Source organism: Fructilactobacillus sp. X7R7C1, from assembly GCF_059901065.1.
The window spans coordinates 459,471-517,141 of record NZ_JBWXVF010000001.1 but is presented as its reverse complement, the minus strand read 5'-3'; the positions used below and the strand labels follow the sequence as shown (position 1 = coordinate 517,141).

Genomic DNA, 57,671 nt, shown 5'->3' with positions numbered 1-57,671 from the left:
TTCTCTTCAGAAATGACTTCGTCGCGATAGAAATTAACCAGTGGAACTTCAGCAGTCGGAATCATGGTCAAGTCACTATCTTTAATCTCAAATCCAGCCTTATTTTCTAGGAATTTAGGAAACTGCCCGGTCCCAAACATTGAATCAGAATTAACCATGTATGGGGGTAAGACTTCGGTGTATCCAGCATCGGTGTTTTGATCCAAATAGAAATTATATACCGCACGTTCTAATTTGGCTCCTGCACCTAGATAGTATACGAAGCGACTTCCTGATACCTTAGCACTTCGCTTGAAATCTAAAATATCTAAGTCTTCGCCAATTTCCCAGTGGGGCTTAGGGGTGAAATCAAACTTCCGTGGTTCACCAATTCGTCTTAACTCTTTTGAACCCTCTTCGGTGAGACTAACGGGAACTTCATCAGCAGGAACATTGGGTAAATGAGCCTCAATATCATGTTGTTCGGCTTTGATAGTTTCTAGCTTTTCATCCAGCGCCTTGATCTCTTTTCCAACTTCACGCATTCTGGTAATTTGATCATTTGCGTCCTCTTTATTGCGCTTGAGCTGTGAAATTTTCTCAGATACCTCATTTCGTTCCGCTTTAAGCGACTCACTTTTAACGATTAGATCACGCCGTTCTGAATCTTTTCTAAGTAAATTGTCAATCACTTCGCCAGGCACATTTCGCTCGGCTAGCTTTCCTTTATACCAGTCTGGATTACTTCTAATCAACTTCATATCTAACATTTTAATTTCCTCCCTTAAAAGACACAAAAAGACCCTCGTCATATTGGGACGAAAGTCTTTTCGCGGTACCACCCAAGTTCCAATTAAGGCACTCGATTAATTAATAACGGTAATTGCCGTGCGGGATTGGCCGCCCGAAATACGTGCTGGAATTTTCAAATGACAATTTTCACCAACATTGTCTCTCTGTGATTCTACTTAATGGGCACGTCACGTTTATTTGTTGCGTCAATTATACAATAATCTCTTAAATTATCCTAATACTTCTTGAATTTTGTCAGAAAGTCTCTTTAAAACTTTGTTTCTGGCGTCCGCATCTTCGACAAAATCATACTTATCCCCGTTAATCCTAATCTTAGGAGATAAGTTATAATCCTCGTACCATTTCGAATATCTCTGGTTTAACTCACGATAATATTCATACAAACTAGCGTCATTATCGATCTGTTCGTATTTTCTTCCACGCTTTTTAATTCTTTTAAGCATCGTATCAAAAGAAATATCAATATAAATCAGTAGGTCCGGTATTTTCTTATATTTACCGTTAGGGATCGGTTCCATCATGTTCTTTAATAAAGAATCATAAATTTGAACTTCTGTTTCAGTTGCTCGACCAAGGTCAGCATTTAGATGAAACAGTAATGAATCTTCAAAGATTGAACGATCCATCACACTGTACTTATCAGAAGAAGCTTCTTTAATGCTGTCCAAACGTTTATTTAAAAAATAAATCTGAAGCAAAAAAGCATACTTTTTTGGGTCTTTGTAAAACAACGGAAGAATCTTATTATCATCAACGGACTCGTAATATGCTGGTGAGTTTAGTTTCTCAGCCAATAATGTCGTTAACGTGGTCTTCCCTGCTCCAATAGTTCCTGATAATACAATCATTTATTTGATCCCCTTAGACTAATTTAAAGAATTTGCAATTGTAATTGTACCATTTAAAAATCATGAATTTAAGACTAGCTTTCATTCTTTTTAATTTCATCCGTATAATCTTCTGAAGGTGAGACATCCACTTTATCGAGAGGAATGATATGGGTATGATGAACAAATTTGTACCCAAAATACAAGATGATAACCAACGGAACACTCATATACGTGACCGCAATCTCAAATAAGTTGAAGTGAGCAAAGGCACCAATATCTTGACCACAAATAACAACGATACACAGGATTAAAGTGATAATTGGACCGACCGGGAACCAAGTCGCATGGTATTTAAGTTCTGAAACTTTGTGTCCTTGTTTTATAAACGCCCTTCTAAACCGATAATGTGAAAGAGCAATCCCGAACCAAGCAATAAATCCAGTCAACCCGGAAGCAGCCACTAACCACATGTAAATCTTAGATCCAAAGATACTTGTCATAAAAGTCAACAACGAAATCACCATGGTTGCTAGGAGCGCTAACACTGGAATTCCACGCTTAGATACTTTGCCAAAAACTTTTGGAGCATAACCTTCATCGGCCATCGAATACAACATTCGCGTTGAGGCATACATCCCAGAGTTGGCTGAAGAAATCACGGAGGTCAAGATGACCGCGTTCATAATACTTGCAGCTCCAGCTAATCCGGCACGTTCAAACACAATCGTGAACGGACTAATGGCAACATCTGAAGCACTTGATCCCAACAAATCGGGACTAGTATATGGAATAATTGCAGCAATCACAACAATTGCCAGAATATAGAATAAAATGATGCGCCAAAATACTTCATGAATCGCTTTTGGAACCGTCTCCCGCGGGTTTTCTGACTCTCCAGCTGTAATTCCAACTAACTCAGTTCCTTGAAATGAGAATCCAGCAATTACGAAAACACTCAGAATGCCGGGAATCCCGTTTACGAAGGGAGCCTGCTTATAGGTAAAGTTCCTCATTCCAATAAAGTGACCACCCATAATTCCAAAAATGGTCAAAATTCCGACGGCTAGAAAGATAAAAATCGTGATCACTTTGATCAAAGACATCCAGAACTCAGTTTCTCCAAACGCCTTGACGGATAAGATGTTAATCAACAAAATCAGTGACAGAGCCGCTAAACTCCAAATCCAACTCGGAAAATGTGGCAGCCAGAATTGCATGACGATTGCCACCGTACTAACGTCAACCGCCACCGTAATTGCCCAGTTAAACCAGTAGTTCCAACCCATTGCAAACCCTAAAGCTGGATCAACGTACTTAGCTGAATATGTAGCAAATGATCCAGAGACTGGCATATTAGTGGCCATTTCTCCCAAACTAGTCATCAAAAAATAAACCATGATTCCCATACATACATATGCTACTAACGCACCACCGGGACCAGCATTGTGAATTGCTCCACCACTAGTCACAAAAAGACCGGTTCCAATACAACCACCAAGGGCGATCATAGACACATGACGAGACTTTAATCCCCGCTTCACCTGTCCGTTTCCATTTTTTTCAGACATAAATTCTCCTCCTAAATAATTAAGAAGAAACCCAATAACAAAACGACAAAGAAAAAGACCCTCTTGAATAACTTCCAAAAGAGTCCACAAATTCTTACTAATCGTAATCTTAGAAAGCTCTCCGTGCAACACACGACAGTCCTTGACTTATTAAATCAAAACCCAACCAATCATTTACCACGTGATCAGTTTCGGCAACTTTCCCTTTCATAAGCCCTCATCGATTAAGTGAATCTCTGGCAAATTACTGATAAAAGTCGCGCCTCTTCTTAGAATTCATATTTCATTATAAGTAAAGTATAAGTGATAAGTTAACGATTATCAATCACTTTCATGAAATTAGTAAATTGTATTCTGAAAAATCTTTGTTGTACTTAGCTCCTTGGCCCACTTTACGTACCCATATTCACAAACTTGAAGCCATGTGTAAGCAATTAAGGCGGCACCAACGGTATCTGAAGGAAAATGGGCATTCAGATAAACCCGTGAGATCATCACTAGGAAAAGAACAATTGCTAAAATAGTTCTAATAATCCATTTAGTTGATTGTCGATTAATCATTGGAACCACTATGATCCACAGGACGCTAATCACTAGAAAAGCTCCTAAAACATGTCCACTAGGATAACTAAAGCCAGTGTCCCCCGGCAAATGCATTGAGGGACGGGGTTTGGCTACGATGTGTTTAATCACAAATCCAATGGCATCTCCACCAAAAACCAGTACCAGCGAAAAGAATGCCGGTATTTTATACTTAAACCACCACAACAAAACAGCAATTATAAGTATCCACACAATATCCATCTTGGGACTCGCGACAAAACTAATCATTGAGAAAATGGTTTCTTCAAATGAAGACGGGTACCCTTGAATGGTTCCAATTATCATTGAATCTAAAAAGTCAACGTAGCCAAAACTCATTTTGACTCCAATCGTCAGGATTAACGATAAAAGAAACGCAATTGTTAATTTGTACGGACGACTAACGTCCCTTCCAATCATCATAAACGCCATACCTCCAAGAATTCATATAAAAAAAGTATAACATAATATCGATTAGCCGATTGAGAGAAGCACCAAAATCGCCGTGATTAGTGTGATATAATTGCACCATGAATTTTACAGATTGGAGTTTTATTAATGATTCATAGCCTTATTATCATGTTACTGGTAGGAGTTTTTGCGGGTGTTCTGGGTTCAATCCTAGGAATCGGTGGTGGGATGATCATTACACCGGTTTTAACCATCGGATTTAATCTTGACATTAAGTATGCGATTGGTGCAAGTATCATTGCCGTGATTGCTACCAGTTCAGGAGCAACGATCGCCTATCTAAAAGACAACGTCTTAAACTTACGGGTAGCCATGTTTCTAGAAATTGCTACTTCCATTGGGGCCGTTGCTGGTGCTTTACTAACTGGAGTGATCAATCCAATCTTTCTCTACATTTTGTTTGGCCTGTTACTCTTCTTTTCCGGTCTAAATATGGTTAAAAAGATTTGGGGCAAACAGGTTCAAACGAATACAACCAGTGAAGATAAAATTGCAAAAGAACTCAAACTAAATGGTTCTTACTACGATAAAAACCTAAAAAAGCAGATTGACTATAAGGTAACAAACGTTCCAGCTGGTTTAACCGTAATGTTTGGTGCCGGAATTGCCAGTGGTTTACTGGGAATTGGATCCGGTGCCTTTAAGGTGATTGCGATGGACACTTTTATGAAAATGCCACTCAAACCATCGAGTTCCACCAGTAATTTAATGATGGGGGTCACGGCAGCAGCGAGTGCCACCATTTACTTTTTTAACGGATCAATTTTGCCTCAGATTGCCGTCCCACTGGCGCTCGGAATTATCGTTGGAGCAACCGTCGGGTCACGTGTGATGCAAATCATGCCTTCCAAATTAATTCGAATTATTTTTATTCCCATCCTAATTTACCTTGGCGTTCAAATGATTCTTAAAGGATTTGGGGTGAACTTCTTATCATGAGCACTCAAAATAATGTAAATCAAAGTGAAAAAAATCAAGAAGCTGAAAATATTCGAATCGAAAAACTTATCGGAAAAATCATGCGTATCGGCGTGATTATTTCCGTCATCATCATGGTCTTTGGACTTTTCTTGTACCTTGTTACCGGAACAACGGGGTTTGGCAGTCACTATTGCCTAACCTCCTTTGGTCAACTGCTAAAGGGAATCATTCAATTAAAACCCTATTCCATCATGATGTTAGGCGTTTTTGCTTTGATCCTAACGCCAGTTCTAAGGGTGGTCGTATCAATCTATTCATTCTATAAAGAACACGATAAGATGTACGTCATCATTACTACCATCGTCTTCATCATCTTGATGATTAGTTTTTTCCTTGGAACTTACCTGCATCTTTAAACAATTTTAAACAAAAGCGGAATTAGACAAATGTCTAATTCCGCTTTTTTAATAATTACATTAACTTAAATAATTTTCCATCCGACTTAGTGCTTCCTTTAAATCGTCACTAGAAGCAGCGTAGGAAATCCGAACGTGGCCTTTACCACCGTCACCAAACGCTGATCCGGGAATTACCCCAACTTTAGCGTTTTGCGCTAAATCCTTGGCAAAACGAACGTCATCATTTCCATAATTTGCTGGAATTTTTACGAAAATATAAAACGCCCCGGTAGGATCAATCGGATCAAGCCCCATCTTCTTTAGTTGAAAAATGGCCCCATCCCGATTCTTTTGGTATTCATCTCGCATCGAAAAAGCATCATCCATCCCATTCTTAAGTGCCTCAAGTGCACCATACTGAGCAGGGTCTGATGGTGAAGAAACTAGATAACCATGCATCTTATTAGCCTGAGTGATAAATTCAGCGGGCCCAACCGTGAACCCCAGTCGATAACCAGTCATTGCGTGAGACTTAGACACTCCATTAATTACAATCGTTTGATCAGGTAAATACTCTGCCAGTGAATGATGTTTAATACCATAGGTTAACTCACTATAGATCTCATCGGTAATCACAAAGAGTGAATGTTGTTTCAGAATTGGGACAAGGACTTTTAACTGCTCTGGTGTGTATTCAACCCCAGTTGGATTATTTGGATAATTTAAGATCAACGCTTTAGCACTGGGATGATTTGAGAGTGCCTCATCCAATTCTTTAGGTGTTAAAACAAAATCAGAAGTGGACGTATCAATAAACACGGGTTTCCCACCAGCAAAACGTACTAATGACTCGTATAGGGGATAGAAAGGTGCTGGAATCAAAACTTCATCGCCAGGATTAACCGTGGAAAGAATCGACGAAGCAAGCGCTTCGGTTGCTCCCATATTAACCATTACTTCAGTATCAGGGTCATACTTTAAATTATATTTCTTTGCCATAAAGTTGCTGATGGCATCTCTTAAAGATTTGATTCCTTTATGAGGAGAATAATGCGAGTGATTATCTTCAATACTCTTCATCATTGCTTTTTTAACGTGTTCAGGGGTGTTAAATCCTGGTTCTCCCACTGATAGCATAATCAACCCGTCAATATCAGATATCGACTCCGAAAAAGCTCGAATTGCTGATGGTTGCAGTTGAGTTAAATTCTTGTTAAACCGATTTTGCAAGTTTTCATTTAAAGTAGGCATGTTAATCCTCTTCCCTATCATCATCGTCAAGAAATTCAATCATTAAATTAAATCTCTTTTAACTAATTCTTCGCCAATTTCAACCGTATTTAGTGCAGCACCCTTTAATAAATTGTCGGCTACTACCCACATATTATAGGCATCACCATTTTCTTGGTCCGGTCGAACTCTTCCGACATATGTATCTTCTTTGCCAGCAGCGTCGATTGGTTGTGGGTAGAGTTGTTTTTTTGGATCATCTTTAAGAGTTACTCCCGGAGCATCATTTAAAATCCTTTGGATCTTTTCACGACTGGCGGCTTTTTCATCCTTGACCGTGAAATAAACTGACTCACCGTGACAAATCTCCACTGGAACTCTGACACAGGTAGCGGTCACCTTAATATCTCCAGAATCCATATCATTCAGCATGATTTTCTTCGTTTCGTGAATCATCTTCCACTCTTCGTGAGTATAACCGTCTTTTTCAAACACATCGATTTGGGGCAAGAGGTTGAACGCCAGCGGATAATGTTCTTTTTCACCTTTGACTGGGAAAATGTGAGCATCCATCTTTTTGCCATCAAGGTGTTCTTGCGCTTCATCTTTTAATTCATCAAGTCCACTCTGACCGGCACCTGAAGCAGCTTGATAAGTAGAAACAATAATTTGTTTTAACCCAAACTGCTTTCTAATCGGCTCTAACGCCACTACCATTTGAATAGTGGAACAGTTTGGATTGGCAATGATCCCGTGATGATTCTCTAAAGCATCTGGATTCACTTCTGGCACAACTAAGGGAACATCCGGGTCCATTCGAAACGCACTCGTGTTGTCAACCGCAACGGCACCACGCTTCACGGCTTCTGGTAACAATTTTTTGGAAACCGAACCTCCGGCTGAAGCAAGGACTAAATCAACACCGTTAAATGAGTCGGGAGTGGCCTCTTCGACGGTTAACTCGTCGCCTTTATACTCGAGCTTTTTCCCAGCGGATCTTTTAGAAGCCAACAATTTAAGACTTTTAACCGGGATACTTGATTCAGCTAACTTATCCATGAGACGTGTTCCAACGGCACCAGTGGCACCTAAAATTGCGACGTTATACTCTTTCATTACTACTTGCCCCTCTATAAAATATTTTCTAATCCAACAACTAACCCATCTAAACCGTCAACTCTTTCAATGGCAACCTTTAAACCATTCATAAATGAATCACGATCAAAGGAATCTTGACGAATGGTGAGTGCTTCACCATCTCCGCCAAACAGCACCTGTTCATGAGCAACATATCCGGGAAGTCGAACGGAATGAATCGGAACTCCATCATACTCAGCTCCGCGAGCACCTTTTAGGGTTTCGTCGGTTGAAACGGATTCTGGTTGTTTTTTTCTTCCCTCACTGATTAACTTTGCGGTATTAATAGCGGTCCCAGACGGAGCATCCTTTTTATCCTGATGATGCATCTCGATCACCTCAGCATCAGGGAAATATTGAGCTGCCTCTTTAGCAAATTTCATTAACAATACCGCCGAAATTCCAAAGTTAGGGGCAATAATCCCACTCACATTTTCATCGTTCGCTAATTTTTGCAACTCAGCTAGTTGATCATCACTTAACCCACTGGTTCCAATAACCGGATGAATCCCATTATCCAGGGCAAATTTAGTGTTGGGATAAGCTGCTTTTGGAACCGTAAAATCAACCCAAACGTCTACGTCTGGGCCTTTAATCTGATTAAAATCGTTATAAACTTTTACGTCTTTTGGTAAATCATAACTTTCAGGACTCAAATCGTTCGCTTTCGGGTCATATACGCCTATCAAATTAAAATCACCATTCTTTTCAATCATCTTAACGGCCTTTTGGCCCATTGAGCCACGAAAGCCCGCTACTAATACTTTAATCATTTAAAATGTCTCCTAAAGAATCAACGCCTAGTGCTTTTGCCAATTCTTTTTTCTCATCTTGATTTAGGGTTGCAATTGGTAAACGACAACCACCCACATTTAAACCATTAGCATTTAAAGCTGCTTTAGTTGGTGACGGGGATGGATACATAAATAACGCTTGCATCTTTGGTGTTAACCAACGTTGAAGCTTACCAGCTGCTTTGTAATTCCCCTGATCTAAATCATCGTACATTTCCCTTAATTGTTTGCCATAGACATGCGAAGCAACCGAAATGACACCATTGCCACCCAACATTTTCGTTGCCAGAGCCTGAGGATCTTCACCACTGTAAACCAAGAAATCATCTGGAGTGTTGGAAATAATGTACTCCATATCAGGCAGTGAACCGCACTGTTTAATTCCGGCGATGTTATTGTATTCGGATAATTCCACGACCGTTTCCTTATCCATGTTCACGCCCGTTCGTCCAGGAATGTTATAGATGATGATTGGTTTATCCGAATGATCGGCAACGTACTTAAAGTGTTCCTTCATGCCCCGTTGATCGGGCTTGTTGTAGTAAGGTACCACTACCAAGCCATAATCAATCCCATCTAATTGCATCACTTTCTGGTTAAACTCAGCCGTTTGTCGGGTATTGTTTGAGCCAGTCCCTGCAATTACCGGATAGTGATCGCCCACAATCTTGCCAAATTCACCGTACAGTTTTAATTTTTCGTCTTCAGATAATGTCGGAGTTTCACCAGTCGTTCCGCCGACCACAAATCCATTGGTCCCCGTATCAACCAAATGTTTAATCAGCTTCTTAAGCCGTGTAATATCAACCTCACCGTCATTGCCAAACGGGGTGACGATGGCCGTTAATAAATCTGCTTTTTCTACCATGATTATGATCTCCCCTATTTTTTTGTTCCTTGTTGCATTCGATAATTCAAAAATCCGATAATGGCTCTACTTCCAATCGCAATTGCCTTTGGATTGGGGGTAAGCGTCGCCTCATGAAGCTGAGACTTTGGGTCACCAATGCCCAACCAAAACATGGTTCCGGGAATTTTTGACAACAAATAACCAAAATCTTCTCCCGTCATTGCGGGCATCGTGTTAATAAAATCAACGTTTTTTTGCTTTTCCATGTAATCAATAAAATTACTGGTTAACTTCGGATTATTCTCGACTGGCAAATAACCGCCCTGATTCAGGTTGAGTTTAACCTGGCAGTCGTAACTCACTGAAATCCCATTAGCGACTTCTTTTAACCGCTTATCAATCAACTCAATCATTTTCTGGGTCAGACCCCGAATCGTTCCTTCAATTCGAGCATGACCAGCGATCACATTTCGAATGGTACCGGCTTCCATTTTTCCAAAGGTAACAACCCCGCCTTCAATCGGATCAACACTCCTTGATACAATCGTCTGAACCTGATTAATAAACTGACTGGCGGCCACAATCATGTCGTTTGCATCCTGCGGATAAGCAGCATGACCACTTTTTCCGATCAGGTCAACGTTGACCTCGGTTGTCCCAGCGAACAGTGTACCCATCCGACAACCGATTGCCCCAACCGGAAGCTGGGGGTTGTCATGTAGACCATAAAATTCATCTGGATGCCACTTCCCGGTAAAAATACCATCCTCGTATGCCACTTTACCGCCATTTTCACTTTCTTCAGCTGGTTGAAAAAAAACTAACAAATTATCTTGGGGTTGATGAGCAGCATAGTAATTCAAGATACTCAACGCAACCGTCATGTGGATATCATGACCACACGCATGCATCACACCATCATTTTTTGACACAAACGTTAAATTCGTTTTTTCCTTAACTGGTAACGCATCAATATCCGTTCGGTATCCAATGGTGCGCTTGGGATCAGTTCCATGGACCAGCACCAAAATCGCCGTTGGTAACTTTTCTGGTACATTAACTTCCATGTAGTCCGTTTTAAACTTATCAATGACTTCTTTTAGATATTCATGGGTCTGAAATTCATGCATTGCTAATTCTGGAATTTGGTGAAGATGACGATAAATTTCAAGGAGATCATCGTCACTCAACTTGGTCGGGTTATTTGACACATTCATCACTTCCTTAAGTCGTCTTCAAGTTTAGTCTTAGACTTGGTCTGAGTGTCGATGTCCTTGATCTTTTTAGCAGGAACCCCGGCTACCATGGTATTAGGTTCAACATCATGCAAAACCACTGAGCCAGCAGCAATCACCGCACCCTCACCAACATGAACGCCTTCAATCACAACCGCATTAGCACCAACTAAGACGTTTTCGTCAATTCGAACCGGTTTAGCACTAGCTGGTTCAATCACACCGGCCAAAACAGCACCAGCACCGATGTGACAATGCTTTCCAACGATCGCACGACCACCCAGGATGGTCCCCATGTCAATCATAGAATCATCACCAATCTCAGCTCCAATGTTGATTAAAGCTCCCATCATTATGACAACATGCTTTCCAATTGAGACCTGATCACGAATAATAGCACCAGGTTCGATCCGAGCGTCTAGGTTCTTGGTATCAAGTAATGGAACGGCAGAATTTCTAGCGTCACTTTCGATTTCATAATTACTAATTAATTTTTTATTTTTTTTCAAAAATTTAGAAACGTTGGTCCAGTCACCAAAAATGACACCAGTTTTGTTAGTGGTAAAATTCTCAATTCCCTTAGGAAATTTGATTTTTCCTAACTTGCCTTTCAAATAAACCTTGACTGGGGTCTTTTTGTCTGAGTTAGAAATAAATTTAATGATTGACTGTGCATCTAATTGTGCCATCTTCTAGTTCTCCTTTAATTTCTTATCTAAGTGGATCAGGTCCGCATAACTCTCACGTTGGACCGCTAACTGTGCTTTACCATCTTCAACAAACACAACGGCTGGCCGTGGATTTCGATTATAGTTGGAAGCCATTGAGTATCCGTAAGCCCCGGTGTTGAAGATTACAAAAACATCGCCCGGTTGGCTCTTTGGGAGCGGTTGATTCTTAATCAAAATATCACCTGATTCACAGTATTTCCCGGCAATCCGAACGGTTTCAACTGGCTTTCCATCAACATTGCCTGCAAGAGCGCCTTCATAGTCAGCCCCATATAAAGCTGGCCGAATGTTATCACCCATCCCACCATCAACGGAAACGTACGACTTAATCCCGGGGACATCTTTTCTGGAACCAATCGTGTACAAACTATAACCCGCTGACCCGACGATTGAACGTCCCGGTTCAATCCAAATTGATGGAGTTGGTAAATCAGCCTCAGTTGTTTTTTGTTTAATCTCATCCACAATGGCTGAGACGAAGTCCTCTGGGGCGACGGGATGTTCTTCGTCGGTGTATTGAATACCAAAACCACCACCAACGTTGATTACCTTCGCCGTGTAAGCAAAATTGTCATGCCAGTGCTTCATTACATCAACAAGTTTATCAGCCGCTCCCACAAAGCCTTCGGGTGAAAAAATCTGAGACCCAATGTGAGCATGAACCCCTTTCATATTCATTCGCTTCTCAGAAAGGACCTTTTGTAAAGCTTCATCAGCTTGTCCTGATGCCAGATCGAACCCAAACTTACTGTCGACTTGACCCGTTTGGATGTACTCATGAGTATGAGCTGAAATACCAGGGGTAATCCGTAACATCACGTCGATGTTTTTATCTTGCTCTTCTAGCACGTCGTGGAGTAACTCAATTTCATGGAAATTATCCAACATAATCGTTCCCACTCCGTTTTTGACAGCCATCGTTAGTTCGTCTTTTGATTTATTGTTGCCGTGAAAACTGACCCGTGCCATCGGAAAATCAGCTTGAAGCGCGGTGTACAACTCACCACCGGAAACTACGTCAATTCCAGCTCCCTCTTGCTTCACAATTTGATACATTCCAACCGTGGCAAACGCCTTACTAGCATAATTAACCGAGTAACTAACTTTACGGTCTTCAAAAACCCGTTTAAATTTTTCAATTTGATTCCTGATTTTACTAACGTCATAAACCTCTAGGGGTGTTCCATATTCTTTTGCTAAATCACTGGCCTTAATCCCACCAATGTACAAATCATGATTTCTTATATCTTGCTCATCAATAACCGACTTCATCTCACACCTCTTAAATAATTTATAAAAAAAGATCTTTTTGCTCAGGAGTTGAACAAAAAGATCTAAAAATAATTAATTTGACATTATTTGATCAAATATTCTTGAATAGCTCCCCGCAGAATATCTGCGACAGTCCGCGATTTATTAAATCACGTCCCAGCACCAGTGCCACTACTCTGACAGAGTGCTTCGGCAAACAACCCTTTCACTAACTTCTTCGACGAGTAAATCTCCATTAGCTAATCTTGTTACTTGCAACCTCTATTTAAATTTGTTAAAAATATAACCCATTTTGACCTATTCGTCAATTAATATCATCTAAATTAATAACTATTTCACATATTTTGGGTTCCAAGATTGATAAATTAAAAATTAATGCTACAATTCAACTTAATTAAATTCTTAAGGATGAATAATTCATGAAAGTAACCAAATTTGGCGGAAGCTCACTAGCTAACGGAACCCAATTTCAAAAGGTAATTAATATCATCAAATCAGATCCAGATCGGAAGGCAGTCGTTGTTTCTGCTCCCGGAACTCGCTTCAAAGGTGACGTGAAAGTTACCGACTTATTAATCGAGTATGCTAACAAAGTCCTTGACCATGAAGACTTCTCTGACGTTCTTAATCAAATTATTGATCGCTATCAAGAAATTGGTGAATCATTTAACGTTCAGACGAAACAGATTAACCAAATTGTCTCACAGTTAAGAGAATTACCTAATCAATCGTTTCTGGATTCTGCTCATCTAATGAGTACCTTTAAAGCTCAGGGAGAGTACCTCAACGCGCAAATGTTGACGATGATTTTAAACCAACTTAAAATTCCCGCAAGGTTTATGGATCCAAAAGAAATTGGTTTTAAAGTCACCGGCGACGTTGCCGATGCGCAAATCAATCCCGTTACCTACGGAAACATCAGAAGATTTCGTGACGTTAAAGAAAAAATGATCTTTCCAGGATTTTTTGGGGTCAATGATGATAATCAAATCGCTACCTTTTCAAGAGGTGGTTCCGATATTACCGGCTCAATCGTAGCTCGTGGGCTTCAAGCTGATCTATACGAAAACTTTACCGATGTCAACGCAATCTATTCGGTTGACCCGCGGGTGGTTAAAAACCCGAAAGCTATCGACGTAATGACTTATAGAGAAATGAGAGAACTCTCGTATGCTGGTTTCTCAGTCTTTCATGATGAAGCCATCATTCCAGCAATCCAGGTCGGAATTCCAATCAACGTGAAAAATACATCGGCCCCTGATTTACCCGGAACCCTGATTGTTCCTGAAAATAAATTTCAACCAACTCGCGTAATTACTGGGGTAGCCAGTGCAAAGCACTTCTCAGCACTGTACATTCATCGCTATCTGCTTAACAAACAAGTAGGTTTTACCCTTAAGATTCTCAAAATTCTGTACAAATACAACGTGTCGTACGAACACATGCCTTCTGGAATCGATGACCTGACCATTATCTTTGATAAGGCCCAACTAAATGACCATATCGTCAAAGAAATTACAAGAGAAATCAAAGATGCCCTTCATCCCGATCAAATTCGTTGGATTAATGACTATGCCATCATCATGATCGTTGGCGAGGGAATGCAGTCTGATAATCACACCATTGAAAAAATCATTCGGCCACTAACCGACAATGGCATCTCCATTCACATGATTAATCAAGGAGCTTCCAAGATTTCCGTGATGCTTGGAACTGACATTAAAGATTCAGATAAAGCCGTCAAACTAATTTACAGAAACTTCTTTGACAACAACCGACTAATTTATTAGGAGACTAAATTATGACTAAATTACTTAAAGTACACGGATCCGAAAATCAATTCTTTATTTTGGATCAAACCGAATTAGACCAAAAACTAACTGACGCGGAACTTAAAAAACTTGCTCAAACCATTTCAGACCCCAAAAATCACATTTTAAACGGCGTCGATGGGGTCCTGGTAGTTGATTCATCAAACCACCCCAATGCACTGGGGAAAATGCGAGTCTTTAACGCCGATGGCAGTGAAGCTTCAATGTGTGGAAACGGACTTCGGACCGTTTCTCGGTACTTGTCACAAAAGTTTGGTCAGGATGCTTTCAAGGTTGAAACCAACGATGCAGATCTAGATGTGACAAAAGAGAGTGACATTGCACCTGGAGTTCCCGCCTTTAGTGTTCAGATCTCACCAATCTCATTTGACGCTAAGAGTCTGCCCCTTGAAAATATCAAAACACCACTGTTAGATCAGCCAGTCAATGATTTCATTTCTGGATTAGATTATTCAGCGGTCGCAGTGCCTAATCCTCATCTCATTAGTTTTATGAGTATGGATCAAGTTAAATCAGACGATTTAGTTAAGCTAGGCAAAATGCTAAACGGAAAAAACAAGTACTTTACGGACGGTGTCAACGTTAGTTTTGCTAACGTCATGGATCAAAATGAACTTTTCGTTCGAACCTTCGAACGGGGTGTAGGTCTTACAAATGCCTGTGGGACTGGAATGACGGCCACTAGTCTAATTTACGAAATCTTAACTCATGATTCGGACTTTGACGAAACCGTCAATATTTATAATCCAGGTGGGATGGTAAAAACTCACATAAAACGCAGTGGGGTTCACTACGATCTTCATTTGATTGGAAATGCGACTTTTACTAATGAGTTAAATATTAGTGAAAGTGACCTAAGAAACGTCAACCTCGATAATATTCAAATCACCGATACCGGTGAGGAGCAGGATTATCAAGACTTTGTCAAACAGCTTCAAACTAACTAAAAACCACATTGACACGAGGTCAATGTGGTTTTTACTTTCAATTAAGATACGATTCCCTTCAAAAGATGGGTGATGTGAAAGAACAGTTGAATCGCCAACTCGGCTAGTAAGAACCCAATCGCCAACGCTCCTGCAATCATCGCGACTTGCATTAAGTAAACAAACGCTAAGTGCGTGTTGCCCGTTGCAATGTATTTCATAACTTCATACGCCTGTCCACCGGGAACAAGCGGAACTAACGCTGGAATGTTAAAAACGATGATTGGCATTTTTTTGTACCGAGCTGCCAGCATTCCCAAGATCCCAATCGTAAACGCTCCAAAGACGTTTCCACCAACGTAACCACCAAAAATCGAATTGTAGGTTAGGTACACTAAATAGCTGGCAACCCCCACCAATCCACCTAGATTAAGAGCACGCGGTGGCACGTTGATCAAAATTGCAAAACAAAGGGTGGCAACGTAAACTCCAATTATTTTCACTAAAATTTCAATCATAAACACCCCTATCCAAACCACTTCAAAGCAAGTGCCACTCCAAATCCTAAAGCACACGCTCCCATAATGGCTTCCATTGCTCTAGCTGGTCCACTAACAAGGTTGCCAGACATTAAATCTCGGACCGCATTAGTAATTTGGACGCCAGGAACAAGCGGCATCACACTCCCAATAATCATATTATCCACACCACTTCCAAGTCCCAACTTTCGGGCTAGCATGGCTAACATGCCAATTGAAATGGCCGCAGTAAATTCGTTTATAAACTCAACTTTCACGATACGATTCAAATAGTCAAAAATAATCCAACCTAACATCCCAATCAGACAGGTAATAAAGAATACCGAATAATCACCACGAAAAACCACTTCAATGGATCCTGAAAGGACCGCTGCCGCTAACATTTTCATCCAATACGGAAAATAAGTATCCAGATCACTAACGTGTTGCAATTCTTGATAGAACTGCTCTAACGTTGTCTTGTGTTCCGCAAAGCGTCGCGATAAATCGTTCACAGCCGTGATTTTTCTTAAGTCAAAAGCCCGCTTATCAATCTCAGTAATCTGAGTTTCTGAATTATCATTAACGGAAATCATAATTCCAGTAATCGTAATGTAAGTCTTCAAGTTTGGCATCCCAGCATTTCGTGCGATTCGCTTAATGGTGTCATTAACTCGTGTCATTTCTGACCCATTTTCAATCATGATTTTACCCGCCAACATACAGGTCTTAATGACCAAGTCACTATAATTACGAAAACGCGAATCCGGATCCAGTTGATTCTTCCCAAACATGCGACTCACCCCTTTTCTTTAATATTTCTAGCATATCAAAATATAAGTAAAAAATCTCATTGAGTTTTCGTTACAAAAAACTATTTTACGAATGGTATCCAGACAGATATAATTAAATTAGATTTGTAACGGTATCATACAGGAGGAAAAATATGAGTGACAATGTAAAGTTTAGTGATTTAAGTGAGCAGGGCCAAAAAAAGGTTGTTAACGATTTTGTTCCTTTCTACATCAAACTATTTAGGAACAACAACCTGGAAGTTATGAGTACTTTTGACGGTGAATCTGGTGTAATTGCTGATTTAAACCGTGAAATCGTCACTCTGAGTAATAATAGTCCACGAGACGTTGTCGCTGACATCATTGAACTTGACTATGGTGATTTCGCAATCCTTTTAAGTAAATTAAGTCAGACTTACTTTGAAAACGGTAACCCCACCACTGATTGGTCAGAATGGTATGTTAACGAAACCAATAAATTAGATCCAGACAGCACTTTATAGATCACTTTAAAATCACAAAAAAACAGTTTCTTTCTCTAGTAGAAAGAAACTGTTTTTTTATATGTCTTTGCCGTTATCGTAAAATAAATCATCATGTCTTCCCCGGTCAACTTCTGGTTGAATCGTGACATGGTCAATGTGATACTTACTCTTCAATAATTTATTAATCTTATCGTAAATTAATTGGACCTGATCTAAGGGCATATTTTTCATATTAACGTGAGCCGAAAAAACGATGCTGTTTTCATCCACCATCATCGCATGCACGTGGTGAACACCAGTCACCCCATCAATTTTTAATAGATCTTTTTTAATGGCAGCGTAATTCAGTTTGGGGGCACTTTCCATCAAAATCCCCACTGTTTTCCTAATGATGGGCCAACTCTCCCACATAATGTAAAGTGCCACTAGGATGGTCACAATTGGATCCACAATTGTCCAATTCAAGAAAGCAATTAAGATTCCACCAATAATAATTCCAAGCGATGACAACGAATCACTCAACAAGTGGAGGTAGGTGGCTCTCATGTTCAAGTTGTGCTTAGCGCCTTTATTTAACAAAAAAGCAGAAAAGAAGTTGGCCACAGTTCCGACAACTGCAACCACCAGCATTACTGGCCCATTAATTGTTTCTGGATGTGAAATTCGCTTAACAGCTTCAATAATCAAAAAAAGCGAAATTAAAATCAAAAACAATGAATTCAAGAACGCCGAAATAATTTCAGCTCGTTTAAAGCCATAAGTGTTCTGTTTGGTTTGTTGTTTTTTACTTATTCGATGAGCAATATAGCTCAATACAATTGAAATGGAATCCCCCAAATTATGGAAGGCGTCCGAAAGAAGTGACAAACTTCCCGAGAAGATCCCACCCAAAAATTCAAGAATCGTAATGACTGCATTTAATACCGTTACTTCGAAAAATCTCATTCCAGATAATTGATCATTATTCATAATCTTTCTCCTTTAATTCGACTTAAAAAATGTTCCCTGTATAGTGACTCTCTGGCATCTTAGTAAAATCATAAGCCTGGAGTTGCTCGCCGTTTTTCAGGTAAGCATGCAAACTTTCTGAGATCATTAGGTTAAGTGGTTCATCTTTTTGCTGAAAAACCACAACGGGCTTTCCCATTTGAACCCCCGCACCAATCTCATACGCAGTACCACTATCAACATTACTACCACCAAAATCAACCACAGCCACCACTGCTTCAGCTGCTTCTAGATTTTCCATGTCACGATGATAGATCTCGTTCGCCCACGGAAGGGTAAACTGCTCATTTTCAGCGTCCTGATGTTTACGTGGCGAATAAAAATCAGTCACCGTTGGATTTGCCTCTAATGCGTGTTCAACAACTTCAATTCTTTGAATTTGTTCGTTACTAAAAAATGGACTTGCTAAATAAATTTGGGCCATGTTAACTCTCCTATTTTCTGTTTAGTCTTCTACCATTCGCCATTCACCCTCGCCAGCTTTTGAAATTAAATTCAAAAAGTGAAGAGCTTCTTTCGCTTGGTCCTGATCGTGTTTATATAATTCGTTTAATCCGGCACCCGTATTAACTGGTCGTGACAGATCAAACTGACCTTTTTTACCAGACTGACCAGTTGCCATTGCTACCACAATCTCGCCACTATTAACCCTGGTGACAATGAAGAAAATGGTAAAATCATCGTCTTTTTTCATGTAAGCAGGCATTGCCCAAATGTCGTCAGCAATTTGCTGCATCTCATAATCTTTGAACTTATAGTCAAGGTGATTCTTCTCATTCACCGGCTTATTAAGTACAAATATCATTTTATCAAAGGATTTTTCACCTAACTGGATGTTATCTTCCACGGGACATTCTCCTTACTTTACTAACTTTATTGTAGCAAATTTTAAAAAATTTACATACTAATTTTTGGAAATTACCTTTTCCATATCATCAGGCAACTTGGCTTCAAAATTTAACTGCCGTCCTTGAAACGGATCAAAGAAAGAAAGCGTAAAAGCATGTAACGCCTGGCGTTTAATTCCCCGATCAAGTGGACCATGATAAAGTTCATCACCAAGCAGCCGGTGACCAATTGATGTCATGTGAACCCGAATCTGATGGGTACGCCCAGTGTGAAGTTTAATTTCTAATAGTGATGCATCACTTAAGTCTTTTTTAACCCAGTATTCCGTCTGTGCGGCCTTTCCCGACGTAGTCACTTGTCTCGCAAAGTTATCACCAATTCGCCCAATTGGCTGGTCAATGATTCCGTGCTTTTGTGTCATTTTGCCAGAAACGATTGCTAGGTATCGCTTATCAATTTCATGACGATTCAGCTCTTCATTGGCATAACTATTTGCCAAACGATTTTTAGCAACTAAGACCACTCCACTAGTAAACCGATCCAAACGTGTAATAATGTGCGGTCGTAAATTTGCGGCCTCTTCGTTTATTAAATGGCCTTTAATCCGATTCACCAGTGTATCGGATTGGTTGCTTGGGCCTGGAACCGACGTTAACCCAGCTTCTTTATTAACCACTAGCCAATTCTCATCTTCGTAAATTATATTAATTGGTTCAAAACTAACCGCAATTCGTGGATCAGATAATTCATTTGGGAGAAAGACAGAGACGACATCATCAAAGGAAACGTTAACCGATGGCTTGACGGTCTTAGCATTAATCTTAAAAGCATTTTTCGCTCGCTTTAAGTCTGCATACATCCGATGACTAATCCCATGTTGACTCAAAAAGGCCTTGAGCGATATGGGACTAGTATGAGAACTTTTAAAATTAACTTTCATGGTTTTTTGCTCCTTTGACCAAAATAAATAAGGCGATGCATCAAATGCACTGCCCTAATTAAATATTTTTCTGCGTAAAAATTTAATATCCCATACACCAACGGCTCCCATAGCTAGTAGAATAATTCCACAAACTACAAAGGTTAATGCGGGCTTATTGGAACTAAATACCGAATCAATCCCACCTAAAGCAATCGGTGCTAAAAAGATTCCACAATTACTACCAATCAACAAGATGGAAGTGGTTAAGTTCAGAGTTCCTTTGGATGAAATTTCAGTCGCAATGTTTAAAATGTAGGAAACCACAATCGCATCAAGAAAAGTTACTAGGAAAAAGCCAAGCGCCGCACTAAAGAACGAGTGTGATAACCCAATCCATAGCTGACAAAATCCACTAGCAATAATTCCGACGGGCAATAAATATTTCTTCAACTTCATCAGTGCCATACTGAAGACTATACCACCAACTAAGCCAAAGATTGGCGCAATACTGATAACAACCGCTGACTGTTGTGTGGAACCAATCCCGGTTCCTTCAATAAATTCAGCAATTCGAACGGTGGCACCCACATACGTAATTTGATATCCAGCAAGTAGCATGGTCCAGAAAAGAACATCAGTATTAATCTTTGGAAAGTATTTGTTTTTTCGTTCCGCTTGATAATGTTCCACTTTTGGTGGTGACGGAACAAAGAAGAAAAACAAGATGGCAACCGGAAATGCCAAGGTATAAATTAGAAAAGCACTATGCCAACCAAAATCAACCAGTAATGCACCAGCAACGTACGCTGAAATGGCATTACCCAACATCTCAAATCCACTTCTAACTCCCATCAGTTGATTCTTTTCTTTTCCCTTAAAGAAGGTTCCAATCAGACTAACGGCCAGTCCATTCAACAAACCAAGCCCAATTCCAAAAGCAAATCGTGAAATAAGCATTACATAATAATTAGTAACAAAAATAGGAATCACTCCAGCGATTCCGCTGACCAGCAACCCGAGTATAACGGTTCTTTTGGCACCAATCTTTTTAGCAATCCAACTACTTCCAAGCAGGAAGATGATCACTGCTAAAGCTGGCATGGTGGCAATTAACTCAATACTTGAATATGAATGCCCTGGAAATGCACGCTGCCATTGTGGTACTTCCGCTGAAACTGACAGTGATGACGCTAAAACTAACGAAACCGCCAACAACGAAAACTTCATCATCGGGGAATACTTTTTCTTTTGTTGATCCATGAACACCCACCATCCCTTGTTACTTAATTTATTACTTAATGGATCGATTATACAAAAAAAGAGTGGCAAATGAAAGCCACTCTTGCTTAATCGACTAATTAATTGTTTATTCTTTAATCTTTCCCATATGAAGGGTGAAAGCATTCACAGCCACAATGATGGTTGAAGCTGACATAATCAAGGCCCCAACGGCTGGCGAAAGGATAATTCCAATTGGAGCTAAGATCCCAGCAGCAAGTGGCATTGCAATGATATTGTAGCCAGCTCCCCACCAGAGGTTCTCAACCATTTTCCGGTTAGTTGCTCTGGCAAGGTCTAAGAAGTCAATGATATCTTCTGGATCACTTCTAACCAGTACAACGTCAGCCGATTCGATGGCAATGTCGGTTCCAGCACCGATGGCCACTCCAATGTTAGCACGTGATAAACTCGGAGCATCGTTGATACCGTCACCAACCATCATGACATCATTACCCTTATTCTGATACTCTTTGATGATTTCTTCCTTATTTTGTGGAAGTAGTTCGGACCGATAATCAATATCACCCAATTGATGAGCAACTCGCTTAGCAGCCAAGTCATTATCACCAGTGAGCATTACGGGGGTAATGTTCATTCTTCTAAGTGCCTTAATTAAGTCGATTGACTTAGGACGAAGAACATCTCCTTGGGCAATCACCCCAAGTACCTTATCATCACTTATCAAGTAACTAATCGAATTACCTTGACTAGCAAGATTATCAAATTGTTTATGATCGTAGTCCATGTGATTATCAGTTAGATACTTAGCCGTCACAATCTTATACTCTTTTCTGTCAATTTGTCCCGTTAGTCCAACTCCCTGAATGGCTTGGACGTTCTTGGCTGGGACGACGGAAACTTGCTCCTTTTTAGCCTTGGCTAGGATTCCAGCTGCTAGAGGATGACTAGAATTAGCTTCAAGATCAGCAAATTTAGTCAGAAGTTCTTCGTTACTCATATCGGAATCAGAGATTACATCATTGACTTGAAAGACTCCTTCAGTCAGAGTCCCAGTCTTATCCATAAAGACGTAATCCAAACGTTTAACCTCTTCAATTGACTGACGATTTCTGATTAACAGTCCATTCTGAGCGGCAATTGAGGTACTTCTAGCTACGACTAGTGGGATAGCTAAACCTAAAGCGTGGGGACATGCGATAACCAGGACCGTAATCATTCGTTGCAGTCCATAACTTAATCCGCTTAGAATCGTCCAAACGACCAATGCTAAAATTCCAATGATCAGGGCGCCATAGAACAACCAGCGCGAAACCTTGTCAGCTAACGTCTCCGCTTTTGATTTTTCCTTTTGAGCAGCTTGCACCATTTTAATAACTTGAGCTAGGTATCCATCTTTAGCAGTGGCGGTAACTTTGACTTGCATACTACCATCACCGTTGACGGACCCACCAATTACTTTACTTCCTTTTTTCTTAGTCACTGCCTTCGACTCACCAGTTACTAAGGCTTCGTTTACAGCACTAGTTCCAGAATCAACCACGCCGTCAGCTGGAACTTTTTCACCCGGTTGCACCAAAACAATGTCGCCAGCTTTTAACTGGTCTAGTTGAATATCCTTAGTTTCTCCGTTAGATTCAACCAAATGGGCTGTGCTTGGAAGTAGTGCAGCCATCTTTTTAAGCGCATCGCCAGCATTCATGACCGCATCCATTTCAATCCAGTGACCTAGTAGCATAATGACAATCAAGCTTGCTAGTTCCCAGAAGAAATTCATCACATGACCGTTTGGATTAATGAAGGTATTCATAACAAAAGCATACAAACTATAAAAGTACGAAGCTGAAATACCTAGTGTAATCAACGTCATCATTGCTGGAGCATGACTTTTCAACTCATTTTTGGCTCCACTAAAGAATGGTTGACCACCATAAAAGAACAGAATGGTTGAAAGAATCATTACAATCCAATCAGACCCCGGAAAAGTAATCTGAAACGGCAACTTCATCCCCATAAACGGAGAAAGTAATAAGATGGGAATCGTAATAATCAATGAAATCCAAAAGCGCCGTTTGAAGTTTCCCATGTTCATCATGTGGCCGCCGCCCATATCCATTGAACCGTTTCCCATGTTCATAGATCCATGATCCATTTTCATCGAACCATGGTCCATTTTCATTTTAGAATTACCCTTCATATTCATTTGACTATTATCATTGTCTTTGGGGTTCATATTTTTCATATTATGGTTATCATGATTCATATTCATTTTCCCCATTGAATCATGTTTTCCATTGTCCATATCCTTCATTAAAAAGCTCCTTTCTATTGACAATCCATGCCCATATCGCCTGGTAAACAGTTACAATCCACTTTATCGGGGGCGGTTTTTAGCTTTTGGCTCAAAACTTCACCCAACTTGTGAATATCACTCTTACTAATCTTACTTTGGTTAATCAAATCCATAATGATCTGGCCTTTACGCATGTCGCACATTTGTTCAAAAAGTTCTTCAGCACTTAGATTCATCGCATGCTGTTCGTTAACAGTGGGCGAATAAACGAAATAGCCTCCCTTTTTAGAACGAGTTAACAAACCTTTCTTAACCAATCGACTAAGTAACGTTTTAATCGTTGACTCTTTCCAATCACGTTTTTTCGTAATCGTGTCAATGATTTTTCGTGATGAGCTATCTCCCATCGTCCAAATCAACCGCATAATTTGCCATTCAGCGGGCGTAATTTCTTCAATTTTTTTGGTTTGATCCAAATAATTCACCTCCAATTCATGGTTTACATCTGTAAATTCAATATTAATCATAATCTACATCTGTAAATTTTGCAACCATTTAATCTATTTCTCAATAAAAAATCGCTCAATCATTGAATTATAACGATCGAGCGATTTTTATTTTAATATTTCCTAAGATAAACTTTATCAACGATGTGCCCCACACCTTTATGAATAATAAGGTTGGCTCTTTCACGTGTTGGTAAAATGTACTCCTTTAAGTTCGGTAAATTGACGGTTTTCCAAACGTTTCCCGCCATTTTAACCGCCTGTTCTGGCTCCTCTTTTGCGTACTTATAGTAATAATTAGTTGGATCCTGAAAAGCCGTTTTCATTAACTTCTTAAAACGATTAAGGTACCAAGTCTCAATCAGATCTGGATTAGCATCGATATAGATCGAAAAATCAGTAAAATCACCAATATAGAGTTTCTGATGATCAGGAATTTGAAGCGTGTTAATTCCTTCAATGATTAAAATGTCGGGATTAGTGATGACATCATAACGATGAGGAATAATGTCATACGTTTGATGAGAGTAGACTGGTGCTTTTACTTCTTTCACACCAGCCTTAATCTTAACCAAAAATTGAATCAATGATTCCATGTCATAGCTTTCAGGAAACCCTTTACGATCAAGAATGCCCTTTTCTTTTAAGACTTTCGTTGGATACAAAAAACCATCAGTCGTGATTAGTTGCGTCTTCATATCTGGTAATAAATCGGTAAAAAGGTATTGAAGCAGACGCGCTGCGGTTGATTTCCCCACAGCTACACTTCCCGAAATTCCGATGATAAATGGAATTTTAGGCGTTTTACGTTTTAGAAAATCACTTTCAGTAAGCTCCCAATCTTGGTAATGCTTAGAAGCCAGTTCTAATAAGCGTACCAATGGCATGTAAATATCAGAAACATCGTCAAGTGAGATCTGATCATTAAAGGCCTTTAATCTTTCCAAATTAGCCTGTGTAATTGGAGCAGATTCATTTGGATAAAACTGTTTCCATTCATTTTTACTAAATTCATAGAAATCCTTCAACAAAACTCACCTACTTGGTTACTAAATCATACTCATCTTTTGGGACGTCCTTAAACGTTGGTGATAACTCCCCAACTGAAATCACGTCCAGGCGGTGCATAGCACGACTACAAATTGTGTACACTAACTGGTCATCACGCTCCGTTGGATATTCTTCTTTAGAACCATTCCACATTACAACGGCGTCAAACTCAAGTCCCTTAGCTAGATAGGCCGGAACAACAATAACACCCTTGACCAACCGCTGATTTTCGGTTTGAATCAACGTGGATTTAATCCCATCTTTTTTTAGCTCATCATGAACTCGTCGACACTCGTCTAACGATTTAGCAATGACGGCCGTGGTATCACTCGCCTGATCATTTACCTGAATCGTATTCTTTAAAACGTTTATTCCCTTATTAAAATCTTTGACAACGTTAACTTTAGGAAGTTCACCACTTCTAGCAAACGACTGGATCTTACTGCCATTTGGGATCAAATGCTTGGTAAAATCAGTGATTTGTTCAGTTGAACGATAAGACTTATTAAGTTCGATTACCTTGGTCTTCTCAGGATCAAACATCGTCTTCATTTCCCGCAAAAGGCTGTTACTACTCTCATGCGTGAAGATCGCTTGGTTGAGGTCTCCCAGCAAAGTAAACTTCGCCCTTGGAAAATTAAACTTGAGGTAAGCCAACTGAAATGGAGTATAGTCTTGAACTTCATCGGCAAACAAATAACGCATGTGAATATCAGGACGTTTTCCAGATATTAAATCATACAAGTAAAGATAAATTGAAATATCAGCATCACTAATTTTGCCATTCTTTAATCGCTCAATTGATTTTTCAACCCCGTCATTCCATTCTTGTTCATCAATTCCATACTTGCTCAAGTCGGTAATTCTAGGAACGTTTCTGATTAGATTAACGAACTGACGATTGATACTAACAAATCGACCGCGAGTAATGGCCTTTCTAACGTTTCTAAAAGCGTTTTGGACAATCTTTTTAGCCAAAAAGTTATATTCCTTATCGGGATTATCCATACTTTCGCCATATTTAGCGTAAATTGCCTGAAGTTGTTGCTGGTCAAGTCCTTCAATGGTTTCTTCGACCCATTTCTTTTTCATCTCACTCCCAATATGACGATTTAAAATCTTATTCAGTTCTTCCTTGGTAGCTTCCAAACGATTCCGTAAGTTATAGTTTTCGTTAAAACGATAGTAGATTTCACTAATATCTTCCTTAGAAATAAAGATATTATCTTCAAATTTAATGTCTTTAAACTGAAAGTTTTCCTTATTTAAATGATGAGCGTACGTTCCAACTAGATCAAAGAAATCCAAGCTGTTTTTGAAGTCAACCACCTTTTGTTGGTGTTTTTCATGAGTTTCGACAAAACGTTCACCAATGGTTTCAACCTCCAAGTGGGGAACTCGTCGGTTGGTGTATTGGTAGTACGTCATCTGAACCATATTTTGTTCCCCTAACTCGGGTAAGACCTCATTGATGTAGTCATTAAAAAGTTGGTTGGGGGAAAATAAGATTACTTGTCCAGAATTCAAATTACCACGATAACGATAAAGTAAGTATGCAATTCGTTGCAAAACAGCAGCCGTTTTTCCTGACCCGGCCGCTCCTTGAACAAAAAGCAAATCAGAATCAGTATCACGAATGATCTGGTTCTGCTCTTTTTGAATCGTGGTAACGATGCTCTTCATTTTGGTATCAGACTGATGACTGAGATTTTCTAGAAGTAAGTTGTCTCCAAGGGCTTCGTCTGTATCAAAGATGGTTTCAATCTTACCGTTCTTGATCTCAATCTGTCGCTTTAACTTGACGTCAACCTTTTGGGGACCAGCCGGTGAATCATACGTCATTTCACCAATTCCACTATCATAGTAAATACTGGAAATAGGTGCCCGCCAGTCGTACACCAGATAATCGTCAGGATTATCGGTAAATGACGCTAGGCCAATGTAAATGGTTTCAGTGTGTTTCTCGCCTTCTTCGTGAAAATCAATTCGAGCAAAGTATGGATTTTGATCCAGCCGTTTTAGCGTATCAAGATCCTTTGCGGCGTTCTTCCAGCGGTTCTCACGTTCCGAAAGTAATTGCTGTTGCTGTCTAACCGAGACACCCGTCTCCATCTGTCCACTATATGTACTTGTCTTTAAACGAACATCGTTAAAAAAGTTCTTTTGGATTTCCGATTGGTCACCCTTCGCTTTTTTAATTTTTTTAGCAGCATCGACCTCTGCCATTTCAATTTTGCTTTCAACAAAATCAAGGTGTTTCTGTTCTTCATCTTTAATTGAATTTTCCAACGGATAATCCCTCCTGCTTGCTAAACTTGATTAAATATTCTAACATATTAACTCAACTGAACAAAATATATAAACCAAGGTGATCGTAATATGGACTCAATCTCATTAGTAATTGTTTTACTTGCGGCCCTAATAACTCCATTAGTGATGGCACGATTCCACATTTCAATGCTGCCAACCGCAGTCGTTGAAATTTTAGTTGGAATCATATTAGGACCCAGTTTATTCAACATCGTTTCCGACTCAAACATTTTATCCATTCTTTCCAAGATTGGTGTGATCGTTCTGCTGTTTTTGAGTGGAATGGAAATCGATTTTTCTTTATTTAAACCCAAAAACAAAAATCCCAGTGAACTAGAAAAAAAATCTAGCAAAACTGCTCCACGATTTTCCTCCGTTCAACTAGCCTTTATGGGGTATGCAACGGTTATCATTCTAGCATTAATCCTAGGATACTTCTGTAAATTAACTGGACTATTTAGTGACTTCTGGTTAGCTTCAATCTTGTTTGCTACCATTTCACTTGGCGTGGTCATCGCAGCCTTAAAGGAAAAAGACGTCACTGGAAGCGCCTTTGGCCAAACCATTCTGTTAATTGCTGCCCTTGGTGAAGTTTTACCGATCTTTGCCCTGACGATCTACGCCTCGGTATTTGGATCCGACAGTAAGTCACTATGGCTCATCCTGATTCTATTTGTGGTAGCAGGTTTTTTATTGTGGTGGTTTAAACGTTTCTTCAAGGTTTCAGACCAAATCAATAAATCAACCACTCAGATTGACATTCGGCTAGCTTTCTTCATCATTGTTTTACTATCAACGATTGCCGTCTTTGTTGGATCAGAGGACATCTTAGGGGCATTCATCGGTGGAATGGTCTATAAATTACTACAACCATCCGAAACCACGAAAGATCGATTGGATTCAATCGGATATGGGCTCTTCATCCCGGTCTTCTTTATCATGAGTGGTGTTGGTTTGAATGTCAAAGAGTTGCTGTCAAACCCAGCGACTTTGGTTCTAATCCCCGTTTTCTTCGCTAGTTACATCATCGCAAAGTTGGGACTTTATCCCATCTTTAGGTTACGTTTCAATAAGCAAAACTCACTGGCTGGCATGGCGCTTCCGAGTGCAACCATCACCATGGTTCTGGCAATCCTCCAAGTTGCTAAGGGGATGAAAGTGATCACATCTCAACAATCGGGGGCATTTTTGCTTGCAGCGATTATCACCTGTATCATTGGCCCACTGGTCTTTAACAAGGCCTTTAAAGTCGAACCAGAAACCTATCCTAAGATTAAGGTTAATTTCTTTGGGGTTAACTTAACTACCATCCCAGTCGCTCAACAACTTTCAACTGGGTGGTACGACGTTAACGTATACACTGATAATCAGGAGCACTACCGCTCCTATAACAGTCAGGCTAACGTTCATCTTGTTTCTAAGCTTGACCCAAGATTTTTAATTGACAACGGCTATTTTGACTGCGATATCGTCGTCATGGCTTACTTTGATTCAGAGAAAAGTTACGAGTTGGCCAAGTCAGCTAAAAAGTACGGTGTCAAACGGGTTATCGCTCGTTTTGAAAATCGCGATGTCCTTGATAAGCATCAAGATGAACTCCTTTCTCTAGGAGTTGAGATATATAACAACCTTGCCGTCAACATTGCCATGCTAAGAGAGTTGATTGAGGTCCCGTCAACATTTAAGATGATTGAATCTAACGAATCAGTTCTCCATGAAGTTAAACTAACTAATCCGAGTTTGGCTAACATAGCAGTCAAAGACCTTCCCTTTAGTAGTGACATTACTATTAACGAAATCTTTCGTGACCATAAACTACTTCACCCGACCGGTGAGACGATCCTAAGATTAGGTGATCAAATTATTTTCTCCGCCCAAAAGGGAACTGGAATTCAAATCAGAAGTGATTTTAACCCGGAAGCATCACAAAATTAGATTAATTAATCCACTGACTAAGATGATGTCAGTGGATTTTTTATCTGGTTCATGATGATTTACGCAAAACAATATAATGATTATTTCAAATGATTACTAAATTATACCAATTCCACCCGTCCCGTTTATCTTGGACGTTAAAATATGCTAGAATTAAGCAACTAGTGAATCAGGGGGAAATAAAAATGACTTCAATCAATTTATATTTTGTCAGACACGGCCAAACATATTTGAATCGTTACCATCGTTTACAGGGATGGGCAGACTCAGCTTTAACTGATAAGGGAATCACCGATGCAATCGATGCTGGAAAACACCTTAATAAGGTTGATTTCAACAAGGCATATAGTAGTGATACCAAAAGGGCCCGTGACACCGCCGAACTAATCCTAAAGGAAAATCCATCAGGACTAGTTGAACCGATCGAAATGGAAAACCTCAGAGAAGAGAATTTTGGATATTTTGAGGGAAATGACATGGGACAAGTTTGGCACATCATTGGGGGGCCATCTGGCGCTGATTCATACAGTCAAATGATCGCCACTTATACGATGGAAAAGACCCGCGACATGATTGCTGACGCCGATCCATACGGGGATGCCGAAAATGATTCACAGTTTTGGAAACGAGTTCAAACTGGGCTGGACGAAATCGTTAACAACGCTGAAGATGGTGATGATATTCTCATTACTGCTCATGGAACTCTCATTCGAAGTATCGTTAGTCGTTTTAGTGACATCGATATTAGTGAACCCATTCAGAATGGCAGCGTCACTAAGGTTGATTATAAAGATGGCGATTATATTATCAAATACTATAACAACATTTCAGATCCAGTCTAAAGGAGTATAAATGATCGACAACTTTACTGATGTAATTACAATTGGTTTAGATTTAAATGATGCTAATTTTCAGTACTCAATGGAGGAACTTAACAACTTAGTCACCGCGAACAACATGCATAGCGTTGAAACTGTGACCCAAAAATTGGATCACCCTGATCCAGCAACCTACTTCGGCAAAGGTAAGGTTGAATTTCTAGAACAACTCGTCAAAACGTCTGGGACAGATATCATTGTGGCAAACGATGAACTCAGTCCTAGTCAAATTCGAAACCTTGAAAAATTAACCAACGCTAAAATCATTGACCGAACTGGGCTAATTTTGGAGATCTTCGCCAATCGAGCTCGTTCTCGTGAAGCCAAATTGCAGGTCCAGCTTGCCAAACTAAACTATCAACTCCCAAGGCTCCGTACTAGCGCTAGTCAACGATTAGACCAACAGTCTGCTGGTGGCGGACTAGCTAACCGTGGGGCTGGTGAAACCCAAATTGAATTGAATCGTCGAACCATTCAACATCAAATCACGCACGTTCGTCACGAATTAAAGGAAATTGACAAATCATATGACACTCAAAGTAAAAAGCGCAAACAAAACGATTTGAAAACCATTGCTCTTGTTGGTTACACCAACGCAGGCAAATCCACGATTATGAATCAACTGGTAAAACGATTTGGTGAAAACGAGGAGAAAGAAGTTACCGTTAAAAACATGCTATTTGCCACCTTGGACACTAGTGTGCGAAAGATTGAGCTGCCAAACCATAAACGTTTCCTTGCAACCGACACGGTCGGCTTTGTTAGTCAACTTCCGCATCAACTAATTCAAGCCTTTAAGTCAACTTTAAAAGAGGCAAGCAACGCTGATCTCTTGGTACAGGTAGTTGACTACTCCGACCCGAATCAGGAACTAATGATGCAAACTACTGAAAAAACTCTAAGAGAAATCGGGGTCCCCGACATTAACATGATTAAGGTCTTTAATAAGGCTGATAAGAGTGGAGAAAATTATCCTGTTCGTGAAGGCAATAACATCATCATGTCAGCTCTTGACCCTGATTCAATTAATTTATTAATTGACATAATTTCTCAAAACTTGTTTAAAGATTACGTCAAAAAGACGTACCTCATCCCTTTCAATAGTGGCCAAGTAGTTTCGGACCTAAATGAAAACGAAACGGTTTATCAGACTGACTACACCGATCAGGGAACGAGGTTGAAAGTTGAACTTCCTGAAACATCGGCCAAAAAATACCAAAAATACGAAGTTAATTAATAAAATTACATTGACATTTAATATGGATCGCGGTTAAATGGTCCTATACTAATTTAAGAGAACAATATTTAAAGAAACCGCCCAAGAGAAGCCGACGTTATTCTGGAAGTTGGCTGACTAATCTTTATTTAACCACCTCTTAAAACACATTAATACACAACAAAAAGCGCTCTGAAAATTTCAGAGAATTTTGGGTGGAACCGCGCAAATTTGCGTCCCTGACATTTAGTTGTCAGGGACTTTTTTTATTCTCAAAGGGAGGAATTTTATATGAAGAAACCAAAAGAAGAGTCCAATGTAAAGTTAAACCGTTCTTTAGGAATTTGGTCCGCACTCTCACTTGTAGTTGGAACCATCATCGGAGTTGGAATATTTGTTAGACAAGCTGCCGTTCTAAACGATGCAGGATCAGCAAATGGTGCCATGCTGGCTTGGCTAGCCGGGGGACTTCTGACTTTAGCCGCGGGACTTTCAATTGCCGAGATTGCCTCGCAAATTCCAGAAACCGGTGGACTATATGCATACATGGAAGTCATTTATAACAAGTTTTGGGGCTTTTTATCTGGATGGATGCAGATTATTGTTTATGGTCCCGCAATGATCGCTTCACTTGGAGCTTATCTTGCCATCCTATTAGGTGACTTTTTCCATATTTCACCAGAATGGAACATTCCGATAGCTATCATTGCAGTTGTTGCGGTTGGTCTATTAAATACCTTTCCCAATCGATTTGGGGCTGCTTTTTCAATTATTACCACAATTTGTAAGCTCGTCCCAGTCGCAGCGCTTATTATCTTCGGACTTTTCTTTGGTCACGCCGATGCTTTTACTCAAAGTATTAGTGACGTCCACTCCTCAGTTGGTGGTTTTGGAGTTGCCATGTTAGCCACTCTATTTGCCTTTGACGGGTGGATCCTAGTTGCTAACCTTGGTGGAGAAATCAAAAATCCTAAAAAGATGCTACCACGCGCTATTACCTTCGGAATTTTAATTGTCATTGCCATTTATATGCTAGTTTCATACGGTGTTTTAAAAAGCATTGGTCCCGAGAAAATTCATGATCTTGGAACAAATGCCATTCCATACATGGCTAACAAAGATTTTGGAATGATTGGTGGGAAGATTTTAAGTATCGGTATCATCATTTCAATCATCGGTTGCATGAACGGAAAAATCATGACCTTTCCCCGTATCATGTATGCCATGGCGAAAGAAAATCAACTTCCGTTCTCTAAGCAGTTAGCTTACCTCAATCCAAAGACCAGAACGCCAGTGGTATCAATTGCTGCTGTTCTGATCATTGTAATTATCATGATCTGTTTCTTTGATGCCGACCGGCTCTCAGAACTATGTATCTTTACCGTCTATTGTTTTTACGTGATGGCGTTCTTCGGCGTTTTCATCCTTAGAAAACGTCACCCCGACCGAAAGCGAGTTTTCTCAGTTCCACTATATCCATTTACACCAATCGTAGCTATTTTGGCATCCCTTTTCGTAATCTGTTCAGAAATTGGATCAGACTTCATTGGGGTCGTTTGCTCACTGGGAATCGTTGCACTCGGGATTCCAATCTATTACTTTGAAGTTACTCTCAAAAGAAATAAGGTTAAAAAATAAGAGATCTCAAATGAGATCTCTTATTTTTTCTGATATGCAATTTTAATCTGAACCGCATAGTCGTCAGCTCCATCAATTAAGCCGGCTCGACCAGAAGTCTTGTATTTTCCTCCAACCAAAAAGGCTTCGGCTAGATACAACTTGACTTTATTCTTATCGATTTTTTGAATATCTTCAAAACCAGCCTTAACAATGTGGCCCACGGGTTCACAATTAACCTGATTCATTCCGGCATAGACTTCATACTTTCCGTTTTCTTCTCTTAAATCAAAGTAAGGAATTAACACTCCATCACCCAAAGCGTAGACGCGATGCTTAGGATTAGCTTTAATTTCGGAAAGAAGCGCCCGATCGCCTAATCCATTGTAGTCATCACTTGCAATTTTTTTGGTAATCATGGTATCGGCTAACTGATGAACGTTATGTCGCTCACTAATTGTCGATTCCAATTTAGCTGGCATCGTTTTTCTTTCATCAAATAAACCGTTTGCCGGAATATTACGATAACGACGATTTTCACTACGAGCCTCGGTTTGCTGATCAGTTTCCTTGGGCTGAATGTGCAAGACCTTATTAATGACCGGGGTAACATCAAACTTCGCCCGTTTTTTAGTAAAGTAATACATGATGTTTAGGTACAAGAAGTACGCTAAAATCAAGACAACTAAGAAGACCAGAAACCCCCTAATCATAAAGCCATTTACAACAAAACGGTAGGCAACGTACAAAAGGTAAAAGTCGCCTAGAATCCCTAAAATTACGTAAATTCGGCTTTTAGTGTTTGTTTCAATCGTTATATATCCAAGATAATGATTAATAATATCTAGAAAACTAAACATTAATGTTCACCCCCAGGATTAGTCGTATTGGCTTGAGTATTATTCTGAGTATTGTTAGAAGTAGTCCCCGTACCATTATTAGAATTGCCGTTATTCCCGGTATTCTGACTTGATTTTTCGGCATTTCCACCGTTATTATCAGTTGTCTTTTGATTGTTATTACCAGTCTCCGAATTATTTCCATTCGTGCTGGTCGAATTATTTTGCTCCTGTCCACCAGAAGTTGTTTTACCTTGTTCATTATTTGGTGACTTACTATTGCCATCGTTATTGTTATTATTCATATTATCTTGTTTAGTCCCAGAACTATTGGATTCATTTTTACTATTATCGTCATTAGAATTCGAGTTCTGGTTCTTAGTACCCTTATTGTTATCATCATTCTTCTTAAAGTCAAAAATAGAACGTTTCTGGCTTTGATGGGTAGTGACTTTAGCACCCTCGTGGGTATTGGTTGCTTTATTAACAACAATATTGGTGGCTCCTAACGCTAAACAAATTGAAATAATGGCAAATGGAGTAAGAAATGGTGGTACTCGATTTGGCATTTAATCATCCTCTCAACGTATATTCTCTTTTGTGAAACTTAATTATTGCACTTAAAAGTAAAGAATTTATTCCAGTCGATAAAAGATTTCTTTAAAGTTGTCTTTTTAAATTTAGTACAATTTGATCAATCTGATTCTTAGTTTGACTCCATTTCTCATTATCAATCACAATTGACCGATTTTTTAAAGCAGCTGGAAGCTTTAAATCACGCGCGTCTTCTTTACTTTCCATTCGAACTTGAATCTGAGCCAGAGTATCCCCGCGATCAATCATGCGCTTTTTAAGCTCAGCCGGATCTTTAACTTTCAAAAAAATGACAACCGCTTCTACTCCTAATCGATCCTTGTACGTAATGGCACCTTTCGTGTCTAACACAATTGAAACAATGGAAGACTTTAAAAAAGCACGGTCTAACCCTTCGTATGATGATCCATAACAGTGCCCCGAATATCTTACTGATTCTAAAAGATGAAGTTTTTTAAAACTTGTCGGTGATTCAAAATAATAATCCACTCCATCTTGCTCTTGATCCCGTGGTGCTCTGGTCGTATGGGTAATCACCTTAGGAATTCCATACTTTTTCATTAAATAATCCGAGATGGTGGTCTTACCAGTGCCAGCGGCTCCAGTAATCACAATTACAAATCGTTTATTTGACATAGTGGTCCTCAATGTATTCATTGGCCTTTTTAAGTGGTGGAAGTAAGTTATCGTATGTGACTAACTTCAAAGCTTCTTCGTAGGTGCACCAACGATCTTCACTAATCTCTTCCTTCTGTCTGGTAACCGAAGTGTCAACCGGAACCTCCGTCACAAAGAAAGTTACCACTTTGTGGTGGCCATTCTTCATGTCATACTCGACCTTTACATCAAAACCATCATCAATTTCAGCATGAATTCCCGTTTCTTCTCTTAATTCACGTTTAGCGGCCTGTTGTAATGTCTCGTTTCCCTCGACGTGCCCCTTGGGATATCCCCAAAAATCACTAGTTGCACTTTTTAAAAGTAAATATAGTGGTTGATTTTCCTTAAGTTGAAAAACAATCGTTCCACCGTCAATTTCATTAATCATAAAAATGCCCCATTTATTTGTTTCTTTCATTGTACCAAAAAATCAAAAACTACACTGATTTAATACTGAACTTAAGCATAATTGGTGAAAGAATCGTCGAAAGTACAATTACCATAATAATTTCGGAGTACAGTTCAGAAGCAAGCAGATGACTAGCTAGTCCAATCTGAGCGACAATGAGAGCCATTTCACCTCTTGATACCATTCCGGCACCCACTACGTTGGCATCTTTTAGGGTCAATCCAGTTAATTTCGCTCCAATTCCACACCCAATCCATTTGGTAAGAACCGCTAAGATCGTCATTACTACAACAATCAACCACGTGCTAGAGAGCCCCTTAAAACTCATCTCCATCCCAATTGCGGCAAAAAAGATTGGAATAAAGAAGGAATAACCAATTCGATTAGCACTTTGAATCACCTGATCATGAAGCGGCGTACGTCCAATTGCAATTCCAGCAAAGAAAGCCCCTAACACCGTGCTCAGATTGGCCGCTTCTGCCAGATATGCCATGATCAAACAAATGCTAATCCCCATAATCGACACGGCTGAATTGGCAGGAAGAAGGTCGGCTAACCGCATGAGCCAAGGTGCAATCCATTTAATGACAACAAAAATCAATCCAAAAAACAAGATTTGAAACGTAAACAGGACAAACAAATTTTTAGATCCTGATTCCGTCCCAAACACACTGGAAAAAACACTCAACAAAATAATTGAAATCACATCGTCAACTACCGCGGCCCCTAAAATGGTTGCTCCCGCGACCGATTTCAACTTGCCAAACTCCTGAAGCACTTCGACACTAATGGATACTGAAGTAGCCGAAAAGATCACTCCCCAAAAGAGCGCTCTTTCAATTCCTTGGCCTAGTAGTTGACCATAAAGGGTAAAAGCGACCACCGGTAAAATGACCCCACAGATAGCAACGCTAACGGCCGGCTTTAAGTACTTCTTGACCAACTCGAAATCACATTCTAATCCCGCAATAAACATCAAAAAGATGACCCCAATTTCGGATCCAACCGAAACCAGGTGATTTAAACTGACTAGGTGCAAAACCGCGGGTCCAATTAATAAGCCGGCTAAAATCTCTCCTACCACCGCCGGCATCCCAATCCTTTGACTTAAAACTCCTAAAATCAACGTTGAAAGTAAAATCAATCCAATTGTTGCTAAATATTCCATATAACCTCCGTTATCCCTCAAAAAAAGCAGAGTTTGCCAATTTGACAAACTCCACTAATTTAATAAAACTTATGTTCTTTTATCATTTTCTTTGCATTGGGGTTAGGCTTGGACCTAGCTTCAAACAAGTAGTAAGTAGCACGTCTTTCCTCAAACATTTGGGCATGACTACTACGCAATTTGTAATTTCTAATTAGCGCATCACGTCCACCCTTTCTAGAACCACTGCTCATGTACTTGTACAACTCAGCATTACTCTTGTTGCTTGTATTATCAACCCTAATTACCAACCATTGAACTTGTTTCTTTCGAACCACCTTGTTAGCTGATCTCATCATTTTAGGATAAGCGCGGCTAGGAATATTATTACGTTCGAAGAAGTAATGAGTTGGATATGCACCAGAACTGGTGTAAAAACCATTTTCTAAACGACTGTAAGTTAAAAGGGTCGGCGTTCCCTTACTTTCGTCTCTAATAATCTTTCCAAACGAAACTTGAGCAGGCTGTTGGTACTCACCTTTCTTAGGATTAAGAGTAACGTATAAGTTTTGGGGATGCAACTTCGAGTAAATAAAGTTATTGTTTGATCCAAGGACAAAGGTTAAGGCCATACATAGCGTTACGAAAACAAACGTCCAAGGGAGAGCGAGCTTTCTGTTAGATTCAAAGTGTCTGATAAAAAACACCAGTACAAAGATAGTTGTCACCATGATAAATGGGAAATAAGCTAATTGATAGTACTGATAGATTTTACCAAAGGTGTGACCGTAAACGGCTACAATCGCATTTACAATCATCATGAACAAGAAAAGCGACTTTGAAATTCCATCTTTAAAGATTTCATGGTCAAATAAAACATAGATTAAGCCCAAGAGACCAAAGACCACTGTGATCGGATACTGCGTCAGAAACTTCATAAAGAATCCAGTTGCCATCAGAATCTTAGTTGGTACAATTCCCGATGAACCGTAAACGGTCATGTTAATGGTAAAGTAAACGTGGATAAAGGACTTAAAACTCCCTGTTACTAAGAAATAAATCAACCATGGAATAAGTGCGATTAAGAAGCTGAGTCCACTAAAGAAAATCAATCGCCACATTTCGTTAAAGCGACGATGGTAAACGTAGAAGACAAACATAAAGACATAAAATCCAATCCATGGACCAAGTAAAGTGTACTTCGAAAAGAAGACCACTCCGACCATGAATCCCTGAATCATCCATTCCCACCATTTGATATCAAAATCATTTTGACAAGCCTTTAAAGCAACATAAATCAAATATAAAACGGCCGGGAACACGAAGAATTCAACCGAACCACCATAGTCATAAAATGGCTGAAGCACGGAAAAAACTGGCATGAACAATGAAATTACAAATGACCAATTTTGTGACAAGTATAATCTAGCAATCTTGTAAGACATGGTCATAATAATAATCATCGCAATAATCTCAAACGGTACCATCCCAACAAGCGATCGTTTTGTGATCAGTGAGGCTAGTCCGTAAAGCAAATAAACAAATGGCCCCTTTTGCTCAAAAACATCCTTATATGGAATGATTCCGTGAAACATTGCTTTACCGACAGTGAAAAAATTATTACTGTCGGGTGAGGTATCAAAATAATAGAACGGTGAAGCAAATGACAAAAGTAGAATTATGATAATACTCATTACTACAAACGTTAAACCAAATAAATAAGGTTTAGTTTTTAGTTTTTTTAACATACATTGTTCTTCCAATCATTAAGAATTTAAGCTCACACTCAATAATAAAAGCAATTATACCACATTCCTCCACTCAAACGCGGAGACGCCAGACTTCATAACCTTATTTTAAGATTATGCTTTTCTTTTTAGTAACCAATATACTGACTTCCGATTATTGGGAGCCTTTTGTTCATGAGTGGATACGACCCGATAATTCTCTAACAGGGTTTTGGATGCTGGCCTAGTAGAATCGTGTCTGCCAAAGTATGTTTTGATTGAATCAGCTTGATTGGTCTTTACGACAATCCATTCAACCGCCTTCTTTTTAACAACTTTATTTTGTGACTCGACCATTTTAGGGTTCTTATCATACGAGATATTGTTGATCTGGAAATAATACTGCGTGGGAAGTGCTCCTGAGACCGTATACATGCCAAGATCAAGATATCCGTAGTTGAGAAGGGTTGGAGTTCCCTTACTCTCTTTTCTAATAATTTTGCCAAACTTCTTTTGCGCGGTCTGCGGATCACTAGGATCCAGCGTTTCCTGATTGTTATTCGGAAATAATTTTGATTTTTGAAAATTACCGTTAACCCCCATGGTAAAGAACAGGACTAAAAGCGTCATCAAAATAAACGTCGAAATAAGTCGCTTACTAGGCAATGTAACTTGCTTATAATTTAGTCCTTTAGCAATTAAAACGACCAACGTTACAAGAACGTATGGCATAAACGCTAATTGGTAATAGACATATAGGGTGTCTGGAGTATAGCTGTAAACAGCAAAAAAAGCACTCACAAACATCATGCACAAAAAAATATTCTTTTCCGCCCCATGGTTAAAGACGACAAAAAGAATTAACGGAATTGCACCCAAAACAAAGAGTTGCGGTTTATCAATTAAAAATTCACTAAAAATGGCTAGTGAGCCAGCAATCTTCGTGAAAATTCCACCATTAGCTGAGGTGCTATAAACCGTCATGTTGGAAACAAAATAAACGTCGTAAAAGGCTTTAAACGAGTTAGTAACGAGAAAATAAATTCCCCATGGTACAATTGCGGCCAAAAAACCAACGCCACTTGAAAGGATCATCTTAAAAAGACTACTAAACTTTCTATGGTACAAATAAACCAGCGCAAAAATAATGTAAAAAGCAATCCAAGTGCCCAACAGCGTGTATTTAGATAAAAAAACCACCCCAACTAGGAATCCCTGAACTAACCAGTTCACGTTACTAATCGCAAAATGATTGTGGCATGCTTTAAAAGTTAAATAAATGGCCGATAAAATCATCGGAAAGACGAATTCTTCCGCCAGGCCACCATAGGTAAAATACTCTTGAAACATTAAGAAAAAGGGCGTTATAAGTGCCAAAATTGAAGCAGTTGGTTTACTAACGTATAAATGAGCGGTTTTAAAAACCAAAAATAACGAGGTTGCTAACGCAATTATTTCTGCTATGGTAATTCCAATAATCGAATAGTGACTGATTAAATAAGCGAGCCCATAAAGCAGATAAACGTATGGCCCTTTTTGCTCAAAAACATCCTTGTACGGAACTAGTCCGTGCATCATACCCTTGCCGACCGTAAAGAAACAGTTAACGTCGGGCGAATAATCAAAATAATAAAGTGGGGATGCGTAACTAAACATCCCAATAAAGATTAAGGCTACGACCACAAAAGCCAAAAAATAACAAACGTTTACATTTTTAATGAAACGTTTTATACGGAACTCCATTTCCGATCCTACTCCTTTTTAAACCGTTCCCATTATATCCTAGAATAATTGTTATGTACACGTTTGAACGTGTATCACACGGGTACGTTGATTCTTTCACACTTTTTTTACCATTTTAAAGTGTTATCATAATAATTAAACTAATTAGGTAGGTGAATGTTATGAAACAAGGAACTAAAATCATTACATTAGATAATGGTTACCACCTATGGACTAACACTCAAGGGACCGGAGACATTCATCTTCTCGCCCTTCATGGTGGTCCGGGTGGAACACATGAATACTGGGAGAACACTGCGGAACAACTGAAAAAACAAGGACTAAACGTCCAAGTTCACATGTACGATCAATTAGGTTCGTGGTACTCCGACACTCCCGATTTTGATGATCCGAAGGTAGCTAACAAGGTTTTAACATACGACTACTTCCTTGACGAGGTTGAAGAGGTTAGACAAAAACTCGGAATCGATAAATTTTATTTGATTGGTCAATCTTGGGGTGGTGCTTTAGTTCAGATGTACGCCGCTAAATATGGTAATCACCTGAAAGGTGCCATTATTTCTTCAATGGTTGATCGGATCGGGGACTACACTGACCATTTAGCTCAAATTAGAGAAAAAGCGCTCACCCCCGAACAATTAGCGTACATGAAAAAATGCGAAGCAAATAACGATTACGATAACGATAAGTATCAGGAACTGGTCGAACTCTTAAATCGGGAATATGTGGATCGAAAGCAACCACCTGCAATTGCCCACGTCGTTGATACCATGAGCAAACCGATCTATAACGCCTTTCAGGGTGATAACGAATTTGTCATCACTGGAAAGTTAAAAGACTGGAACTTTACTGATCATTTAAAGGACATCAAAGTTCCAACACTGGTCACTTTTGGTGAACACGAAACCATGCCAATGGAAACCGGAAAACGAATGGCTAAAATGATTCCAAACGCTCAATTCGTTTCAACCCCAAACGGTGGTCATCACCACATGATTGATAATGCCCCCGTCTACTACGACCATTTGGCCAACTTCATTAGACAAGTTGAAAATGGAACTTTCAACCAAAAATAAGCAAACGAAAAGACACTTCAAAATGAAGTGCCTTTTTATTTTTGGTTTAAACTTAATTTTTCGACATCAATGGTCTTGTCAACCAATCCATCATAAAAACTGGCTTCATGACTAACAATGATGGCATTCCCAGGAAATTTAATAATTGCCCGTTTTAAAGCATTTTTAGTCTCGTCATCCAGGTGATTAGTCGGTTCATCCATGATTAAGAAATTGCTTTTTACAAATTCCATCAAAGCCAATTTGACCTTAGTTTGTTCTCCCCCAGAAAGCTCACCAATTGGTTTCATGGCGTTAGCAGCGTCGAGTCCACAGCGACCCAGCTGGGAACGAATCTCCTTCTGTGTCAACTTGGGATACTTGTCCTGAATGATTTGTAAGGGTGTCATCTTACTATTCGGCCAGATCAAGTCTTGACTGAAATAGTTAACCTTCGCGGATGGAGAAAAGTTAGCCTTTCCCCCTTTTGCCGGAATTTGTCCGAGGATTGATTTAATTAAGGTTGACTTTCCAACCCCATTAAAACCCTGAAGCCCAACTTTCTGATCAGTATTAACGGAAAAGGTAACTGGCTTAAGTAACGGTTGATCGTAACCAACTGACAGTTGGTCAACCACTAGTGCGTTCTGGGATCCAGTATCAGCATACGGAAAGTCAAAAGAAGCTTGAATGTTACTTGAAGGTGGCTCAATCACATCCATTCGTTTTAACATCTTTTCCCGTGATTTAGCCATATTGGAATGACTTCCGGCCTTGTTTTTCTGAATAAAAGTTTTGGCCTTGGAGATCTCTTCTTGTTGTTTCTCGTACTCCCGCTGCTGGGTCATTTCTTTTTCGTCTTTTTGTCTCATGGCGGACTTGAAGTCACCACGGTACTTAGTGACCTTCCCAAACGCAACGTTCACGATACAATTCGTTACTTTTTCTAGAAAGTCGTAGTCATGGGAAATGATCATCGCTGCCCCATCAAAACTATTTAAATAATCTTCCAACCAATTAATGTGAGCGGTATCCAGATAGTTAGTCGGTTCATCAAGCAAAATTACATCGGGATGCTCCAGAATTAATTTCGCTAAAATAATCTTAGAGCGTTGTCCCCCGCTCATTTCAGAAATGGTTTGATCTCTTCCAATGTCGTCAAGACCCAATCCATTAATCACCTGCTCAACTTCAGTGTCAATATCATAAAAATTACGAGATTCAAGTTGTTCTTGGATTCTTCCCGCTTGTTCAAGTAACTTTTCGTCCATATTGTCGGCATATTTTACGTACAAATCGCTCATATGCTGATTCATGTTGTAGAGGTCTGAAAAGGCAGTATGCAAAAAATCAATCAGTGTCATTCCCTTTGGAATATTAACGTACTGATCTAGGTAACCAACTTTGGTCCCCTTTTGCCATTTGATGTCACCAGATAAAGGCAATTGCTTATTGGTCAAAATCTTAATCAAAGTTGATTTTCCAACCCCATTTTGGCCCACAATTCCCATGTGCTCACCTTTATTTAGCTGAAATGTAGCATCCGAGTACAGGTCTTTGTCGGCAAAACTCATACTTAGATTAGATACACTTAATAACGCCATTATATAATTCCCTCCATTATTTCATAACTTATACCGTAACACCGAATCGCAATCAACGTCAATCAGGTGAATTTGAGTGGTATAATTGTATGTACATTTTTAAAAAAGAGGAGTGCCTATGAAAATCAAAGATATTGATCACATCACCCTATTGGTAAATGACATCGAGAAATCGATGCGCTTTTACCATGAGGTTTTAGATTTACCAGTTGTGATCGAAACTGATTCTAGAATTGAATTTCAGCTGGGTCACCAACGACTCGTTTGTGTCACAAACAAGGAAGATAACGTTAAACCAGAAAATCCAACTCCTGGTTCTACCAGTTTCAGCGTGGTTGCAAGGGATCCACTTGACTCAATCCAGTCACATTTAGCCAACTACTTTATTGAAGTAGTTGCAGGACCGATCGAAAGTCAGGGACATAACGGTAAAATGAATTCACTATTTATCAATGATCCAGATAAAAATTTGATTGAAATTAGAGAGTATCAACGATAGGAATGAAAGGGAATACAACCCGGCTAAAATCCCCATCAAATAGTGTTTTTCAATTTTACAACCATAATCATTTTTGTTATATTCGTCGAATACGCAAAAAGAAAGGATACTTATGAAAAAAGAAAATTCGAAGGACAATTCAAATCAAAATGTTACTAAACCGAAAATGAGCCTTTTCAGTGTCACGATGCTGGCACTAAGCTCAATCATTGGTTCAGGATGGTTATTTGGTGCCTGGGAGGGTGCTAAAACCGCTGGTCCAGCTGCCATTATTTCGTGGATCATCGGTGCCGTTGTGATTGGTGCAATTGCGTTTAACTACATCGAATTAGGGACCATGTTCCCAGAAAGCGGAGGAATGAGTAAGTATGCCCAGTATACCCACGGACCGCTTCTAGGATTCATCTCATCATGGTCCAATTGGGTCTCACTTGTAACGCTGCTTCCAATCGAAGCGGTCGCTGCCGTTCAATACATGAGTTCATGGCCTTGGTCATGGGCCAACTGGACTCACGGGTTTTACGCCAATGGCACGGTTACTACCGAAGGGTTATTCGTCGTTTTTCTCTTCATCTTAGTGTTCACCCTGTTAAACTACTGGTCAGTCAACTTACTGACTCGTTTCACTACTTTGACTTCAATTTTTAAAATTGTGGTTCCAGTTCTTACCATTATTATGCTACTTGCTTCTGGCTTTCATCCCGGAAACTTTAACAACGTTCAAACTGGTGGATTTTTCCCATACGGAACGGCTCCAATCTTTGCGGCTACCACCGTATCTGGAATCATCTTCTCTTATAATGCTTTTCAAACGGTTATAAACGTTGGTGATGAGATTACCAATCCTAAGAAAAACATCTGGCGGGGAATCGTTATTTCACTTTTAATCAGTATCATCATTTACGTCATGTTACAGTTCACATTCGTTGGTGTTATTGACCCGTCAACTTTAGCCAAATACGGTTGGCATGGTCTTAATTTCAGTTCACCATTTGCTGATTTAGCCATTATGTTGAACTTGAACTGGCTAGTAATTCTACTCTATTTAGATGCCTTTGTTTCACCCTTTGGGACCGGAGTATCATTTGTTGCTTCAACTAGTCGGACACTAGCAGCAATGACCGAAAATGGTCATATGCCAAAGTTTTTAGGTAAGATTAACCAAAAATGGGGAACTCCTAGAATCGCAATGATCGTGAACTGGATTGTCAGTTGTATCTTGGTTTCAGTGTTCAGAAACTGGGCTGTTTTAGCCAGTGTTATCTCAACGTCAACCTTAATTGCATATTTGACTGGTCCAGTTACCCTTGGATCATTACGTCTCCACGCTCCTCATTTCAAACGTCCAGTCAAAATTAGTTTTGCTGGAATCATGGCACCACTTGCCTTTGTTCTTGCTAGTTTGGCAATCTATTGGGCAATGTGGCCTACTACTATTGAAGTCATCCTTGTTATTATGCTGGGGCTGCCGTTTTACTTCTTCTACGAAAACAAGAACGGCTGGAAAAATACCCTGACCAAGTTTCGTGGCGGAGCTTGGATGGTCGCCTATTTAATCTTTATGTCAGCATTTTCGTATATCGGATCCGCACCATTCGGTGGTCAAAACTGGATTCATTACCCATATGATTTTATCGTAATTATTGTAGTTGCACTACTGTTCTTCTACTGGGGTGTCTTTAGTTATCAGCGCACTGGTAACATGCTTAACGCTAAAAGCGTCAATGAACAGGTCGATGATGATCAGGTCAACCATTAGTTAAGTTAATGCAAAATCATAAGGATTTTGTTATAATGCGTATGCATCTTGTTTTTCTTGAAATGGATGGAGGGATTCTTATGAATAGTCAAGATCCAGATTCGAGATACGAACGTTATGACTTTAATGCCGCAAATGGTCCAAAGCACCAAAAGAAAGACTTTAAGGCTTGGCCATGGGTTCTAGGTCTAGTAGTGATTGTGATCCTGCTAGTCTTTGGAATTCACTTTCTGACAAGCGGCAGTGGGAATCGGATGAATGGATCCTCCATAAGTCAACAGAGTAGCAGAGCTATTCAATCAGAAAAGAAAGCAAAACACTTTAATAAGGCGGAACAAGCTACGACCAACAAGGGAGCGTCAGTAAACAGGAACCAACAAGCACCAACAAATCAAAGTGGGTCACAATCATCAAACAGAAATAATTCAACGAGTGATTCTAGTTCGATGTTTGCTACACCAAAATCATTTGACTCGGTTCAAGACGCTAAAAACTATGCACACGCTACTCAAAGCAGTTGGTTAGCAGCTGGTTACTCTAACTTTACAATTGAGCGGAATGGTCAGGGCTTTTATACCTTGCAATTTGTTAAATAAGGAACTATTTATAGTTCCTTATTTTTTTATATTCAAATGAATTTGGTATAATGAAGTGTATAGGAGGCACTATTATGAAAATTAATACTCCACTTCAAAATGGATTTTTACCTGATAAGTATACTAAACACGCTGACCCAGATGAAATGTTAGATGGTAATCCAATCATTTCATTCCCGATCAAAATCTCTGATGTCCCAAAAAACGCAAAGTCACTAGTAGTTATCCTACTGGACGACGATTCAATCCCAGTTTGTGGTTTTACTTACATTCATTGGGTGGCTGCCAACATTGATCCAAATATATCTGAAATACCAGAAAATGCTAGCCAAGATCAATCAATTAACATGACTTTGGGGAAAAATAGTTTAGCTGGTGGACTAGTACACGTTACTGATTCAAAATTAAATCAACACTACATTGGTCCTACTCCTCCCGATAAACTACACGATTATCAGTTGCATGTTTACGCCTTGGATCAAAAACTAGATTTAACCAACGGCTTTTGGCTTAATGAACTAAAGGAAAAAATGGCAGGACACGTCCTTGCCAGTGCCGAACAAATTTTACCAGTGAAAAACTAAAACGGAGGCTTTCATAATGCTAAATGGATACAAACACATTCTAGTACCAGTTGATGGATCAAAAGAAGCAGAGGCTGCTTTATACAAGGCGGCAGCGGTAGCACAAAGAAATAAAGGCCGAATTGACGTCTTAAACGTGATTAACACCACTAATTATGGATACAGCCTAGGAGTTGTTGATGGCAGTGTTATCACCCAAATCGTTAATGAAGAACTTAACTATTTAAAGGATTTAGTTAAGAAAGTCAAGGACCAAACTGGCATTGACGATATTCATATCCATGCTCGGTTTGGAAGTCCTAGAGAAGTAATTACTTACGAATTTCCCAAGGACCATCAAACCGATCTAATTATGATGGGAGCGACTGGTAAGGGTCGCTTGTACCGCATGCTTGAGGGTTCAGTTGCCGGATACGTTAACTCACATGCCGCCTGTGATGTGATTATTGTTAGAACCAACATGGAGAATACCCCAATCAAATAGTTAAGACTTATTTAAACAAAATAGCTAAGCCCTTGCGCTTGGCTATTTTTTATTGCCTTTTAAAGATCAATTCATTTCAACCATCTAGCTGAATCACGTTAATTGTTATATGATGTTAGATGTTAGTGTACAAATTTAAAATAATTAAAAGGAATGTTTGCAATGCACATCAAAAAAAGAAAACACACCAAATCATTCATTGCCCTCTTTATCGTCATCGTGATCGCCATCTTCGCCGGTGGCGGTTATTATTATTGGCATAACCATGGTAGTTTTCTCAGTAAATTAGACGTTAATCAAAGCGATACCGCTACTGTGTTCATTCCCGGACTAGGTGGAAATAACATCACGACTGGTTACATGGTTGACACCCTAAATCGTTACCACCTAGCAACCAAAACCTTACAACTGTACGTGAAAAAGGATGGAACCGTTAAGACCACTAAGCAGTTCCATAAGTTTGGTGCTGATAACCCGACCGTACAAATTGTCTTTCAGGACAATCATCATCCCTATTTTCAATCAACCCAAATGCCAAACGTAATGCGCTATTTGTACAAGAAGTACAACGTTCGTTCAGTTAACATGATTGGGCATTCGTCTGGTGGAAACATTATTTACTATTACCTAGCTCATTATCCCAATCTTAAAAACGTTCCAAAGGTTAAAAAATTCATCTCCCTTGCAACGAACTATGCTCCAAACGATCCCGACGTAAAGAATCTACCAAAAGACCTGCAGATCCTTAATCTAGTTGGTGATATGAACCATTCTGGAACGGATGGCGAAGTTACAATGAAGAGTGAGATCCCAATGAAGAATCTTGTGACTGGCTACGTCAAAAGTTACAAGCTCTACGTATATCACGGAAATAGTTCCCAAGCTCAGCACACAATGCTTCACGAGAACCCATCCATCGTTAAGATCATCGCAGAATACTTCTTCACCGATAAGATGACCCAATAATTGGAGAATTTAATTAATGGCTTTAACCAATAAAAATCATTTATACCAGCTCGTGTACGTGCTGAGTTACGTTATTTTTCTGGCATCATCAGTAATCCTTTTGAACAGTCAATTTAATAACGTATATTCCGCTAAAAGTTTCTTGCAATGGCAAATCGCAGGGGTAATCACGTTAATTGTCATCGGAATCCAAATCGTACTATTACTTACCAGGAGACATAACCCTAAACAGTGGACAATTATCATAATCATGGCAGTCATCTTTATCTTGTCATATCTTTTTCATTTAAATGTGATTACCAGTACCCTATTTTTATTGTTCTTATTCATGGCCAACGCTGACTTACTAAATCAAGATGCGTTTGCGACCATCGACCTTGCAACTAAACTCGTTGTTCTAGTCGTAATTTTGGCCTTTTTGATTTTACACGTCTTTCCACCACAAAATGCCATTTCATTTACAAGAGGCTCATCCACTAGATATGCAATTGGATTCACTCATCCAAACGTCTTAAGTGGTTTCATCTTAAGTATTTTCTGTTCGGCCCTTTTGTTAATACAAAACAGTCGAAAAAAACTGATGTACTTCGTATATGCCTTTATTTTCGTTAGTTACTTAGTCATTGCCTACCTGACTGGTTCACGCGGATTTATGGTTGCTGGAGCTATCCTAGTACTCGGATTCGCTTTGAGCTTTGCTCCCAAAATCACTCACCTACTACCAAAAATCACCTGGATCCTTGTTTCATTGACTTTCGTAGTAGGAATCGGCATGGTCGCTTGGGGTTCATCACTGCCATTATTCAACGTGTTGAATCGTGCCCTTTCTGGTCGTCCCGGACAACAGTTAACCGTCATTCAATATTTCTATTCGCCAAAGTTAATTGGGCAAAATATGCCCTTGTTAGGTGCTCGGTCAAACTTGTGGGTCGATAACACGTTCTTGTTCATCTTATTAAGTACCGGTTTCATTGGTTTAATGTTGCTACTGGCATTGTTTCTTGCTAGTGCTTACAAGGCTAAACAGGACGATAACTATTTCCTTTGTGTGATTTTAATTGCCCTTGCTGTTCAAGGCATCATTGAAACCCAACTTACTAATGCTTACATGTTTGCACCGTTTATTTACGCTTTTGCCCGAGTAATCCAGCCGGATCATTTTCATCAGCAGGCAATTGGGAGACACGTTAAAACCACATAATCAAAACCCATCATTAATGATGGGTTTTTTAATTGATATTAGTTTCACAAAAATATAACATGAAATAGAAAGAATCAATTAATTTCAAAGGAGGTCATAAATTTGCGTTATCTAGCATTTTTAGGCTCACAAAGTAAGGATGGCTTGACTGCCAAATACCTTGATGCAGTAATCTCAGGTCTTCCAAAGGACGCGCAGGTTGAGACATTATTTCTGCAAGATTATGACATCAAACCAGATAATCTCAAAAACCCAAATCCAACGCTTGACATGATTGAAAAGAAAATGGAAGAAGCGGACGTCTGGATCATTGCATCTCCGACGTATTTTGCTGATTTATCAGGAGTTACCAAAAATCTATTCGATTGCATGCGTCATCGAATGGTTAAAATGAACAGTATTGGTGACACCTTGCCCGGTAAGTTTAAAAACAAACACTACCTTAGTCTGACCACTTGCTTTCTCTCCTCATTTCAAAATTTCTTTACCGGCATTACCGATCAAACCTTTCGGACCATTGATAAGATCATGACCGCAGCCGGTCTAATCAAACTTGGTGAGGTAATCGGAACGCACACCTGGGGAAGTAAGGGAATTCCTGACCCTAAAAAAATTGAACTGTGTAAACGATGGGGACAAAAGATTGCCAACAAGCCACGAAAGGATGATAGTACTTTGAAACGTTATATCGAATTATTTTGTATGATTGCAGTAATGTCACTAGTGACAATGCTAATTGAAGGATTAGTTTTTGGACTGAAATTTAACGGAGAATTTTGGCTCTTCTACGTAGCATTTGTGGTTATTTTCTATGTTCTTCTAGCAATCTTGCTTCACTTCTTTACGTTCTTAAGACATCGTCGTCGTTAACTTAAAACTAAATAAAAGCGACCAATTGTTAACAATTGGTCGCTTTTTTCTAATCATCGCTTTTTTCAATTTTAATTGTATCGGAAAGATGATGGTCATCCAGTCGGTACAAATTATTGAAGAATTCGACTTCAAATGACGCCGGCTCATCCGGATATTTTTGCTCCGCCAGTTCACCAGCAATGCCAACCATAGCCGTCCCTAGTGCAATTTCATGAACACTTTGATGGTGAGCGGCAACCACACCAATGACACCATCTAAAACATCTCCAGATCCAACGTTGATTGCTAATTCATGACTGCCGTTGTGTACCACATACGTTTCCTTTCCATTCGAAATTACATCGTCAACTCCTGAAATGACAACCGTGGAATGAAATTGTTTAGCAGCCATTTTAGCAACCTGAACCCGGTCACCATTACCATCAGCTGCATCAATTCCACGACTGCCCCAGTCAATTCCGGCAACAAAGGCAATCTCACCAACGTTGCCACGCAAGACATCAATATTAATTTCACTACTAATCTTCTTAAAAACTTCCGTTCTTAATTCCGAGGCACTCACAGCAACTGGATCAACCACCACCGGCAAACGACGATTATTAGCTGCTTGACCAGCAATTATATCTAATTTAATACTATCATCGTTCATCGTCCCCAAGTTTAAGACCAAACTGTTCGCAATTGCCACCAAGTCATTACCTTCATTTGAAGAGTCACACATAATTGGTGAGCCACCAACATAACTAATTGCATCCGCTACTTTCTGTGGGGTCACCATGTTAGGAATGTCCAAAACAACGGGATTTTCCCTTCTAATTTCTTCTAAAATCGACGTCATACTATCATTTCCTCTCTAGTTCGCTAATTGTCTTTTCAACGTTAGTACTGTCCATAATTGCTGATATTACCGCAATTCCAGCGTTTGAAACCTGATAAATTGACTGACAGTTACCTGCATTAATTCCACCAATCGCAACTACCGGTAAATTTACCTGTCTTTGCAGCTGAACTAAACCAGAAACCCCAATTGGTGATTCAGCATCCGCTTTACTAGTAGTCGGAAAAATCGGTCCAATTCCCAAATAATCGATGCCAGTGAGAGGTTTACTACGCTCTAATTCTTCTTTGGTACTGATCGACAATCCAACTATCATTTCTGGATTATCATGAATCACCTTTTGCACGCTTTCATCACTTTGACCAACGTGGATCCCGTTTGCATTAATCTGATTAGCCAAATCCACGTCATCGTCCACAATTAGTGGAATATGATATTCAGTGGTTAAATGACGAAGTTTCTTTCCCATCTCAATCCTTTTCAAACCCGTAAGTGAACCTACACCCTTTTCACGGTACTGAAAAGCTGTAACACCAGCATCTAAAGCCTGGTCAATGTGATCCAAAAATTCAGTTTCAGAACCGGCAAAATTTTGGGTACCTGCCACCAGGTATATTTGCAGCATTTTTTTGTTAAATTGCATATTTATTACTCCCACATTCCATGATTTAGGGGCCCGTGTCCATGACCAATAATTAATGGTTCCCTGATAATTTTATCCAGATAATCTTTTCCAAAACGAATGGCAGTTTCCATACTTTCACCACGCGCTAAAGCCGCGACAATTGCTGAAGAAAGCGTGTCTCCCGTGCCATGAGTCCGAACCGTATTCACCCGTTCGGCGGTCAACCAAAAATCAGATCCATCTTGTAAAAGAACATAGTCCTTTACGATCTTATCCGTACCATGTCCGCCTTTAATCATGACGTTTTTAGCACCAGCAATTTGAATTTTTCGCGCTGTCCTTTTGATTGCTTCATCAGATGCAATGGACTGATTCGTAATCTTTTCCGCTTCAGGTAGGTTTGGTGTTACTAAATCGGCCAATGGGATCAGTTCGTTAATCAAGGTTTTAATGGCGCCGGCTTCAAGTAGCACTGACCCTCCCTTGGCTACCATAACAGGATCAACAACAATTTGGCCCAACTTGTACTTTTTAATGTTATCTGCCACTAATTGAACGTGTTCTTCGTCAAACAAAGCTCCAGTCTTAGTTGCTTTAATATCAAAATCATCGCAAACGGAAGCAAACTGCTCATCAATAATTTTTTTCGGAAGTGGATACGTATCTTGAACACCAATGGTGTTTTGTGCCGTCACTCCCACTACCACGTTAGTGCTAAACACCTGACAGGCCTGCATCGTTTTAATATCAGCTTCCATCCCTGCTCCACCACCGGAATCAGTCCCAGCAATTGTTAAAGCTTCTGGATATTGATTTATTTCACTACTCATAGTTCCCTCCTAAAAAGTTCTAAGCGTCATACATTTTGTTCCAAAAATCCAATTCATAATGACAACTATTCTGAAAAACTTGATTTGCGGTGGCCCTTTCGTTTGAATGAGTTTCCGCCTGGAGATTAATAAAAGCAAAAATTTGCTTTACCTCATCTGCATCAGCATAAAACTTGATCCAATCGCTAAATGGATTGTTAATAAGGTTGGTTTTATTTAGTTCAGTAGCAACTACATAGTAAGTCCAAATACACGGTGCGAGCACGCTCAATCCAACTAGAATGGACTTAGTGCTCACGGCTTCACGCATACTTTCAACGTAATCCTTGGTAACGTTGAACATGCGGGCATCTTGAAGCTCATCATCAGTCACTTTTGCAATTTTTAACATGACCTCGTGCGGTGTGCTTTCGTTTTTAATCCCGGCAACGCAACCTGCCAAAAATCTTTTCAAATTCACATCACTTGTTTCAGTCTGAATTTGTTGAAACTGTTTAACGTAACCGTCTAAATACATTTCATCTTGTTGAACGTAGTTAATTAGCGCCTCTTCTGGTACTTTACCGCTTTTAATTCCCCTAACATAATCACAATTCATGATTTGATTCATTATTGTTGTCGCATTACTTATCAATTCATCGGTAAATTTATTTGTAATCAACTACTAACATCTCCTACACAAAAAGGCTCCTCATCAATGATGAGGAGCCTTCAATTATATTCTTAATTAAAGATCGCACGATTCCTTTCGCAGGTATTAACCAGTTCAAGTTCAATGGGTATAGTCTCAGCCACTTGGCACCCCCTCATACAGCTATTCAATTAAATTTATTATATTCCTTAAAATTTGGCATGACAATCCTAATCAACTACTTTGGCACCCAAGACGGTCTTAAAGTGATTCATCGCAAACTTCTGACCCAAATCGGAAAAGGTTGCCACCCCACTTTTATGAATAACCAAGTTATAAGCAAGGTTATAGCCAGCAATTGCCGTGTGCAAGACACAAATGTCGGTGCAAACACCCACAAGATGGAGAGTCTTAACGTTTCTTTCACGAAGTCTAAGATCCAGATCAGTGCCAGCAAACGCACTGTGCCTAGTCTTATCCATTTGCCAAACGTTATCTAACTTTTGATTCTCATCAAACCATTTTCCAACCTTCCCATATAGCTCACGACCCCAGGTCCCTCGCACGTTATGAGTTGGGTACAACTTCGTCTCAGGACTGTATGGATCATCCTTTTTATGAACATCAGTTGGAAAAATAACAAACTGACCATCATTTTTGAATTTTTCAGCCAAGTCGCTAATTGATTGGTCTAACACTTGAGCTGGCTTTCCAGCGGTCAATGACCCTTTATCATCAACAAAATCATTGGTGTAATCAATGATTAAAAGCGCACTTTTTTCTTTATCAGCCATTTTTAATCTTCTTTCTTAAAAATCTGACGGCTTCTCGGGATATTTAATTTCTTTTTCGGAGCGATCTTGAGCAGCTTTTACGTATACCTTGGCAACGTTGTCGGGCTGCATTTCCTCACTACTACCAGATAGTCCCTGAATGGTAATCAAACCGACGTAGATATTATCATCTTGAACCGCATCATGAAGTGAAAAGGCGTAATCACTTAAAGCCGCTTTAGTTGCTGCTAAAGTGACATTGCCTTTGGTAGGATGAAAGGCAGCTCCACCACCAGTAATCAGAATGTTCCGGTTTTCCTTTTGATCGTCTGAAAGGCCAACGAATTGGCGGGTTGTCGTAATGGCACCAAAGACATTGGTATTGTACATTTTCTTAATCTGGTCTAATGGTAATGAGAATGGTGTATCTAAAGTCTTATCACCCACGTTATAAACCATGGTTTGAGGAATCCCGTATGCCATTTTAATCTTACTAAACACGTTGGTTACCTGCGCTGGATCGGTAACATCAGCAGCAATAAAATCAGCTTTAATCCCCTCTTGATTCAAATCTTTAACAAATTGCTTTAACTGACCAGCATCTCGAGCCACCATAATCGGTGTCTTGCCAGCTTCACCAAATTTTTTGGCAATTGAAAAGCCAAATCCTTTTCCAACTCCAAAAATTACTACACTTTCACTCATAAAATTCCCTCCTAAAGTTGATTCAAGAAAAGTTTACCACCATTTGAGGAAACAAACCCTTTTAATGTTTTGCTGTTATTCTTAAATTCTTATTCCCAGAATCTCTAAAGAATGTTATAATTACACGTTTAAATAAAATGAAGTAGGAGCAATATAACATGGATAATAAAAGTTTTCACGATCTTTTTGTAGTTAGCAAAAAGTTGAATAACAATAATATAAAGCTTGCAAAACAAGGAAAATCTGCAAATTTTTTAGGACAATCTTTTTTCAATTCAAACCAAAAATTCAGAGTTATCCAAAATAGAAAGGGACATAAAGATAAGAACAAACTATCTTATATCCTATTAGCAACAAAAGATAATATAATGATAAGAGTAGATATTGAAGGACAAACACACGAGGGTGTAAAAACACCACATATACATATATACGACGAAGAACATCACAATGGAAAAGATGCTATTTCGTTATCAAAACTAGATAATTATAGTGCGACAAACGACTTATTTGCTTCTTTAAAACAGTTTCTACTGTATAATAATTTTAATATAACAGACCTATGTATTCCCCAGGCGCTAGATATATAACGAATATTTAAGAAGGAGGGAATTATTATCAATACTCAAAAGACCAAAGAACTAATTAATGATTACTCAAATTGGATTAAAAATGAATTAAAAATTTCACACTTAGAAGATACAAATATTGATGTTGTTAATACACCCTACTTAAACAGTATTAACGATAACATCCGCTTTTATATTGAATATAAAAACTCAAAAATAATATTGAGTGATGATGGAGAAACAATAGATAACTTAATTATGAGCGGAATTGATTTATCAACATCTCAAAGAAAACAAGAATTAGATAGTATACTTTATCAATTCGATATTAAAAATAACGAAGATGAATTATCAATTTCAGGTACAAAGCAAGATTTTCCACTAATGGAACATAAATTAATTTCTGCTGCCATAAAAATTGATAGTATGAGTATGCTAAAAAGAAATAGTATATCTCAAATGTTTAAAGAAGATGTTCTAAAGTACTTTGAAGAAAATAATTTTGGTGGCCTACCAAATTATTCAATAACTGGTAAAAGTGGAATATCTCATAAGATTGATTATGCCTTACCTAAATTAAATAAACGATCTTTTACCGTAATAAATTTCCAAAATACTACTAATTATAATAATACAGCAGCTGCAGCTTTTGAATTTAATGACATAAAATCATTTTTAGATAAGCCTATCAAATATTCAATAATTTATAATGATCAACAATCTAAACCAAGTAAAAAGGAAAAACAAATAGCTACATCAGCAAATTTGGAATTAATTGCCTTTAGTGATAAAGATAACATTAAACAATTGAAAATATCATAAAATATCATATTATGATATAGGAAAAATAAATCAATTTGATTAACAGTTTATATCAGTAAAGGGGTATATTAAAAGTGATAAGTACTACAATGTTAATTATGCCAAGAATATACTCTAAAATGCATTTAAATAATAATATGGAAATTAAAAATCAAACTTATGAAAAAAGATTAAAAGTAAAGTTCTATTTTTGAAATATTAATTATTTTACTAAAGTTAACTTATAGTATCTCTATTACAAAATCCTAATAATAAAGAATTCTTTTTTATTAATTTAGTAATAAATCTTTCCCTACTAAAATTTAAATCAATTATAAAGTTGTATAAATACGAGGGAAACAATACTATTCAAATAAATCTCTTTCAATAATTCAAATATAAATATTGGTATAGATCAAACTCACAAAATAATAGTCTCGATGTTTATTTATGCTTTTCCCTCACTATGAAAATACTGGTAAAATATACTATTAGATGATTTACTCATATTATGCACAAAAGGAGCCCCACTACCAAAAGTAGTGGGGCTCCTTTGCGACTTAATCTCCGTTAACTAAGTATACCAGTTTTAATAATTTTGTCAGCCCTTACATTTGCTTTCTATAAGTGTTTTGAAAATACCTGATAAGCAATATATGCCCAAAGTGTTTGTCACACTTTTATTATACTTAAAAAATTATCTTTTGAGTTTTAGGAAATTCATTTAATGATTTTATACTTCACAAGAGTAGCAGTAATAACTAGAATAATTTTCTTAATTATTACCAACGTTAACATATCATTTTCATAACAATAAATGAATAAAAATCAAAACAAAAACACACTTCAACTAAGAAGTGTGCTTTTGTATACACGTAATCAGCGTGCAAAGAGATAATTCATTTAAACCATCTACGTAAAATCATTATAACCATCATTCAAAAACTATTCAAAGTTACCCAACGTCCAGCATCTCTCATTTCACGGATTAAGATACATCCACGCTAGTTATTTGTTTAGACAAGACGTTTCTATACAATAAAACACAAAAATTGCTTGATAATCTATCTAATAGGACTAAATAGAGACCAAGCAATTTTCAAATACTGTCTATCAAAATTATAAAAGCATATTAATGCGCCCCCCGAGAGTCGAACTCGGATCATGAGGACCGAAATCTCATGTGCTATCCATTACACTAAGGGCGCTTAACAAATACTATGCTATCGATAAACACAGTAAATTGCAAGTAAATTATTCATTTGCGACCTTATTTGCGTTTGCTTCAAGATCTAACTCTAACTTTAGCGAATTATCCTTAAAGTCGTCAACTAAACTTTGCCCTTTAGAAACGTATTTTCCAACCGTTCTCCCAGTGATGCTAACAAATTCAATTGTCTTATCATCAACCACTTTTACAGAGTCATAATGGCCCTCTTCCGCCGCATCTAGATAGGCTTGAGATAATTCCCCGATGTTATCAAGGATCAACTCATCCAGTGTAATCGTTTTGCCTTCTTTTTTTAGTTTGTCTAACAAATTTTTAATTTCATCCATTGTCTCTGGAATTTTTTCACTCATTTTAAACACCTCAATTTAAACAAAACCACCGATACGTACTTATCGGTGGTCAGTTAATTATTTTTCTTTTTGCACAAACGTCTTGTTTGGAACTCTGATTAAGATGAACTGGTTAGCATCCTTACCAGCATGCATCCCTAAACCGTTCCAAAAGTTTCCTTTGTACCTTAAGGTAACCACCTTGGCCCATGCATTTTGAAAATGCTCGTCATTTAATTTGATGTTTTTATGCTTCAACTTGTAACTACGGCCAGTGACCTCAGCGTTTCCACGCGTAGTAACTACCTGAGCATTCGTACTTGGCAGTTGATACTTAATGTTCTTTAGCCAGAACGAATATTGCTGGATTGGCCCTCTATTACCCTCAACTTTTACGTAGTAGGAGCCAT

The 57,671-nt window shown here is 39.0% G+C and carries 58 protein-coding genes, 1 tRNA gene and 3 riboswitches (2 of these 62 cut by a window edge); of the genes, 20 read left to right on the top strand and 39 right to left on the bottom strand.

All coding sequences use genetic code 11. From position 1 onward, the window contains the following. From serS to AC6UDC_RS02420, 4 genes are all read right to left on the bottom strand, one after another. Positions 1–749, bottom strand: the 5' portion of a protein-coding gene (serS, locus tag AC6UDC_RS02435) for a serine--tRNA ligase (RefSeq protein WP_500693532.1). It extends 541 nt beyond the left edge of the window; only the first 749 of its 1,290 coding nucleotides appear in the window; the start codon lies at positions 747–749; its stop codon lies off the left edge, out of view. Between the two features lie 252 nt (positions 750–1,001). Beyond that, complete coding sequence (locus tag AC6UDC_RS02430) at positions 1,002–1,640, bottom strand: deoxynucleoside kinase (RefSeq protein WP_500696526.1); 639 nt, start codon at positions 1,638–1,640, stop codon at positions 1,002–1,004. Between the two features lie 74 nt (positions 1,641–1,714). Beyond that, positions 1,715–3,190, bottom strand: a complete 1,476-nt coding sequence (locus AC6UDC_RS02425) for an amino acid permease (protein WP_500696525.1) — start codon at positions 3,188–3,190, stop codon at positions 1,715–1,717. 106 nt (positions 3,191–3,296) lie between these two features. Beyond that, positions 3,297–3,466: riboswitch (Lysine riboswitch) on the bottom strand. Between the two features lie 63 nt (positions 3,467–3,529). Continuing rightward, complete coding sequence (locus AC6UDC_RS02420; protein WP_500695236.1) at positions 3,530–4,195, bottom strand: phosphatase PAP2 family protein; 666 nt, start codon at positions 4,193–4,195, stop codon at positions 3,530–3,532. Between the two features lie 135 nt (positions 4,196–4,330). On the opposite strand from AC6UDC_RS02420, the gene AC6UDC_RS02415 reads away from it, so the two are divergent. Together AC6UDC_RS02415 and AC6UDC_RS02410 are read left to right on the top strand one after the other, a co-directional pair. Continuing rightward, positions 4,331–5,182: a sulfite exporter TauE/SafE family protein gene (locus tag AC6UDC_RS02415; protein ID WP_500693528.1), complete on the top strand. Its 852-nt coding sequence runs from the start codon at positions 4,331–4,333 to the stop codon at positions 5,180–5,182. After that, complete coding sequence (locus tag AC6UDC_RS02410) at positions 5,179–5,580, top strand: DUF1634 domain-containing protein (protein ID WP_500721136.1); 402 nt, start codon at positions 5,179–5,181, stop codon at positions 5,578–5,580. Before AC6UDC_RS02415 ends, AC6UDC_RS02410 begins: the two co-directional genes overlap by 4 nt. A gap of 60 nt (positions 5,581–5,640) precedes the next feature. Here the strand turns inward: AC6UDC_RS02410 and AC6UDC_RS02405 are convergent, their stop codons facing one another. The 7 genes from AC6UDC_RS02405 to lysA are packed head-to-tail and all read right to left on the bottom strand — an operon-like array spanning position 5,641 to position 12,811. After that, positions 5,641–6,813 (bottom strand): aminotransferase class I/II-fold pyridoxal phosphate-dependent enzyme, encoded by a 1,173-nt coding sequence (locus tag AC6UDC_RS02405; RefSeq protein WP_500721134.1) that lies wholly within the window; start codon positions 6,811–6,813, stop codon positions 5,641–5,643. Between the two features lie 42 nt (positions 6,814–6,855). Beyond that, a complete protein-coding gene (locus tag AC6UDC_RS02400; RefSeq protein WP_500707198.1) occupies positions 6,856–7,908 on the bottom strand; it encodes an aspartate-semialdehyde dehydrogenase in 1,053 nt (350 codons plus the stop codon). Positions 7,909–7,922: 14 nt separating this feature from the next. Next, complete coding sequence (gene dapB, locus AC6UDC_RS02395) at positions 7,923–8,702, bottom strand: 4-hydroxy-tetrahydrodipicolinate reductase (protein WP_500707199.1); 780 nt, start codon at positions 8,700–8,702, stop codon at positions 7,923–7,925. Then, positions 8,695–9,591 (bottom strand): 4-hydroxy-tetrahydrodipicolinate synthase, encoded by an 897-nt coding sequence (dapA, locus tag AC6UDC_RS02390; RefSeq protein WP_500721132.1) that lies wholly within the window; start codon positions 9,589–9,591, stop codon positions 8,695–8,697. The genes dapB and dapA overlap by 8 nt, the downstream gene beginning before the upstream one ends. 14 nt (positions 9,592–9,605) lie before the next feature. After that, positions 9,606–10,790, bottom strand: coding sequence for an N-acetyldiaminopimelate deacetylase (locus tag AC6UDC_RS02385; RefSeq protein ID WP_500721129.1), 1,185 nt, complete (start codon positions 10,788–10,790; stop codon positions 9,606–9,608). Beyond that, entirely contained in the window at positions 10,790–11,497 is a 708-nt protein-coding gene (dapD, locus tag AC6UDC_RS02380; protein ID WP_500721127.1) for a 2,3,4,5-tetrahydropyridine-2,6-dicarboxylate N-acetyltransferase, read from the bottom strand. The genes AC6UDC_RS02385 and dapD overlap by 1 nt, the downstream gene beginning before the upstream one ends. A gap of 3 nt (positions 11,498–11,500) precedes the next feature. After that, entirely contained in the window at positions 11,501–12,811 is a 1,311-nt protein-coding gene (lysA, locus tag AC6UDC_RS02375) for a diaminopimelate decarboxylase (protein WP_500721125.1), read from the bottom strand. Between the two features lie 98 nt (positions 12,812–12,909). Continuing rightward, positions 12,910–13,083, bottom strand: a riboswitch (Lysine riboswitch). Positions 13,084–13,230: 147 nt separating this feature from the next. Here lysA and AC6UDC_RS02370 point away from each other — a divergent pair. Together AC6UDC_RS02370 and dapF are read left to right on the top strand one after the other, a co-directional pair. Continuing rightward, positions 13,231–14,601, top strand: a complete 1,371-nt coding sequence (locus tag AC6UDC_RS02370; protein ID WP_500721123.1) for an aspartate kinase — start codon at positions 13,231–13,233, stop codon at positions 14,599–14,601. Between the two features lie 11 nt (positions 14,602–14,612). Continuing rightward, on the top strand, positions 14,613–15,590 hold the full coding sequence (gene dapF, locus AC6UDC_RS02365; protein ID WP_500721121.1) for a diaminopimelate epimerase: 978 nt from the start codon (positions 14,613–14,615) through the stop codon (positions 15,588–15,590). A 41-nt stretch (positions 15,591–15,631) separates the two neighbouring features. Here dapF and AC6UDC_RS02360 read toward each other — a convergent pair whose 3' ends face one another. Beyond that, positions 15,632–16,087, bottom strand: a complete 456-nt coding sequence (locus AC6UDC_RS02360; RefSeq protein WP_500693517.1) for a threonine/serine exporter family protein — start codon at positions 16,085–16,087, stop codon at positions 15,632–15,634. An 8-nt stretch (positions 16,088–16,095) separates the two neighbouring features. Beyond that, positions 16,096–16,881 carry a threonine/serine exporter family protein gene (locus AC6UDC_RS02355; RefSeq protein WP_500693516.1) on the bottom strand — a complete coding sequence of 262 codons (786 nt, stop codon included), beginning with the start codon at positions 16,879–16,881 and terminating at the stop codon, positions 16,096–16,098. Between the two features lie 152 nt (positions 16,882–17,033). Between AC6UDC_RS02355 and AC6UDC_RS02350 the strand changes: the two genes are divergently transcribed. Continuing rightward, a complete protein-coding gene (locus AC6UDC_RS02350) occupies positions 17,034–17,384 on the top strand; it encodes a hypothetical protein (RefSeq protein WP_500695246.1) in 351 nt (116 codons plus the stop codon). Between the two features lie 57 nt (positions 17,385–17,441). Here the strand turns inward: AC6UDC_RS02350 and AC6UDC_RS02345 are convergent, their stop codons facing one another. The 9 genes from AC6UDC_RS02345 to helD all read right to left on the bottom strand — a co-directional run bounded on the left by AC6UDC_RS02345 (position 17,442) and on the right by helD (position 27,522). Beyond that, entirely contained in the window at positions 17,442–18,335 is an 894-nt protein-coding gene (locus AC6UDC_RS02345) for a cation diffusion facilitator family transporter (RefSeq protein WP_500693514.1), read from the bottom strand. Positions 18,336–18,357: 22 nt separating this feature from the next. Further along, positions 18,358–18,798 (bottom strand): nucleoside 2-deoxyribosyltransferase, encoded by a 441-nt coding sequence (locus tag AC6UDC_RS02340; protein ID WP_500696518.1) that lies wholly within the window; start codon positions 18,796–18,798, stop codon positions 18,358–18,360. A 21-nt stretch (positions 18,799–18,819) separates the two neighbouring features. After that, positions 18,820–19,221, bottom strand: a complete 402-nt coding sequence (locus tag AC6UDC_RS02335) for a hypothetical protein (protein WP_500699251.1) — start codon at positions 19,219–19,221, stop codon at positions 18,820–18,822. Positions 19,222–19,278: 57 nt separating this feature from the next. Continuing rightward, complete coding sequence (locus AC6UDC_RS02330) at positions 19,279–20,163, bottom strand: RluA family pseudouridine synthase (RefSeq protein ID WP_500699250.1); 885 nt, start codon at positions 20,161–20,163, stop codon at positions 19,279–19,281. A 54-nt stretch (positions 20,164–20,217) separates the two neighbouring features. Continuing rightward, complete coding sequence (locus tag AC6UDC_RS02325) at positions 20,218–21,405, bottom strand: MFS transporter (RefSeq protein ID WP_500693510.1); 1,188 nt, start codon at positions 21,403–21,405, stop codon at positions 20,218–20,220. Positions 21,406–21,511: 106 nt separating this feature from the next. Beyond that, a complete protein-coding gene (locus AC6UDC_RS02320; RefSeq protein ID WP_500721119.1) occupies positions 21,512–23,695 on the bottom strand; it encodes a heavy metal translocating P-type ATPase in 2,184 nt (727 codons plus the stop codon). Between the two features lie 14 nt (positions 23,696–23,709). Next, complete coding sequence (locus AC6UDC_RS02315; protein ID WP_500721222.1) at positions 23,710–24,162, bottom strand: CopY/TcrY family copper transport repressor; 453 nt, start codon at positions 24,160–24,162, stop codon at positions 23,710–23,712. Positions 24,163–24,296: 134 nt separating this feature from the next. After that, positions 24,297–25,211 (bottom strand): type I pantothenate kinase, encoded by a 915-nt coding sequence (gene coaA / locus AC6UDC_RS02310; protein ID WP_500695250.1) that lies wholly within the window; start codon positions 25,209–25,211, stop codon positions 24,297–24,299. A gap of 10 nt (positions 25,212–25,221) precedes the next feature. Further along, the gene (gene helD / locus AC6UDC_RS02305; RefSeq protein WP_500721117.1) at positions 25,222–27,522 is read right to left on the bottom strand and encodes an RNA polymerase recycling motor HelD; all 2,301 of its coding nucleotides are present in this window, start codon (positions 27,520–27,522) and stop codon (positions 25,222–25,224) included. Positions 27,523–27,612: 90 nt separating this feature from the next. On the opposite strand from helD, the gene AC6UDC_RS02300 reads away from it, so the two are divergent. The 4 genes from AC6UDC_RS02300 (at position 27,613) to AC6UDC_RS02285 (ending at position 33,210) form a co-directional block, all read left to right on the top strand. Beyond that, positions 27,613–29,478, top strand: a complete 1,866-nt coding sequence (locus AC6UDC_RS02300; RefSeq protein ID WP_500693506.1) for a cation:proton antiporter domain-containing protein — start codon at positions 27,613–27,615, stop codon at positions 29,476–29,478. Between the two features lie 185 nt (positions 29,479–29,663). Then, entirely contained in the window at positions 29,664–30,320 is a 657-nt protein-coding gene (locus tag AC6UDC_RS02295; protein WP_500693505.1) for a histidine phosphatase family protein, read from the top strand. Positions 30,321–30,330: 10 nt separating this feature from the next. Then, positions 30,331–31,593: a GTPase HflX gene (gene hflX / locus AC6UDC_RS02290; protein WP_500695253.1), complete on the top strand. Its 1,263-nt coding sequence runs from the start codon at positions 30,331–30,333 to the stop codon at positions 31,591–31,593. A 270-nt stretch (positions 31,594–31,863) separates the two neighbouring features. After that, the gene (locus AC6UDC_RS02285) at positions 31,864–33,210 is read left to right on the top strand and encodes an APC family permease (RefSeq protein ID WP_500708119.1); all 1,347 of its coding nucleotides are present in this window, start codon (positions 31,864–31,866) and stop codon (positions 33,208–33,210) included. 20 nt (positions 33,211–33,230) lie between these two features. Here AC6UDC_RS02285 and AC6UDC_RS02280 read toward each other — a convergent pair whose 3' ends face one another. The 7 genes from AC6UDC_RS02280 to AC6UDC_RS02250 form a co-directional block, all read right to left on the bottom strand. Beyond that, positions 33,231–34,049, bottom strand: coding sequence for a DUF6681 family protein (locus AC6UDC_RS02280; RefSeq protein WP_500708118.1), 819 nt, complete (start codon positions 34,047–34,049; stop codon positions 33,231–33,233). Then, positions 34,049–34,597, bottom strand: a complete 549-nt coding sequence (locus AC6UDC_RS02275; RefSeq protein ID WP_500708116.1) for a hypothetical protein — start codon at positions 34,595–34,597, stop codon at positions 34,049–34,051. Before AC6UDC_RS02275 ends, AC6UDC_RS02280 begins: the two co-directional genes overlap by 1 nt. Positions 34,598–34,688: 91 nt before the next feature. After that, on the bottom strand, positions 34,689–35,258 hold the full coding sequence (locus AC6UDC_RS02270; protein ID WP_500707215.1) for a guanylate kinase: 570 nt from the start codon (positions 35,256–35,258) through the stop codon (positions 34,689–34,691). Further along, the gene (locus AC6UDC_RS02265; protein ID WP_500707298.1) at positions 35,248–35,670 is read right to left on the bottom strand and encodes a bis(5'-nucleosyl)-tetraphosphatase; all 423 of its coding nucleotides are present in this window, start codon (positions 35,668–35,670) and stop codon (positions 35,248–35,250) included. The genes AC6UDC_RS02270 and AC6UDC_RS02265 overlap by 11 nt, the downstream gene beginning before the upstream one ends. A gap of 49 nt (positions 35,671–35,719) precedes the next feature. Continuing rightward, positions 35,720–36,859: a cation:proton antiporter gene (locus tag AC6UDC_RS02260; RefSeq protein WP_500708114.1), complete on the bottom strand. Its 1,140-nt coding sequence runs from the start codon at positions 36,857–36,859 to the stop codon at positions 35,720–35,722. A 59-nt stretch (positions 36,860–36,918) separates the two neighbouring features. Next, positions 36,919–38,586, bottom strand: a complete 1,668-nt coding sequence (locus AC6UDC_RS02255) for a glycosyltransferase family 39 protein (protein WP_500708113.1) — start codon at positions 38,584–38,586, stop codon at positions 36,919–36,921. 114 nt (positions 38,587–38,700) lie between these two features. Next, positions 38,701–40,308 carry an ArnT family glycosyltransferase gene (locus AC6UDC_RS02250; RefSeq protein ID WP_500708112.1) on the bottom strand — a complete coding sequence of 536 codons (1,608 nt, stop codon included), beginning with the start codon at positions 40,306–40,308 and terminating at the stop codon, positions 38,701–38,703. A gap of 161 nt (positions 40,309–40,469) precedes the next feature. Here AC6UDC_RS02250 and AC6UDC_RS02245 point away from each other — a divergent pair, with 161 nt between their 5' ends. Then, positions 40,470–41,384, top strand: coding sequence for a proline-specific peptidase family protein (locus AC6UDC_RS02245; RefSeq protein WP_500708111.1), 915 nt, complete (start codon positions 40,470–40,472; stop codon positions 41,382–41,384). A gap of 35 nt (positions 41,385–41,419) precedes the next feature. On the opposite strand, the gene AC6UDC_RS02240 is transcribed toward AC6UDC_RS02245, so the two are convergent. Then, positions 41,420–42,967, bottom strand: coding sequence for an ABC-F family ATP-binding cassette domain-containing protein (locus AC6UDC_RS02240; RefSeq protein ID WP_500693494.1), 1,548 nt, complete (start codon positions 42,965–42,967; stop codon positions 41,420–41,422). A gap of 118 nt (positions 42,968–43,085) precedes the next feature. On the opposite strand from AC6UDC_RS02240, the gene AC6UDC_RS02235 reads away from it, so the two are divergent. The 8 genes from AC6UDC_RS02235 (at position 43,086) to AC6UDC_RS02200 (ending at position 49,926) form a co-directional block, all read left to right on the top strand. After that, on the top strand, positions 43,086–43,466 hold the full coding sequence (locus AC6UDC_RS02235) for a VOC family protein (protein WP_500693493.1): 381 nt from the start codon (positions 43,086–43,088) through the stop codon (positions 43,464–43,466). Between the two features lie 112 nt (positions 43,467–43,578). After that, a complete protein-coding gene (locus AC6UDC_RS02230; protein ID WP_500693492.1) occupies positions 43,579–45,225 on the top strand; it encodes an APC family permease in 1,647 nt (548 codons plus the stop codon). An 80-nt stretch (positions 45,226–45,305) separates the two neighbouring features. Continuing rightward, complete coding sequence (locus AC6UDC_RS02225; protein ID WP_500721114.1) at positions 45,306–45,821, top strand: hypothetical protein; 516 nt, start codon at positions 45,306–45,308, stop codon at positions 45,819–45,821. 74 nt (positions 45,822–45,895) lie between these two features. Then, positions 45,896–46,405 (top strand): YbhB/YbcL family Raf kinase inhibitor-like protein, encoded by a 510-nt coding sequence (locus AC6UDC_RS02220; RefSeq protein WP_500721112.1) that lies wholly within the window; start codon positions 45,896–45,898, stop codon positions 46,403–46,405. Positions 46,406–46,421: 16 nt separating this feature from the next. After that, positions 46,422–46,889 (top strand): universal stress protein, encoded by a 468-nt coding sequence (locus AC6UDC_RS02215; RefSeq protein ID WP_500693489.1) that lies wholly within the window; start codon positions 46,422–46,424, stop codon positions 46,887–46,889. 162 nt (positions 46,890–47,051) lie between these two features. Then, complete coding sequence (locus tag AC6UDC_RS02210; RefSeq protein WP_500699226.1) at positions 47,052–47,855, top strand: alpha/beta fold hydrolase; 804 nt, start codon at positions 47,052–47,054, stop codon at positions 47,853–47,855. 16 nt (positions 47,856–47,871) lie between these two features. Further along, positions 47,872–49,056, top strand: a complete 1,185-nt coding sequence (locus tag AC6UDC_RS02205) for an O-antigen ligase family protein (protein WP_500721110.1) — start codon at positions 47,872–47,874, stop codon at positions 49,054–49,056. A gap of 102 nt (positions 49,057–49,158) precedes the next feature. After that, positions 49,159–49,926, top strand: a complete 768-nt coding sequence (locus AC6UDC_RS02200; RefSeq protein ID WP_500707224.1) for a flavodoxin family protein — start codon at positions 49,159–49,161, stop codon at positions 49,924–49,926. Between the two features lie 49 nt (positions 49,927–49,975). On the opposite strand, the gene thiM is transcribed toward AC6UDC_RS02200, so the two are convergent. From thiM to AC6UDC_RS02170, 6 genes are all read right to left on the bottom strand, one after another. Beyond that, positions 49,976–50,767 (bottom strand): hydroxyethylthiazole kinase, encoded by a 792-nt coding sequence (gene thiM / locus AC6UDC_RS02195; protein ID WP_500721108.1) that lies wholly within the window; start codon positions 50,765–50,767, stop codon positions 49,976–49,978. 4 nt (positions 50,768–50,771) lie between these two features. Then, positions 50,772–51,410 (bottom strand): thiamine phosphate synthase, encoded by a 639-nt coding sequence (gene thiE / locus AC6UDC_RS02190; protein ID WP_500721106.1) that lies wholly within the window; start codon positions 51,408–51,410, stop codon positions 50,772–50,774. A gap of 5 nt (positions 51,411–51,415) precedes the next feature. Continuing rightward, positions 51,416–52,222 (bottom strand): bifunctional hydroxymethylpyrimidine kinase/phosphomethylpyrimidine kinase, encoded by an 807-nt coding sequence (thiD, locus tag AC6UDC_RS02185; RefSeq protein WP_500721103.1) that lies wholly within the window; start codon positions 52,220–52,222, stop codon positions 51,416–51,418. A 19-nt stretch (positions 52,223–52,241) separates the two neighbouring features. Continuing rightward, positions 52,242–52,883 (bottom strand): TenA family protein, encoded by a 642-nt coding sequence (locus AC6UDC_RS02180; RefSeq protein ID WP_500721101.1) that lies wholly within the window; start codon positions 52,881–52,883, stop codon positions 52,242–52,244. Between the two features lie 64 nt (positions 52,884–52,947). Beyond that, positions 52,948–53,038, bottom strand: a riboswitch (TPP riboswitch). A gap of 45 nt (positions 53,039–53,083) precedes the next feature. Continuing rightward, positions 53,084–53,647, bottom strand: a complete 564-nt coding sequence (locus AC6UDC_RS02175; RefSeq protein ID WP_500721099.1) for a cysteine hydrolase family protein — start codon at positions 53,645–53,647, stop codon at positions 53,084–53,086. Positions 53,648–53,662: 15 nt separating this feature from the next. Beyond that, positions 53,663–54,331, bottom strand: coding sequence for an SDR family NAD(P)-dependent oxidoreductase (locus tag AC6UDC_RS02170; protein WP_500721097.1), 669 nt, complete (start codon positions 54,329–54,331; stop codon positions 53,663–53,665). A 158-nt stretch (positions 54,332–54,489) separates the two neighbouring features. Here AC6UDC_RS02170 and AC6UDC_RS02165 point away from each other — a divergent pair, with 158 nt between their 5' ends. Continuing rightward, positions 54,490–54,921 (top strand): DUF6978 family protein, encoded by a 432-nt coding sequence (locus tag AC6UDC_RS02165; protein WP_500721095.1) that lies wholly within the window; start codon positions 54,490–54,492, stop codon positions 54,919–54,921. Positions 54,922–54,924: 3 nt separating this feature from the next. After that, positions 54,925–55,722 carry a DUF1828 domain-containing protein gene (locus AC6UDC_RS02160; RefSeq protein ID WP_500721220.1) on the top strand — a complete coding sequence of 266 codons (798 nt, stop codon included), beginning with the start codon at positions 54,925–54,927 and terminating at the stop codon, positions 55,720–55,722. A gap of 1,115 nt (positions 55,723–56,837) precedes the next feature. On the opposite strand, the gene AC6UDC_RS02155 is transcribed toward AC6UDC_RS02160, so the two are convergent. The 3 genes from AC6UDC_RS02155 to AC6UDC_RS02145 form a co-directional block, all read right to left on the bottom strand. After that, positions 56,838–56,909: transfer RNA gene (locus AC6UDC_RS02155), tRNA-Arg, on the bottom strand. 46 nt (positions 56,910–56,955) lie between these two features. Then, on the bottom strand, positions 56,956–57,282 hold the full coding sequence (locus AC6UDC_RS02150; protein WP_500707229.1) for a hypothetical protein: 327 nt from the start codon (positions 57,280–57,282) through the stop codon (positions 56,956–56,958). A 57-nt stretch (positions 57,283–57,339) separates the two neighbouring features. Beyond that, on the bottom strand, positions 57,340–57,671 hold the 3' portion of the coding sequence (locus AC6UDC_RS02145) for an LVIS_2131 family protein (RefSeq protein WP_500721093.1). It continues 289 nt past the right edge of the window; the window shows 332 of its 621 coding nt (coding positions 290–621); its start codon lies beyond the right edge, outside the window; the stop codon is at positions 57,340–57,342.

Excerpts from the sequence above, each read along its gene's own strand:
- dapD (WP_500721127.1), bottom strand. The coding sequence starts at position 11,497 with ATGGCACAATTAGATGCACAGTCAATCATTAAATTTATTTCTAACTCA.
- AC6UDC_RS02320 (WP_500721119.1), bottom strand. The coding sequence starts at position 23,695 with ATGAAGGATATGGACAATGGAAAACATGATTCAATGGGGAAAATGAAT.
- AC6UDC_RS02430 (WP_500696526.1), bottom strand. The coding sequence starts at position 1,640 with ATGATTGTATTATCAGGAACTATTGGAGCAGGGAAGACCACGTTAACG.
- AC6UDC_RS02285 (WP_500708119.1), top strand. The coding sequence starts at position 31,864 with ATGAAGAAACCAAAAGAAGAGTCCAATGTAAAGTTAAACCGTTCTTTA.
- lysA (WP_500721125.1), bottom strand. The coding sequence starts at position 12,811 with ATGAAGTCGGTTATTGATGAGCAAGATATAAGAAATCATGATTTGTAC.
- AC6UDC_RS02270 (WP_500707215.1), bottom strand. The coding sequence starts at position 35,258 with ATGTCAAATAAACGATTTGTAATTGTGATTACTGGAGCCGCTGGCACT.
- AC6UDC_RS02300 (WP_500693506.1), top strand. The coding sequence starts at position 27,613 with ATGGACTCAATCTCATTAGTAATTGTTTTACTTGCGGCCCTAATAACT.
- AC6UDC_RS02345 (WP_500693514.1), bottom strand. The coding sequence starts at position 18,335 with ATGAATAATGATCAATTATCTGGAATGAGATTTTTCGAAGTAACGGTA.
- AC6UDC_RS02275 (WP_500708116.1), bottom strand. The coding sequence starts at position 34,597 with ATGCCAAATCGAGTACCACCATTTCTTACTCCATTTGCCATTATTTCA.
- AC6UDC_RS02265 (WP_500707298.1), bottom strand. The coding sequence starts at position 35,670 with ATGATTAATGAAATTGACGGTGGAACGATTGTTTTTCAACTTAAGGAA.
- AC6UDC_RS02360 (WP_500693517.1), bottom strand. The coding sequence starts at position 16,087 with ATGATTGAAATTTTAGTGAAAATAATTGGAGTTTACGTTGCCACCCTT.
- AC6UDC_RS02150 (WP_500707229.1), bottom strand. The coding sequence starts at position 57,282 with ATGAGTGAAAAAATTCCAGAGACAATGGATGAAATTAAAAATTTGTTA.
- AC6UDC_RS02340 (WP_500696518.1), bottom strand. The coding sequence starts at position 18,798 with ATGGCCCAAATTTATTTAGCAAGTCCATTTTTTAGTAACGAACAAATT.
- AC6UDC_RS02225 (WP_500721114.1), top strand. The coding sequence starts at position 45,306 with ATGAATAGTCAAGATCCAGATTCGAGATACGAACGTTATGACTTTAAT.
- AC6UDC_RS02295 (WP_500693505.1), top strand. The coding sequence starts at position 29,664 with ATGACTTCAATCAATTTATATTTTGTCAGACACGGCCAAACATATTTG.
- thiD (WP_500721103.1), bottom strand. The coding sequence starts at position 52,222 with ATGAGTAGTGAAATAAATCAATATCCAGAAGCTTTAACAATTGCTGGG.
- AC6UDC_RS02425 (WP_500696525.1), bottom strand. The coding sequence starts at position 3,190 with ATGTCTGAAAAAAATGGAAACGGACAGGTGAAGCGGGGATTAAAGTCT.
- AC6UDC_RS02405 (WP_500721134.1), bottom strand. The coding sequence starts at position 6,813 with ATGCCTACTTTAAATGAAAACTTGCAAAATCGGTTTAACAAGAATTTA.
- AC6UDC_RS02325 (WP_500693510.1), bottom strand. The coding sequence starts at position 21,405 with ATGGATCAACAAAAGAAAAAGTATTCCCCGATGATGAAGTTTTCGTTG.
- AC6UDC_RS02355 (WP_500693516.1), bottom strand. The coding sequence starts at position 16,881 with ATGTTTGGGAAGAATCAACTGGATCCGGATTCGCGTTTTCGTAATTAT.
- AC6UDC_RS02420 (WP_500695236.1), bottom strand. The coding sequence starts at position 4,195 with ATGATGATTGGAAGGGACGTTAGTCGTCCGTACAAATTAACAATTGCG.
- dapB (WP_500707199.1), bottom strand. The coding sequence starts at position 8,702 with ATGATTAAAGTATTAGTAGCGGGCTTTCGTGGCTCAATGGGCCAAAAG.
- AC6UDC_RS02400 (WP_500707198.1), bottom strand. The coding sequence starts at position 7,908 with ATGAAAGAGTATAACGTCGCAATTTTAGGTGCCACTGGTGCCGTTGGA.
- AC6UDC_RS02410 (WP_500721136.1), top strand. The coding sequence starts at position 5,179 with ATGAGCACTCAAAATAATGTAAATCAAAGTGAAAAAAATCAAGAAGCT.
- AC6UDC_RS02350 (WP_500695246.1), top strand. The coding sequence starts at position 17,034 with ATGAGTGACAATGTAAAGTTTAGTGATTTAAGTGAGCAGGGCCAAAAA.
- AC6UDC_RS02165 (WP_500721095.1), top strand. The coding sequence starts at position 54,490 with ATGGATAATAAAAGTTTTCACGATCTTTTTGTAGTTAGCAAAAAGTTG.
- dapA (WP_500721132.1), bottom strand. The coding sequence starts at position 9,591 with ATGGTAGAAAAAGCAGATTTATTAACGGCCATCGTCACCCCGTTTGGC.
- AC6UDC_RS02205 (WP_500721110.1), top strand. The coding sequence starts at position 47,872 with ATGGCTTTAACCAATAAAAATCATTTATACCAGCTCGTGTACGTGCTG.
- AC6UDC_RS02370 (WP_500721123.1), top strand. The coding sequence starts at position 13,231 with ATGAAAGTAACCAAATTTGGCGGAAGCTCACTAGCTAACGGAACCCAA.
- AC6UDC_RS02240 (WP_500693494.1), bottom strand. The coding sequence starts at position 42,967 with ATGGCGTTATTAAGTGTATCTAATCTAAGTATGAGTTTTGCCGACAAA.
- AC6UDC_RS02250 (WP_500708112.1), bottom strand. The coding sequence starts at position 40,308 with ATGGAGTTCCGTATAAAACGTTTCATTAAAAATGTAAACGTTTGTTAT.
- AC6UDC_RS02220 (WP_500721112.1), top strand. The coding sequence starts at position 45,896 with ATGAAAATTAATACTCCACTTCAAAATGGATTTTTACCTGATAAGTAT.
- AC6UDC_RS02255 (WP_500708113.1), bottom strand. The coding sequence starts at position 38,586 with ATGTTAAAAAAACTAAAAACTAAACCTTATTTATTTGGTTTAACGTTT.
- thiE (WP_500721106.1), bottom strand. The coding sequence starts at position 51,410 with ATGCAATTTAACAAAAAAATGCTGCAAATATACCTGGTGGCAGGTACC.
- hflX (WP_500695253.1), top strand. The coding sequence starts at position 30,331 with ATGATCGACAACTTTACTGATGTAATTACAATTGGTTTAGATTTAAAT.
- AC6UDC_RS02170 (WP_500721097.1), bottom strand. The coding sequence starts at position 54,331 with ATGAGTGAAAGTGTAGTAATTTTTGGAGTTGGAAAAGGATTTGGCTTT.
- AC6UDC_RS02230 (WP_500693492.1), top strand. The coding sequence starts at position 43,579 with ATGAAAAAAGAAAATTCGAAGGACAATTCAAATCAAAATGTTACTAAA.
- AC6UDC_RS02330 (WP_500699250.1), bottom strand. The coding sequence starts at position 20,163 with ATGAAAGTTAATTTTAAAAGTTCTCATACTAGTCCCATATCGCTCAAG.
- dapF (WP_500721121.1), top strand. The coding sequence starts at position 14,613 with ATGACTAAATTACTTAAAGTACACGGATCCGAAAATCAATTCTTTATT.
- AC6UDC_RS02280 (WP_500708118.1), bottom strand. The coding sequence starts at position 34,049 with ATGTTTAGTTTTCTAGATATTATTAATCATTATCTTGGATATATAACG.
- AC6UDC_RS02210 (WP_500699226.1), top strand. The coding sequence starts at position 47,052 with ATGCACATCAAAAAAAGAAAACACACCAAATCATTCATTGCCCTCTTT.
- AC6UDC_RS02235 (WP_500693493.1), top strand. The coding sequence starts at position 43,086 with ATGAAAATCAAAGATATTGATCACATCACCCTATTGGTAAATGACATC.
- AC6UDC_RS02215 (WP_500693489.1), top strand. The coding sequence starts at position 46,422 with ATGCTAAATGGATACAAACACATTCTAGTACCAGTTGATGGATCAAAA.
- AC6UDC_RS02415 (WP_500693528.1), top strand. The coding sequence starts at position 4,331 with ATGATTCATAGCCTTATTATCATGTTACTGGTAGGAGTTTTTGCGGGT.
- AC6UDC_RS02245 (WP_500708111.1), top strand. The coding sequence starts at position 40,470 with ATGAAACAAGGAACTAAAATCATTACATTAGATAATGGTTACCACCTA.
- AC6UDC_RS02385 (WP_500721129.1), bottom strand. The coding sequence starts at position 10,790 with ATGAATGTGTCAAATAACCCGACCAAGTTGAGTGACGATGATCTCCTT.
- AC6UDC_RS02260 (WP_500708114.1), bottom strand. The coding sequence starts at position 36,859 with ATGGAATATTTAGCAACAATTGGATTGATTTTACTTTCAACGTTGATT.
- thiM (WP_500721108.1), bottom strand. The coding sequence starts at position 50,767 with ATGACGTCGATTTTAGAAGAAATTAGAAGGGAAAATCCCGTTGTTTTG.
- AC6UDC_RS02175 (WP_500721099.1), bottom strand. The coding sequence starts at position 53,647 with ATGGCTGATAAAGAAAAAAGTGCGCTTTTAATCATTGATTACACCAAT.